The sequence below is a fragment of the Streptomyces fulvorobeus genome, assembly GCF_013167895.1.
GTDB lineage: Bacteria > Actinomycetota > Actinomycetes > Streptomycetales > Streptomycetaceae > Streptomyces > Streptomyces fulvorobeus.
The window spans coordinates 5,313,314-5,369,238 of the sequence record NZ_BLWC01000001.1 but is presented as its reverse complement, the minus strand read 5'-3'; the positions used below and the strand labels follow the sequence as shown (position 1 = coordinate 5,369,238).

At 70.9% G+C, this 55,925-nt stretch carries 52 protein-coding genes and 8 pseudogenes (1 of these 60 cut by a window edge); 21 read left to right on the top strand and 39 right to left on the bottom strand.

The window, feature by feature from the left end:
* Nucleotides 1-388: the 3' portion of an AfsR/SARP family transcriptional regulator gene (locus Sfulv_RS24120; RefSeq protein WP_173316605.1), read on the top strand. It extends 350 nt beyond the left edge of the window; the window shows 388 of its 738 coding nt (coding positions 351-738); its start codon lies off the left edge, out of view; it ends in the stop codon at nt 386-388.
* Between the two features lie 127 nt (nt 389-515).
* On the opposite strand, the gene bagJ is transcribed toward Sfulv_RS24120, so the two are convergent.
* From bagJ to bagL, 3 genes are all read right to left on the bottom strand, one after another.
* Nucleotides 516-1,874: a bagremycin/ferroverdin transporter BagJ/FevB gene (bagJ, locus tag Sfulv_RS24115; protein WP_173316604.1), complete on the bottom strand. Its 1,359-nt coding sequence runs from the start codon at nt 1,872-1,874 to the stop codon at nt 516-518.
* A gap of 54 nt (nt 1,875-1,928) precedes the next feature.
* A complete protein-coding gene (bagK, locus tag Sfulv_RS24110; RefSeq protein WP_173316603.1) occupies nt 1,929-3,293 on the bottom strand; it encodes a bagremycin/ferroverdin biosynthesis FAD-dependent oxygenase BagK/FevA1 in 1,365 nt (454 codons plus the stop codon).
* Between the two features lie 94 nt (nt 3,294-3,387).
* Nucleotides 3,388-3,885, bottom strand: coding sequence for a MarR family transcriptional regulator BagL/FevM (bagL, locus tag Sfulv_RS24105; RefSeq protein ID WP_173316602.1), 498 nt, complete (start codon nt 3,883-3,885; stop codon nt 3,388-3,390).
* Nucleotides 3,886-3,944: 59 nt separating this feature from the next.
* On the opposite strand from bagL, the pseudogene Sfulv_RS24100 reads away from it, so the two are divergent.
* The 3 genes and pseudogenes from Sfulv_RS24100 (at nt 3,945) to Sfulv_RS24090 (ending at nt 7,328) form a co-directional block, all read left to right on the top strand.
* Nucleotides 3,945-4,654: pseudogene (locus Sfulv_RS24100) on the top strand (non-oxidative hydroxyarylic acid decarboxylases subunit B).
* Nucleotides 4,587-6,068 (top strand): bagremycin/ferroverdin biosynthesis UbiD family decarboxylase BagN/FevL, encoded by a 1,482-nt coding sequence (gene bagN, locus Sfulv_RS24095; RefSeq protein ID WP_218900453.1) that lies wholly within the window; start codon nt 4,587-4,589, stop codon nt 6,066-6,068. Before Sfulv_RS24100 ends, bagN begins: the two are co-directional and overlap by 68 nt.
* Nucleotides 6,069-6,242: 174 nt before the next feature.
* Nucleotides 6,243-7,328, top strand: a complete 1,086-nt coding sequence (locus tag Sfulv_RS24090; RefSeq protein WP_173316601.1) for a prephenate dehydrogenase — start codon at nt 6,243-6,245, stop codon at nt 7,326-7,328.
* 60 nt (nt 7,329-7,388) lie between these two features.
* Here the strand turns inward: Sfulv_RS24090 and hydA are convergent, their stop codons facing one another.
* The 6 genes from hydA to Sfulv_RS24060 form a co-directional block, all read right to left on the bottom strand.
* Nucleotides 7,389-8,789, bottom strand: coding sequence for a dihydropyrimidinase (gene hydA, locus Sfulv_RS24085; protein WP_173316600.1), 1,401 nt, complete (start codon nt 8,787-8,789; stop codon nt 7,389-7,391).
* A gap of 242 nt (nt 8,790-9,031) precedes the next feature.
* Nucleotides 9,032-10,315, bottom strand: a complete 1,284-nt coding sequence (locus Sfulv_RS24080) for an aspartate aminotransferase family protein (protein WP_173316599.1) — start codon at nt 10,313-10,315, stop codon at nt 9,032-9,034.
* A complete protein-coding gene (locus Sfulv_RS24075; RefSeq protein ID WP_173316598.1) occupies nt 10,312-11,154 on the bottom strand; it encodes a nitrilase-related carbon-nitrogen hydrolase in 843 nt (280 codons plus the stop codon). Before Sfulv_RS24075 ends, Sfulv_RS24080 begins: the two co-directional genes overlap by 4 nt.
* 398 nt (nt 11,155-11,552) lie before the next feature.
* Entirely contained in the window at nt 11,553-12,914 is a 1,362-nt protein-coding gene (locus Sfulv_RS24070; RefSeq protein ID WP_173316597.1) for a hypothetical protein, read from the bottom strand.
* A gap of 136 nt (nt 12,915-13,050) precedes the next feature.
* Nucleotides 13,051-13,431, bottom strand: a complete 381-nt coding sequence (locus tag Sfulv_RS24065; protein WP_173316596.1) for a PPOX class F420-dependent oxidoreductase — start codon at nt 13,429-13,431, stop codon at nt 13,051-13,053.
* Nucleotides 13,432-13,512: 81 nt separating this feature from the next.
* The gene (locus Sfulv_RS24060; protein WP_246353218.1) at nt 13,513-13,833 is read right to left on the bottom strand and encodes a helix-turn-helix domain-containing protein; all 321 of its coding nucleotides are present in this window, start codon (nt 13,831-13,833) and stop codon (nt 13,513-13,515) included.
* A 41-nt stretch (nt 13,834-13,874) separates the two neighbouring features.
* On the opposite strand from Sfulv_RS24060, the gene map reads away from it, so the two are divergent.
* Complete coding sequence (gene map, locus Sfulv_RS24055) at nt 13,875-14,642, top strand: type I methionyl aminopeptidase (protein ID WP_173316595.1); 768 nt, start codon at nt 13,875-13,877, stop codon at nt 14,640-14,642.
* Between the two features lie 18 nt (nt 14,643-14,660).
* Here map and Sfulv_RS30745 read toward each other — a convergent pair whose 3' ends face one another.
* The 8 genes and pseudogenes from Sfulv_RS30745 to Sfulv_RS24020 all read right to left on the bottom strand — a co-directional run bounded on the left by Sfulv_RS30745 (nt 14,661) and on the right by Sfulv_RS24020 (nt 21,454).
* The gene (locus Sfulv_RS30745; RefSeq protein ID WP_256669079.1) at nt 14,661-14,795 is read right to left on the bottom strand and encodes a hypothetical protein; all 135 of its coding nucleotides are present in this window, start codon (nt 14,793-14,795) and stop codon (nt 14,661-14,663) included.
* 105 nt (nt 14,796-14,900) lie between these two features.
* Nucleotides 14,901-16,699: pseudogene (gene ggt / locus Sfulv_RS24050) on the bottom strand (gamma-glutamyltransferase).
* A gap of 254 nt (nt 16,700-16,953) precedes the next feature.
* Nucleotides 16,954-17,202 carry a hypothetical protein gene (locus tag Sfulv_RS24045; RefSeq protein ID WP_173316594.1) on the bottom strand — a complete coding sequence of 83 codons (249 nt, stop codon included), beginning with the start codon at nt 17,200-17,202 and terminating at the stop codon, nt 16,954-16,956.
* A 495-nt stretch (nt 17,203-17,697) separates the two neighbouring features.
* On the bottom strand, nt 17,698-18,564 hold the full coding sequence (locus Sfulv_RS24040; protein WP_173316593.1) for an amino acid ABC transporter permease: 867 nt from the start codon (nt 18,562-18,564) through the stop codon (nt 17,698-17,700).
* Nucleotides 18,561-19,205: an amino acid ABC transporter permease gene (locus Sfulv_RS24035; RefSeq protein ID WP_173316592.1), complete on the bottom strand. Its 645-nt coding sequence runs from the start codon at nt 19,203-19,205 to the stop codon at nt 18,561-18,563. Before Sfulv_RS24035 ends, Sfulv_RS24040 begins: the two co-directional genes overlap by 4 nt.
* A 16-nt stretch (nt 19,206-19,221) precedes the next feature.
* Complete coding sequence (locus tag Sfulv_RS24030) at nt 19,222-20,133, bottom strand: glutamate ABC transporter substrate-binding protein (RefSeq protein ID WP_173316591.1); 912 nt, start codon at nt 20,131-20,133, stop codon at nt 19,222-19,224.
* A gap of 14 nt (nt 20,134-20,147) precedes the next feature.
* Nucleotides 20,148-20,891, bottom strand: a complete 744-nt coding sequence (locus Sfulv_RS24025; RefSeq protein ID WP_173316590.1) for an amino acid ABC transporter ATP-binding protein — start codon at nt 20,889-20,891, stop codon at nt 20,148-20,150.
* A 122-nt stretch (nt 20,892-21,013) separates the two neighbouring features.
* A complete protein-coding gene (locus Sfulv_RS24020) occupies nt 21,014-21,454 on the bottom strand; it encodes a DUF6278 family protein (protein ID WP_173316589.1) in 441 nt (146 codons plus the stop codon).
* Between the two features lie 469 nt (nt 21,455-21,923).
* Between Sfulv_RS24020 and Sfulv_RS24015 the strand changes: the two genes are divergently transcribed.
* On the top strand, nt 21,924-22,133 hold the full coding sequence (locus Sfulv_RS24015) for a hypothetical protein (RefSeq protein WP_173316588.1): 210 nt from the start codon (nt 21,924-21,926) through the stop codon (nt 22,131-22,133).
* 102 nt (nt 22,134-22,235) lie between these two features.
* Entirely contained in the window at nt 22,236-23,015 is a 780-nt protein-coding gene (locus Sfulv_RS24010) for an SDR family NAD(P)-dependent oxidoreductase (protein ID WP_173316587.1), read from the top strand.
* Here the strand turns inward: Sfulv_RS24010 and Sfulv_RS30740 are convergent.
* From Sfulv_RS30740 to Sfulv_RS23980, 6 genes and pseudogenes are all read right to left on the bottom strand, one after another.
* Nucleotides 22,980-23,186, bottom strand: a complete 207-nt coding sequence (locus Sfulv_RS30740; protein ID WP_305961385.1) for a hypothetical protein — start codon at nt 23,184-23,186, stop codon at nt 22,980-22,982. The two genes, Sfulv_RS24010 and Sfulv_RS30740, sit on opposite strands and share 36 nt — an antisense overlap.
* Before the next feature lie 34 nt (nt 23,187-23,220).
* Nucleotides 23,221-24,000 (bottom strand): exodeoxyribonuclease III, encoded by a 780-nt coding sequence (locus Sfulv_RS24000; RefSeq protein WP_173316586.1) that lies wholly within the window; start codon nt 23,998-24,000, stop codon nt 23,221-23,223.
* Between the two features lie 62 nt (nt 24,001-24,062).
* A complete protein-coding gene (locus tag Sfulv_RS23995) occupies nt 24,063-24,710 on the bottom strand; it encodes an MBL fold metallo-hydrolase (protein WP_173316585.1) in 648 nt (215 codons plus the stop codon).
* A gap of 12 nt (nt 24,711-24,722) precedes the next feature.
* Nucleotides 24,723-25,983 (bottom strand): annotated as a pseudogene (gene pcaDC, locus Sfulv_RS23990) (bifunctional 3-oxoadipate enol-lactonase/4-carboxymuconolactone decarboxylase PcaDC).
* Nucleotides 25,984-26,037: 54 nt separating this feature from the next.
* Complete coding sequence (locus Sfulv_RS30735) at nt 26,038-26,349, bottom strand: hypothetical protein (RefSeq protein WP_246353214.1); 312 nt, start codon at nt 26,347-26,349, stop codon at nt 26,038-26,040.
* 342 nt (nt 26,350-26,691) lie between these two features.
* Nucleotides 26,692-27,393: a hypothetical protein gene (locus tag Sfulv_RS23980; protein WP_173316584.1), complete on the bottom strand. Its 702-nt coding sequence runs from the start codon at nt 27,391-27,393 to the stop codon at nt 26,692-26,694.
* A 283-nt stretch (nt 27,394-27,676) separates the two neighbouring features.
* Here Sfulv_RS23980 and Sfulv_RS23975 point away from each other — a divergent pair, with 283 nt between their 5' ends.
* The 3 genes from Sfulv_RS23975 to Sfulv_RS31275 are packed head-to-tail and all read left to right on the top strand — an operon-like array spanning nt 27,677 to nt 32,031.
* Nucleotides 27,677-29,164 (top strand): DUF4331 domain-containing protein, encoded by a 1,488-nt coding sequence (locus Sfulv_RS23975; protein WP_173316583.1) that lies wholly within the window; start codon nt 27,677-27,679, stop codon nt 29,162-29,164.
* Nucleotides 29,161-30,432, top strand: a complete 1,272-nt coding sequence (locus Sfulv_RS23970) for a tetratricopeptide repeat protein (RefSeq protein WP_173316582.1) — start codon at nt 29,161-29,163, stop codon at nt 30,430-30,432. The genes Sfulv_RS23975 and Sfulv_RS23970 overlap by 4 nt, the downstream gene beginning before the upstream one ends.
* Nucleotides 30,433-30,435: 3 nt before the next feature.
* A complete protein-coding gene (locus Sfulv_RS31275) occupies nt 30,436-32,031 on the top strand; it encodes a nickel/cobalt transporter (protein ID WP_173316581.1) in 1,596 nt (531 codons plus the stop codon).
* Between the two features lie 452 nt (nt 32,032-32,483).
* Here the strand turns inward: Sfulv_RS31275 and Sfulv_RS23960 are convergent, their stop codons facing one another.
* Together Sfulv_RS23960 and Sfulv_RS23955 are read right to left on the bottom strand one after the other, a co-directional pair.
* Nucleotides 32,484-32,903 carry a hypothetical protein gene (locus tag Sfulv_RS23960; protein ID WP_173316580.1) on the bottom strand — a complete coding sequence of 140 codons (420 nt, stop codon included), beginning with the start codon at nt 32,901-32,903 and terminating at the stop codon, nt 32,484-32,486.
* A 70-nt stretch (nt 32,904-32,973) separates the two neighbouring features.
* Nucleotides 32,974-33,377: pseudogene (locus tag Sfulv_RS23955) on the bottom strand (hypothetical protein).
* 612 nt (nt 33,378-33,989) lie between these two features.
* Here Sfulv_RS23955 and Sfulv_RS23950 point away from each other — a divergent pair.
* Nucleotides 33,990-35,060 (top strand): DNA polymerase III subunit beta family protein, encoded by a 1,071-nt coding sequence (locus Sfulv_RS23950; protein ID WP_173316579.1) that lies wholly within the window; start codon nt 33,990-33,992, stop codon nt 35,058-35,060.
* A 41-nt stretch (nt 35,061-35,101) separates the two neighbouring features.
* Nucleotides 35,102-35,755 (top strand): hypothetical protein, encoded by a 654-nt coding sequence (locus Sfulv_RS23945; protein ID WP_256669077.1) that lies wholly within the window; start codon nt 35,102-35,104, stop codon nt 35,753-35,755.
* 113 nt (nt 35,756-35,868) lie between these two features.
* Here Sfulv_RS23945 and Sfulv_RS23940 read toward each other — a convergent pair whose 3' ends face one another.
* Nucleotides 35,869-36,051, bottom strand: a complete 183-nt coding sequence (locus tag Sfulv_RS23940) for a hypothetical protein (RefSeq protein WP_173316578.1) — start codon at nt 36,049-36,051, stop codon at nt 35,869-35,871.
* 22 nt (nt 36,052-36,073) lie between these two features.
* Here Sfulv_RS23940 and Sfulv_RS23935 point away from each other — a divergent pair, with 22 nt between their 5' ends.
* Nucleotides 36,074-36,319, top strand: a complete 246-nt coding sequence (locus tag Sfulv_RS23935; RefSeq protein ID WP_173316577.1) for a hypothetical protein — start codon at nt 36,074-36,076, stop codon at nt 36,317-36,319.
* A gap of 111 nt (nt 36,320-36,430) precedes the next feature.
* Here Sfulv_RS23935 and Sfulv_RS23930 read toward each other — a convergent pair whose 3' ends face one another.
* Nucleotides 36,431-36,775 carry a hypothetical protein gene (locus tag Sfulv_RS23930; protein WP_173316576.1) on the bottom strand — a complete coding sequence of 115 codons (345 nt, stop codon included), beginning with the start codon at nt 36,773-36,775 and terminating at the stop codon, nt 36,431-36,433.
* 96 nt (nt 36,776-36,871) lie between these two features.
* On the opposite strand from Sfulv_RS23930, the gene Sfulv_RS23925 reads away from it, so the two are divergent.
* Nucleotides 36,872-37,045 carry a hypothetical protein gene (locus Sfulv_RS23925; RefSeq protein WP_173316575.1) on the top strand — a complete coding sequence of 58 codons (174 nt, stop codon included), beginning with the start codon at nt 36,872-36,874 and terminating at the stop codon, nt 37,043-37,045.
* 127 nt (nt 37,046-37,172) lie between these two features.
* On the opposite strand, the pseudogene Sfulv_RS31805 reads toward Sfulv_RS23925, so the two are convergent.
* Nucleotides 37,173-37,265 (bottom strand): annotated as a pseudogene (locus Sfulv_RS31805) (hypothetical protein); the annotation flags it as partial.
* A 6-nt stretch (nt 37,266-37,271) separates the two neighbouring features.
* Between Sfulv_RS31805 and Sfulv_RS23920 the strand changes: the two are divergent.
* On the top strand, nt 37,272-38,015 hold the full coding sequence (locus Sfulv_RS23920; RefSeq protein WP_305961384.1) for an NAD(P)/FAD-dependent oxidoreductase: 744 nt from the start codon (nt 37,272-37,274) through the stop codon (nt 38,013-38,015).
* On the top strand, nt 38,002-38,301 hold the full coding sequence (locus Sfulv_RS31270) for a hypothetical protein (RefSeq protein ID WP_305961383.1): 300 nt from the start codon (nt 38,002-38,004) through the stop codon (nt 38,299-38,301). Before Sfulv_RS23920 ends, Sfulv_RS31270 begins: the two co-directional genes overlap by 14 nt.
* A gap of 25 nt (nt 38,302-38,326) precedes the next feature.
* Here the strand turns inward: Sfulv_RS31270 and Sfulv_RS23915 are convergent, their stop codons facing one another.
* On the bottom strand, nt 38,327-38,911 hold the full coding sequence (locus tag Sfulv_RS23915) for a helix-turn-helix domain-containing protein (RefSeq protein ID WP_246353212.1): 585 nt from the start codon (nt 38,909-38,911) through the stop codon (nt 38,327-38,329).
* Nucleotides 38,912-39,056: 145 nt separating this feature from the next.
* On the opposite strand from Sfulv_RS23915, the gene Sfulv_RS23910 reads away from it, so the two are divergent.
* Nucleotides 39,057-40,520, top strand: a complete 1,464-nt coding sequence (locus tag Sfulv_RS23910) for an MFS transporter (protein WP_173316573.1) — start codon at nt 39,057-39,059, stop codon at nt 40,518-40,520.
* A 25-nt stretch (nt 40,521-40,545) separates the two neighbouring features.
* Nucleotides 40,546-41,178, top strand: coding sequence for a class I SAM-dependent methyltransferase (locus Sfulv_RS23905; RefSeq protein ID WP_173316572.1), 633 nt, complete (start codon nt 40,546-40,548; stop codon nt 41,176-41,178).
* A gap of 84 nt (nt 41,179-41,262) precedes the next feature.
* On the opposite strand, the gene Sfulv_RS23900 is transcribed toward Sfulv_RS23905, so the two are convergent.
* A complete protein-coding gene (locus Sfulv_RS23900) occupies nt 41,263-41,931 on the bottom strand; it encodes a DUF6262 family protein (RefSeq protein WP_173316571.1) in 669 nt (222 codons plus the stop codon).
* A gap of 341 nt (nt 41,932-42,272) precedes the next feature.
* Here Sfulv_RS23900 and Sfulv_RS30725 point away from each other — a divergent pair, with 341 nt between their 5' ends.
* The 3 genes and pseudogenes from Sfulv_RS30725 to Sfulv_RS30715 all read left to right on the top strand — a co-directional run bounded on the left by Sfulv_RS30725 (nt 42,273) and on the right by Sfulv_RS30715 (nt 45,985).
* Nucleotides 42,273-43,796: a polysaccharide lyase family 7 protein gene (locus Sfulv_RS30725; protein ID WP_256669076.1), complete on the top strand. Its 1,524-nt coding sequence runs from the start codon at nt 42,273-42,275 to the stop codon at nt 43,794-43,796.
* Nucleotides 43,733-44,095 (top strand): annotated as a pseudogene (locus Sfulv_RS30720) (chondroitinase-B domain-containing protein); the annotation flags it as partial. The gene Sfulv_RS30725 and the pseudogene Sfulv_RS30720, both read left to right, overlap by 64 nt.
* Complete coding sequence (locus Sfulv_RS30715) at nt 44,069-45,985, top strand: chondroitinase-B domain-containing protein (protein WP_371874727.1); 1,917 nt, start codon at nt 44,069-44,071, stop codon at nt 45,983-45,985. The pseudogene Sfulv_RS30720 and the gene Sfulv_RS30715, both read left to right, overlap by 27 nt.
* A 230-nt stretch (nt 45,986-46,215) precedes the next feature.
* Here Sfulv_RS30715 and Sfulv_RS23890 read toward each other — a convergent pair whose 3' ends face one another.
* The 9 genes and pseudogenes from Sfulv_RS23890 to Sfulv_RS23860 all read right to left on the bottom strand — a co-directional run bounded on the left by Sfulv_RS23890 (nt 46,216) and on the right by Sfulv_RS23860 (nt 55,754).
* Nucleotides 46,216-47,016, bottom strand: coding sequence for an FHA domain-containing protein (locus tag Sfulv_RS23890; RefSeq protein WP_173316570.1), 801 nt, complete (start codon nt 47,014-47,016; stop codon nt 46,216-46,218).
* A 141-nt stretch (nt 47,017-47,157) separates the two neighbouring features.
* On the bottom strand, nt 47,158-49,080 hold the full coding sequence (locus Sfulv_RS23885) for a serine/threonine-protein kinase (RefSeq protein WP_173316569.1): 1,923 nt from the start codon (nt 49,078-49,080) through the stop codon (nt 47,158-47,160).
* A 524-nt stretch (nt 49,081-49,604) separates the two neighbouring features.
* A complete protein-coding gene (locus tag Sfulv_RS30710) occupies nt 49,605-50,084 on the bottom strand; it encodes a peptidoglycan-binding domain-containing protein (RefSeq protein WP_173316568.1) in 480 nt (159 codons plus the stop codon).
* Entirely contained in the window at nt 50,033-51,367 is a 1,335-nt protein-coding gene (locus Sfulv_RS29820; RefSeq protein WP_256669075.1) for an N-acetylmuramoyl-L-alanine amidase, read from the bottom strand. The genes Sfulv_RS30710 and Sfulv_RS29820 overlap by 52 nt, the downstream gene beginning before the upstream one ends.
* A 42-nt stretch (nt 51,368-51,409) precedes the next feature.
* Complete coding sequence (locus Sfulv_RS31570; RefSeq protein WP_371874726.1) at nt 51,410-51,676, bottom strand: alkaline phosphatase PhoX; 267 nt, start codon at nt 51,674-51,676, stop codon at nt 51,410-51,412.
* Between the two features lie 104 nt (nt 51,677-51,780).
* Nucleotides 51,781-53,286, bottom strand: a pseudogene (locus Sfulv_RS23870) (PhoX family protein); the annotation flags it as partial.
* A gap of 187 nt (nt 53,287-53,473) precedes the next feature.
* Nucleotides 53,474-53,617: pseudogene (locus Sfulv_RS30705) on the bottom strand (SDR family oxidoreductase); the annotation flags it as partial.
* A 383-nt stretch (nt 53,618-54,000) separates the two neighbouring features.
* The gene (locus Sfulv_RS31565; protein ID WP_246353210.1) at nt 54,001-54,249 is read right to left on the bottom strand and encodes a hypothetical protein; all 249 of its coding nucleotides are present in this window, start codon (nt 54,247-54,249) and stop codon (nt 54,001-54,003) included.
* Between the two features lie 296 nt (nt 54,250-54,545).
* Complete coding sequence (locus tag Sfulv_RS23860; protein WP_173316567.1) at nt 54,546-55,754, bottom strand: SH3 domain-containing protein; 1,209 nt, start codon at nt 55,752-55,754, stop codon at nt 54,546-54,548.
* Nucleotides 55,755-55,925 lie beyond the last annotated feature (171 nt).

Genomic DNA, 55,925 nt, shown 5'->3' with positions numbered 1-55,925 from the left:
CCAGCTGATGCTGGCGCTGTACCACTCGGGCCGCCAGGCCGACGCCCTGGAGACCTTCCGCACCGTCAGGACCCGGTTCTCCGAGGACCTCGGCATCGAACCGGCGCACGACCTGCACGTCCTGCACCAGTCGATCCTGGTCGGCCGGCTCTCCCCGGTGGCGACCCCCGCCGGCAACGTCCTCGCGCCCCCGCCGCCTCGCGTACCCGGCCGGCACGGCCGGCCGGCCGGTGTCGCGCTGCTCGCACGGACCTCGCAGAACTCCGCCACCCCCGACCCGCTGGAACAGCTGCGTCTGGAGAACGACCTGCTCCGCGTCGAACGCGACGAGCTGCGCAAGATCCTGTCGCTGTGGCTGAACTCGAACGAGAGAGTTCCGGGGGCCTGAGCCCTCGCGCGCACCGGAGCCGACGACGCGAGCCGGCCCCGAAGGAGCGTCAGTTGACGCACCTCCCCCCGGCTGTCCCACGGGACAGAGCCAGGGGTCGGCCGCGTCCACCGCCCGGCCGGGCGGCTCAGACCTCCTGCTGCGCCCGGGCGGGCGGGAGCAGCAGGGCGATCAGACCCGCGAACAGCGGGAGCACCGCGACGACGGCGAGCGCGCTGGTGAGGTCCATGTGCTCGGAGAGCGCTCCGGTGGCGGCGGAGCCGATGCCGCCACCGACGAAGAAGAGAAGGTTGAGCACACCCATGGCGCCCCCGCGCTGGGCGGGTTCCAGGCGGCTGGACAGCACCGCGGTGGTGAGCACCTGGGTGGCCGCGAACGTCGCCATGCCCATGGACGTGCCGATCAGCATGACGACGATGCCGCCCTCGACGAGACCGACGATCCCGAGGAACACCGCACAGGTCACGGCGGCCCCGGTCAGCAGCAGGCTGCCGCCCCGGCCGGCCGTGAGCTTGCTCGCCACCCGCGCGGACACCGCGCCCACGATCGCACCCGGCAGGAGCCAGGCACCGATCTCGAACACGTCCCAGCCGTACTTCACCGTGAGGATCTGGGGTACCGCGTACATCGCGGCGAACAGCCCGGCGTAGCCGCCGAGACCGACCAGGGCCGCGACCAGGAAGGTCCGGTCGCCGGCCAGCCGACGCGGTACGAACCCGTCGGGCCGCCTGCCGATGTGCAGGACGAGACCCGCCGCCGACAGCACGAGCAGCGCCACCAGTGCGATGACCAGCGGGGTGGCGAGGTCGAGCGAGGACGCCTGGATGAGCAGGAGCAGCGAGGTCGCGCCCGTACCCAGCAGGATTCCGCCGAGCAGGTCGACGGCCTTGCCGTAGCCGGGGCGGGTGGCGGCGAGGTCCAGGCAGAAGGGCACCACCAGCAGCGAGAGCGCCGGCAGCACGAGGGTGAGGCGCCAGTCGAGCCAGTCCGTCACCATCCCGCCCATGAGGGTGGCGGTGGAGGAGAAGAGCGCCATGGACGCCCCGAAGATGGCGAGGATCTTGGTGCGTTGCGCGGGTGCGGCCGCGGAGGCGAGGGTGAGCGCGCTGGAGGTCATGGCGCCGGAGCCCGCCGCCTGGACGAAGCGGCCCGCGATCAGCGTCCCGAAGTTGGGGGCGACGAGGATCAGGACCGCGCCGACCGCCAGGAACAGCGACCCCACCAGGAGGGTGTTGCGTACACCCCACTTCTCCGAGAGCCGCCCGAAGAACGCGGTGCCGACGCCGAGTGCCAGGGCGTGCGCCGTCAGCACCCAGCCGGCGACCGCCGGGCGTACCTCCATGGCCTGGGCGACATCGGGCAGGGCCACGCCCGCGGCCGTCACTCCGAAGATCACGGGGCCGAAGAGGGCTCCGAGTCTGAGCCCGGTCGAGCCCGCACCAGGTGCGGACTGCGGCGGGGCCTGCACCGCGGTGTTGGTCGTCATCGAGATGTTTCCCTTCCAGCTTCTGAGGTGCGCGGGATCGGCTTGACCGGGTGGTCAGAGGCTCTTCGCGCGCGGCGGAATGTTGTGGTTGAACCGGAAGAGGTTCTCCGGGTCGTACCGTGCCTTGATCTCGCCGAGCCGCGCGTAGGTGGCGGGGCGGTACCCCCGTTCGGCCAGCTGGGCCGTCCCGGGGCCGGCGAGGAAGTTGAGATAGCTGCGGCCCGTCCCCCAGGACGCCATGCCGTCCACGACCCGGTCCGGGCGGCCGCCGGGCAGTCCGAGCGTGGACAGGCAGAACGCGGCGTCCCGGTGGTCGACCGCGCTCTCCACCGCCGGCGGCCTGCTGAGCGCGCCGCCCATGTGCCGCAGTTCGACCACGAGGTCCGCGCAGTCGCTTCCGGGGCCCGCGAGGGCGAGCAGCTCATCGGCGGCGCTCTTGCCCAGCTCGCTGAGCATGGTGGAGCGTTCGTCGTAGGGGATCGGGAAGGCCGGGTCGTTGTGGATCTCGGCGAAGCGCGTGTAGGGCATCTCCGCGAGCGTGTCCACCAGCGGCGGCGCGATCGCCCGCAGCGGCCTGACCAGCCGGTCGCCCTCCTCCGCCGATCCCAGATGGGCGACGCGGACGTGCACCACGAGCCTGCCCCGCAGGAACTCCGGTATGGGCTCCATGTCCGGCATCCGCAGCAGCGCGAGCGAGGAGGCCATCTCCTGCGGTACGGACTCGGTCCAGACCCGCCAGGTGTGCAGGACGTCGGCGGCCGCATCCCCGGGGAAGAACAGCCCGCCGCCGTAGAAGCGGGGCACCGGCACGAGACCGAACTCGAGGGCGGTCACCACCCCGAAGTTGCCCTTGCCGCCGCGCAGCGCCCAGAAGAGGTCCGTGTTCTGCCGCGCGGTCGCGGTACGCGACCGTCCGTCGGGGGTGACGACGTCCACCGCGGTGACGTGGTCGGCGGCGAAGCCGTGCGTGCGCGACAGCAGCGCGAGCCCGCCGCCCAGGGTGTAGCCGACCACGCCCACCAGCGGCGAGGAGCCGTTGAGGGGGGCGAGGCCGTGGCCGGCGGCCGCTTCGACGACCTGGTGCCACTGCGTACCGGCCTCCGCCCGGGCGACCCTGGCGACGGGGTCGACCGTCACCTTGTCCATCCGGCGGGTGTTGATGAGCAGTCCGGCTCCTTCGGCGGCGCGCGAGGGACCGTGGCCGGTCGCCTGTACCGCCGTCGGCATGGCGTTCTCGGCCGCGAAGGTGACGGCCCTGCGCACCTCAGCGGCGTTCCGGACGCCGACGACGATCGCGGGCCGGTGCTGCACGATCGTGTTGAACCCCGCGACCTCGGCCGCGTATCCCTCGTCCTGCGGCCCCAGTGCCGGACCGGACACGCGGCCGGCGAGCTTCTGCACCGCTGCGGATCTGTACATGCGTCAGCCCTCCAAGGCGGACCCACTCGGGTCGCTGATCACACTCGCAGCGACGGCCTCCCGGGCCCATCCCTCTATTGAGGGGAGCTGTACGTCAGTGGCCCGGACCCTCCGGTTCCGGCAGGCCGGGCCCGGACCCGCCGGGGTCGGGCCGCACCGGCATGTCGCCGAGGACGCGGAGCATCTCGACCAGGTCCCTCATCCGCTCCTCCCCCAGCAGGCCCTCCACCCGCGCGTGCAGCCGGCCGGCCTCCTCCACGGCCGCCGTCAGGTGCCGCCGTCCGGTTTCGGTGAGGGCGACGATGCGGCGCCTCCGGTTCGCCGGGTCCATCTCCTTGGTCACCAGGCCGCGCGCCTCCAGGCGGTCGAGGAGCACCGTGAGCGTGGAGCGGTCGACCGCGGCCAGGGCTCCCAGCGCCGACTGGTCCAGGCTGCCGTGGTCGTCCAGGGCGAGCAGCACGGCGAACTGAGGGCTGGTCAGGTCGGGAAGGCGCTGCTGCCACAGCGCGGTCCACGCCTGCCCGGCCCGGCGCAGCTGATGCGGCAGCGCCTCTTCCAGTCGCGGTCGTGGACGGGGGGTTGTGTTCGTCATGCGGGCCAGTATATTCAGTACCAAGATATTCCGTACACGGAAGGTTACGGTGGGGCGCGATGCGGCTGATCGTGGGAATGACCGGAGCCACCGGCGCGGTGCTGGGCGTCCGCCTGCTCACCGAACTGCGCGAGAACCCGCGGGTGCAGACGCACCTGGTGCTCAGCCGCTGGGCGCGCGCCACGGTGGAGCTGGAGACCGGCATGAGCGCGCGTGACGTGGCCGAGCTGGCCGACGTCACCTACTCCCCGAGGACCAGGGGGCCGCCATCTCCTCCGGCTCCTTCCCGGCCGACGGCATGGTGATCATTCCGTGCAGCGTGAAGACCCTGGCCGGCATCCGGACGGGGTACGCCGAAGGGCTGATCGCCCGCGCCGCCGACGTCACGCTCAAGGAGCGGCGGCGGATGGTCCTGGTGGTGCGGGAGACGCCGCTCAGCGAGATCCATCTGGAGAACATGCTCGCGCTGGCCAGGATGGGCGCCTCGATCGTGCCGCCGATGCCCGCCTTCTACAACCGGCCCGGCTCGGTGGACGACATCGTCGGCCACATCGTCACCCGGGTTCTCGACCAGTTCGGCATCGGGACCGCCGGGGCCCGGCGCTGGGAGGGCTTCCCCGGCCCACGGGCGCCCGCTCCGGTTCCGCGACCGCCACCTCCCCGGTACGTATCAACGGCACGCAGCAGAGGAGCGCACGCTCATGACCCACCCCGTGACCCGGCTCAAGGACCTCCGCGAATACATCGACGCGCTGGACGCCCTCGGTGATGTGCGGCGCGTCGAGCGGACGGTGAGTGCCGACCTGGAGGCCGCCGCGATCAGCCGCCTCTCCTGCGAGCGGCGTTCGCCCGCCCCGCTGTTCGAGAGCGTGGCCGGCGTGGCGCCCGGCTTCCGGCTCTTCGGCGCGCCCGCCTCGCTCAGCGCCGCTGCCGGCAAGCCGCTGGCCCGGGTCGCCCTGTCGGTCGGGATGCCCGCCGGGACCACCGCCGCCGAGCTGGTCGACCACCTGGCGCGCACCCGGCACGCGGCCCCCGTACCGCCCCGGCTGGTCGCCCGCGAGGACGCGCCCTGCAAGCAGAACGTGCTGCTGGGCGACGACGCGACCCTCGACCGCTTCCCGGTGCCCCGGATCCACGAGTTCGACGGCGGGCGCTATCCCAACACCTGGGGGATCATCGTCGCCAGGACCCCGGACGGCCGGTGGACCAACTGGTCCATCGCCCGCGTCATGCAGATCGACGGCAAGCACATGACCGGCCTGGTCATACCGGCGCAGCACATCGGCATGATCTGGCAGGAGTGGGTGGCCCTCGGCGAGCCCATGCCGTACGCGCTGGTGCAGGGCGGGGACCCGGCGGTCCCCTTCGTCGGGGGCATCCCCCTGCCGCCCGGGGCCGACGAGGCCGGTTACATCGGGGCGCTGTACGGCGAACCGCTCGACGTCGTGCGGTGCGAGACCCTCGACCTGGAGGTTCCGGCCGGGGCGGAGATCGTCATCGAGGGACACCTCTCCGTCGGCCGCGACGCGCGGGAGGGGCCGTTCGGCGAGTTCGCCGGCTACGCCTCCGACGAGACGTCGATGCAGCCGGTGTACACGGTGGAGGCCATCACCCACCGGGACGCCCCGATCTGGCCGCTGGTGGCCGAGGGCCGGCCGGTGGACGAGTTCCACACGGTCACCGGTGTCGGCCAGGCGGCGGAGGTACTGGCCGAGCTGCGCACCGCCGGCCTGCCGGTCACCACCGCCTGGTCCCCGCTGCGCGCCGCAGCGCACTGGATGGTGGTCACCGTCCCGCAGAACTGGCGGGAACTGCTGCCCGGTGTCGACTCCGCCGAGCTCACCCACCGGATCGGCGCGGTGCTCTCCGAATCGCACTCGGGCCGCGCGACGGCGGCCACCTTCGTCCTGGACGACGACATCGACCCGGCCGACGACACCGACCTGCTGTGGGCGCTGGCCACCAGAATCCACCCGCTGGACCGCGCGGAGGCGTGGTACGGCTTCGTGCACCCCCTGCTGAACTGCTACACCCACAAGGAGCGTGCCGCCCGGTCGGGGCCCATCGTCTTCCACGACGGGCTCCTGCCCGCGCCGGGTGACGGCCGCCTCCCCCACAGCTCCTTCGCCCAGGCGTACCCCGAGCGGATCCGCCACCGGGTGCTCGACCACTGGGACGACTGACGCGCATACCGTCAGGGCCACCCGTGGGCATCACGGACCGGCCGAAGACACCGGGGCCGGCGGGCCCCGCCGATCCTGGACGGAGCACGTGAACACTGAGCAGCAGCCCGAGGGGCACGACCGCACCCTCCCCCGCCCCGGAGCCGCTCCGGGGCGGGGCAAGGAGGTGGACAGGTGCGAAGCGCCCTCGTCATAGGAACCGGCCTGATCGGCACCTCGGCCGCACTGACCCTCGCCGGACGCGGCGTCAGCGTGCACCTGGCCGACCACGACCCGGACAGGGCCCGGACGGCGGCCGCCCTCGGCGCCGGCAGTGACGAACCGCCTCCCGGCCGCGTCGACCTCGCGCTCGTCGCCGTACCGCCCGCGCACACCGCCGCCGTGCTCGCCGGAGCGATGCGGGCGGGCCTCGCGCGCGGCTACGTCGACGTCGCCAGCGTCAAGAGCGGCCCCCGGCGCGAGCTGGAGGAGCTGGGTATCGGGCTGGACGCGTACCTCGGTACGCATCCGATGGCGGGCAAGGAGAGTTCGGGCCCGCTGGCGGCGACCGCCGATCTCTTCGAGGGCCGCCCCTGGGTGCTCACCCCGACGCCGGACACGGGCACCGAGGTCCTGAACCTCGCACTCGAACTGGTCGCGCTCTGCCGTGCCGTCCCGGTGGTCATGGACGCCGCCGCCCATGACCGGGCCGTGGCTCTCGTCTCGCACACCCCCCAGCTCATCTCCTCGATGGTCGCCGCGCGGCTGGAAGCGGCGGACGAGACGGTCGTACGGCTCTGCGGGCAGGGCATCCGCGACGTCACCCGGATCGCCGCTTCCGACCCCCGGATGTGGATCGAGATCCTGTCGGCCAACGCCGGGCCGGTCGCCGACGTACTCGCGGGTGTGGCCGCGGACCTCGACGAGACCATCGGCTCGCTGCACGCCCTCCACTCCGCCGACGAGGCCAAGCGGCGGGGCGGCGCCGCGGGCATCGCGGACGTCCTGCGCCGGGGCAACACCGGCCGGACCCGGGTACCCGGCAAGCACGGCGAGGCCCCGGCCGCGTACGAGACCGTGGCGGTCCTCATCAGCGACCAGCCGGGCGAACTGGCACGGATCTTCGCGGACGCCGGACGTGAGGGGATCAACATCGAGGACGTGCGGATCGAGCACGCGACCGGGCAGCAGGCGGGTCTGGTGCAGCTCATGGTGGGACCCGCCGCGGCCACCGCCCTGAGTACCGCGCTCAGCGAGCGCGGCTGGTCGATACGCAGGTGAGGACGGCTGGTGCCGGGCCGGGGAAGGAGCCCGCACCGCCCCTCGGCCCGGCGCCGCCCGTCAGCGCGTGAACTGGCAGGTTCCCCGCGGCAGGTACGCTCCGTGCCCGGCGCGGCCCACGTAGGTGTGCCGGTCGATCACCGGGACACCGCGGGACAGCACCGTCTCCACCCTGCCGGTCAGGTGCTTGCCCTCGTAGGCCGAGTAGTCGACGTTCATGTGGTGGGTCCGCGCGGAGATGACCTGCTCGGCGTGCGGGTCGTAGACGACGATGTCGGCGTCGGCCCCCGGGGCGATCGTCCCCTTCTTCGGGTACAGGCCGAACATCCGGGCCGGTGCCGCGCACGCGATGTCGATCCAGCGACGACGGCTGATGTGCCCCTCGACGACCGCCTGGTGCAGCAGGTCCATGCGGTTCTCGACGCCCGGCAACCCGTTGGGGATCTTCGAGAAGTCGCCCCGGCCCAGCTCCTTCTGACCGGAGAAGCAGAACGGGCAGTGGTCGGTGGAGACGACCTGGAGCTCGTCGTTCCTGAGGCCGCGCCAGAGCGCTTCCTGGTGCTCCCGGGGCCGCAGCGGCGTCGAGCAGACGTACTTGGCGCCCTCGAACCCCGGCTCGGCGAGGTTGTCGGTGGAGAGGAAGAGGTACTGCGGACACGTCTCGCCGAAGACCGGAAGTCCCTTGTGGCGGGCGGCGGCGATCTCCGCCACCGCCTCGTCCGCGGAGACGTGGACGACGTACAGCGGCGCCCCGGCGACCCGGGCGAGCTGGACGGCGCGGTGCGTGGCCTCGGCCTCCAGCGCCACCTTGCGTACGTCTCCGTGGTAGCGCGGGTCGGTGCGGCCCGCGGCCAGCGCCTGTTCGACCAGGACGTCGATCGCGATGCCGTTCTCGGCGTGCATCATGATCAGGCCGCCGTTGCCCCCGGCCCGCTGCATGGCGCGCAGGATCTGGCCGTCATCGCTGTAGAAGACGCCGGGGTAGGCCATGAACAGTTTGAACGAGGTGACGCCCTCGGACACCAGGAGGTCCATCTCCTTGAGGGAGGACTCGTTCACGTCGGCGAGGATCATGTGGAAGGCGTAGTCGACGGCGCAGTTGCCGTCGGCCTTCGCGTACCAGGCGTCGAGGCCGCCGCGCAGGCTGCCGCCCACGCTCTGGACGGCGAAGTCGATGATGGTGGTGGTGCCGCCCCAGGCGGCGGCCCGGGTGCCGGTCTCGAAGGTGTCTGCGGCGGAGGTGCCGCCGAACGGCATCTCCATGTGCGTGTGGGCGTCGACGCCGCCCGGGATGACGTACTTCCCGGTGGCGTCGATGCTCCGGTCCGCGGTCCAGCTGCCGGCGGCAGCGGTCCCGTGGGCGGCGAGGGCGGCGACGCGCCCGCCCTCGACGAGCACGTCGGCGTGGATCTCGTCGGACGCGGTGATGACGAGGCCGCCGTGGATGACGGTGCGGCTCATGTACCCCTCCTCGCGGTGCGGAATGGGTCCACGCACGTGGGTCCTGGTGCGTGGTGAAGAACGTAGAAGTGGCCTGCCCACTGTGGCAATACCCCCACTGCCGCCCGGCCAGGACGTTCCCGTTTCCCGTACGGCGCACCCCTCCGGCCCAACAGGGCTTCGGCCGCGCGTCCCGGGCGCGGCCGGTCGCACTCCGGGGAACGGCCGGGCCCGGCTCTCGCGGCCGGGCCCGGACGCCCGGCCTACTCCGCGGCGCGCAGGGCCTCGGCGAGGATCGCCGCGCCCTGCTCCGCCTCGGCGACGGTGAGGGAGAGCGGCGGGGCGATCCGCAGGACGCTGGTGCTGTGCCCCCCGCCCTTGCCGAGGAGCAGCCCGCGCTCGCGGGCCGCTTCGAGGACCGCGGCCGCCGCCTCCGGATGCGCCTCGTCGGTGCCCGGCTTCACCAGCTCGACGCCGATCATGAGGCCGCGGCCCCGCACCTCGCGTACGCACGCCGAGCCCGCGCCGACCGCCCGCAGCCGCTCGATGAGCAGCCCGCCGACGCGTCGCGCGTTGCCGGGGAGGTCGTGCTCCAGGAGGTACGAGAGGTTGGCGAGCCCGGCCGCCATGGTGACCGGGGAGCCGCCGAACGTCGAGATGGAGTTGGCGTCCAGGCAGTTCATGACCTCGGCGCGGGCGACGACACCGCCGATCGACATGCCGTTGCCGATGCCCTTGGCGAAGGTCAGGATGTCCGGCGGCCCGTGCTCGCCGTGTGCCTGCCAGCCCCAGAAGTGGTCACCGGTCCGCCCCCAGCCGGTCTGCACCTCGTCCGAGATCCACAGGATGCCGTGCCGGTCGAGGACCTGGCGGAACGCCGCGTACAGCCCGTCGGGCGGCGAGGTGAAGCCGCCGACGCCCTGGATGGGTTCGGCGATCAGCGCGGCGGCCCCGCGGGTGTGACCGAGCAGGTCCTCCAGATCGGCGACGCACGCCTTGACGAACCGTTCGTCGCTCAGCTCCGCGTACGGCCCCCGGGTGCGGACGCCCCCGTGGACGTACAGGGTCTGGAGCGGCGAGAGGCTCGTGGGCGACCAGGAGCGGTTGCCGGTGACGGACACGGTCGAGAACGACCGGCCGTGGTAGCTGTTGCGCATCGCGAGGATCTGGTTGGACCCGCGGTACGTCGTCGCCAGGAGCAGCGCGGTGTCGTTGGCCTCGGTGCCCGACGTGGTGAAGAAGACCCGGGCGTCGGGGATGCCGGAGAGCGTGGCGACGCGCTCGGCGAGCTCCACCATGGGGCGGTTGAGGTAGAGCGTCGAGGAGTGGATGATCCGCCCGGCCTGCTCGGCGACCGCCTTCGTCACCTCGGGCAGGGCGTGGGCGGTCATCGTGGTGAGGATGCCGCCGAAGAAGTCGAGGTAGCGGTTGCCGTCCGCGTCCCAGACGTGCCGGCCCTCGCCGTGGGTGAGTTCCAGGGGCCGCCGGTAGTAGAGCGCCAGCCAGTCGGGGCTGACGGCGAGATGACGCTCGTGCAGTCCGCTCACGGCTCGACCAGCCCTTCGTACGCGTCCGGGCGGCGGTCCCGGAAGAACGCCCACTGCTGCCGGACCTCCTCGATCAGTCCGAAGTCGAGTTCACGCACGACGAGTTCCTCCTGTTTGTCGCTGGCGGGCTCACCGACGAACTGGCCGCGCGGATCGACGAAGTAGCTCGTGCCGTAGAAGTCGTTGTCGCCGTACTCCTCCTGGCCGACGCGGTTGATCGCGGCGATGAAGTACGCGTTGGCGACGGCGGACGCGGGCTGTTCCAGCTGCCAGAGGTGAGCGGAGAGTCCGCGCGAGGTGGCGGAGGGGTTGTAGACCAGCTGGGCGCCGTTCAGGCCCAGTTGGCGCCAGCCCTCCGGGAAGTGGCGGTCGTAGCAGATGTAGACGCCTACCTTGCCGACTGCGGTGTCGAACACCGGCCAGCCCGCGTTCCCCGGCTTGAAGTAGTACTTCTCCCAGAAGCCCTTGACCTGCGGGATGTGGTGCTTGCGGTACTTGCCGAGGTATGTGCCGTCGGCGTCGATCACGGCGGCGGTGTTGTAGTAGAAGCCGGACTGCTCGACCTCGAAGACCGGCACGACGACCACCATGCCGGTCTCGCGGGCCAGCTCCCGCATCCTGCTGACGGTGGGCCCGTCCGGCACGGCCTCGGCCCAGCGGTAGTGCTCGGGTTCCTGCACCTGGCAGAAGTAGGGGGCGTTGAACACCTCCTGGAACCCGATGATCCCCGCCCCCTGCCGGGCGGCCTCACGCGCGTGTTCCTCGTGTTTGGCGATCATGGATTCGGTGTCGTCTGTCCAGGTCGCCTGGACGAGTGCGGCGCGTACGACGTGGGACATGAGCTGCTCCTTCGACGCGGCGTCAGAGAGCCTCTACGTGGTTTCTACGCCCGTAGACACAGTGCGTACGGGAGAACGTAGGCCCCGCCCCAAAGCGGGGCAAGACCATCACCGCGAACCGGCGGAGTCGATCATGTTTCGTACCCGAGCGGTCCACAGTCCCCCCTCACCTGCCTTCGAGCGCACTCCACCTCGTAGCCTCCGGTACTCCGACGACCGAAGGGAACCCCCGTGCGGTACGCACTGTCCGGCGGGACCGGCCCGCGCGTGAGGGAACTCGCGTACGCGGGGGCCGGCGGCGACGTCGTCGACACGGCCGGCGTCTCCGACTGATCGCCCTGGCGTGCACCCAGGCGCGCACTATGGCCGAACTGCGCGGCTGGACGGCGTTCGCCGGCTCACGGTGTACGGCGGCCCCCGCTCCACTCCCCGGCGATGCCGGCCACCCGCAGGGCGTGGACGAGGTCCCACTCCCGTGCCGCCGACACCTCGCGGGCGGCGGCCAGCAGGTGGGGGACGAGGCGGTGCGGATCGTGTTCGGCGATCCTCGCCACGTCCTGCGGGGTCCGTACGCGGACGAAGGCGTCCAGCAGGGTCCGCGACTGAGGGGCCAGGCCCGCCCGGTCCAGGGCGGCCACGGCGTCCGCGACCTCGCCCGCCGGGCGGGCCGCGCACTGCCGCAGCAGGTGGGCGCAGTCCTCGGCCCGCCCGGCGGCTGCCAGGGCGCCCGCCGCCGCCGCCAGTCCGGCGGGCGGCAGCGTGGACACCTCCCACAGCAGGGTGGCCCAGTCGGCGGAGAGTCCCGACCCGTGCAGGGCGAGCGCGAGCACAGGCAGGTGGTCGGCGGACCAGGCCGCCGCCTCGCAGAGGACGACGTGAGCCTCGCCGCTGCGGCCCTCCGCGCGCAGCCCGACGAGCCGCTGGACGGCCTCGTCGGCCGCTCGCCGGACGGCGGGGGTCGGCACGGCTGCGGGCGGCGGTGCGACGGCCGGGCCGGGGTTCCGGGCAGCGGCGCCCCGGAAGCGCGCGCCACGCGGGCCCGTCGCGGTGCTCGGCGGTACGGGGAGCACGGGCGCCGCCGAGGGGGCGGCGGGCTCGGACCCGTCGTCGGTGTCGAGGCCGGCGAACCGGGCACCGCGCGGCTTCCTCCGCTGTGCGGCGGGGGCGGGTGCCGGCCGCGGGGCGGGCGGCGCCCGGTGCTCCGCGCCGGCTTCGGCGGTCCGCCCCGGCGCCTCGCCGTCCCGCTCCGCCCGGCGGGACCAGCCCTCGGGCGCTGAGGCCGCCGAGAGCCGTGAGCGCAGTTCCGTACAACGGGCCGCTGCCCGCTCCTGGTCGTCGCGCGCCCAGGCGAGCGCCTGCGCACGCGCCTCCGGGGTGGGCCCCGCGTCCGACAAGGCCGTACGCAGGCGCTGTTCGGCCTGGGCCTGCTCCCTGAGCATCAGTTCCAGCCGCTGGGCGAGGGCCCTGCGGCCACCCGGCCTCCGGTCGTGGGCGGTGGCCGACGCCGAGTACAGCGCGGCGGCCCGCACCGACTCGTGCTCCGCGAACGCCGTGCCGCGCGCCACGGCCAGGTCCTGGAGCAGCGACTCCACCACGTCCCAGGGCGGCACCTCGGCCCCTTCGAAGCAGGCGCGCACGCCCTCCGGATCGCGCCGGGAGAAGACGCCGTACCAGCCCCGTCCGGGGTCGAGCAGGGCCGTCAGCTCCCGCAGGTAGTGCGCGAACGTGACTACTTCCACCGCAACTTGATGCACCGTCATCGTCGTCCTCGCCGGCCGTCGACTGGAACCTTCCAGTCCGCGGGTATTGGACCGCAGGCGTGTTACGGGACGGCTACGCGGGTTTTTCCGGCGAGCTGCGGAGCTCGGCGCCCGGGCCGCCGGGCGCCGGGCCGGCTCAGAACGTGATCGCGATGCCCGTGTGAGGGCGCTTGCCGAGCCGTGCGACCGTCGCGGGCCAGTCGAGCAGCCAGTACTTCCAGGTGTACTTCCGGCCGATGACCTTGCGGACCCCGCGGGTGCCGGCCTCGTCCAGCAGCCTCCCGGTCCCCTCGGCGGTCGGAGCGCCCTCGGCGATGCGGCCCCGCAGGTCGCACACCGTGACGGTGACGCGGCTGTCGTTGCGCAGCCGCTTGACCTTCCACGAGTCGGAGCGGGTCCAGACGTACAGCACGTCACCGTCGGCCGCGGCCCATACGGGCGTGGCGACGGGTGTGCCGTCCTTCCGGTACGTGGTCAGGCTGACGTACTCACTGCGCGCGAAGTCCTGAAGAGTCACGGGCGCGACCCTACGCGCCCCCGCCGCCACCGCTGTCGGCGGTGCGGGCGGGGACGCCCTGGCGCGCCGGGCGGGGAGCGGTCAGGCGGTGAGCGGGAGTGGTACGGGTGACTCTTCCCCGTCCCGTGGTCCGAGCCGCGCGGGCGGGCCGCTGCCGGGCTCGTACGCGCAGGCGGCGAGCAGATCGTCCATCGAGAGGCCGAGCGCGCCCGCGAGGGCGGCGACCGTGAAGAAGGCGGGCGTGGGGGCCCGTCCCGTCTCGATCTTGCGGAGGGTCTCGGCGGAGATTCCGGCGCTCGCGGCGACCGCGTTCATGCTGCGGTCCTGGCGCGCCTCACGCAGCAGCCGGCCGAGCCGTTGGCCGCGAGCGCGTTCTTCCGGGGTGAGCGGGGTTCGTACCATGCCGTCATTCTAATACCGCCACAACCGGTATAGTAATTGGCATGGTGCAACTCAAGACAGACACATCGATCGCCGCGATGCGCGAGACCGGCCGGGTCGTCGCGCGGCTGCTCACCTCCGCACGGGAAGCCGCGGCCGTCGGCGTCTCGCCGCGCGACCTCGACGAGGTGGCCCGCGAGGTCCTGCGGGAGGCGGGGGCCGGATCACCGTTCCTCGACTACCAGCCGCACTTCGCGCCCACGCCCTTCCCCGCGGTGATCTGCGTATCGGTGAACGACGCGATCGTGCACGGAATCCCGACGACCGAGCGGCTCCGGGACGGCGATCTGGTGAGCATCGACGCGGGCGCGACGCTGAACGGCTGGGCGGGCGACTCCGCCATCAGCTTCGTCGTCGGCCAGGCCCGCCCCGAGGACACCCGGCTGGTGGACACGGCGTTCGCCGCACTCGACGCGGGCATCGCGGCGGCGGTCGTCGGCAACCGGATCGGGGACATCGCACACGCGATCGGCACGGTGTGCCGGGGAGCGGGGTACGGCATCCCCGAGGGCTTCGGCGGCCACGGCATCGGCCGGTCGATGCACGAGGACCCGGGCGTCCCGAACGAGGGGCGCCCAGGCCGCGGAATGCCGCTGCGGCACGGAATGGTGCTGGCGATCGAACCGATGCTGACCGGCGGCGGAGTCGACGACTTCTACGCGGACCGGGACGGCTGGACCCTCCGTACGAGTGACGGCAGCCGGGCTGCCCACGCCGAGCACACGGTCGCGATCACCGACGAGGGGCCCCGTATCCTCACCGCGCTCTGAAGTCTCCTCCCCGCCGAGTCAGCCGTCGCTCACGAACTCCCTGGCGAGCGGCGCGACTTCGCCGCGCGTCGGAGCGGGGTCGGTGCCGGGGGCCTCGGCCAACGCGTACGATTCCGCACCGTTGACGCCGGTGGGATGGGTGTCGCCCGCCACGGCGTACCGACCTGGTTCCGGTGGATGACAGCATCGACACCGCGGGGCCGGCAGGGCGCGGCGCGTCCTGCCGGCCCCGCGGCCACAACTGTCCGGTCGTGGCGTTCAGCCCGGCCGCACCACCATCGCCGAGCCGCCGCCCCTGCGTACCTTCTCCGCCGCAGCGACCCACCGCCCGTCAGGCAGCCGCCGCACGCCGGTAGCCGCCCCGATCTCCGGGTTCAGCCGGAAGGCGTGGCCGAGCGATTCGAGACGGGCGCGGACCGGGCTGTCCCACAGCCCCGGCTCGATCTCCGTCGTCGCCTGGTTGCGCTGGCTGGCACGCGGCGCCGCGATGGCCTCGACCAGCGGGAGCCCGCGGTCCAGATGGCCGGTCAGGGTCTGGAGCACGGTGGTGATGATGGTCGCGCCGCCCGGCGAACCCAGTGCCAGGAGCGGCCTGCCGTCCTCCAGCACGATGGTCGGCGCCATCGACGACCGGGGCCGCTTGCCGGGACCCGGCAGATTGGGGTCGTGCACGGCCGGGTCGGCCGGGGCGAAGGAGAAGTCGGTCAGCTCGTTGTTGAGCAGGAAGCCGCGCCCCGGCACCGTGATGCCGCTGCCGCCCGTCGACTCGATGGTCAGCGTGTAGGCCACCACGTTGCCCCACTTGTCGGCCACGGTCAGATGCGTGGTGTTCTCCCCCTCGTACGTCGTGGGGGCGGCCTCACCCGTGCTCGCGCAGGCGGCCGGTTCGCGCGGGTCACCCGGCGCCAGCGGGCTGGTCAGCGCCTTGTCGTCGTCGATCAGGCACTCCCGGGCGTCGGCGAACCGCTGGCTGAGCAGTTCCCGTACCGGTACGTCCTCGAACGCGGGGTCACCGACCCAGCGCCCCCGGTCCGCGAACGCGATCCGGCTCGACTCGATGAGCCGGTGCAGATACCGCTCCGGGCTCGCCTTGGAGAGGTCCGTGGTCTCCAGGATGTTGAGCGCCTCCCCGACGCTCGTACCACCGGAGGAGGAAGGCGCCATGCCGTACACGTCGAGACCCCGGTAGCCGACCCGCGTCGGGTCCTGGCGCAGGGTGCGGTAACGCTTCAGGTCCTTGACCGTCAGATCGCCCGCGCGCACCACACGGGTCGCGTCGGGGTCGACCGGCGGATTGCGGACCGTCCGTACGATGTCCCGGGCCAGCTCGCCCCGGTACAGCGCTCCGACGCCCTCGCGGCCCAGCTTGTCGTACGTGCGCGCGAGGTCGGGGTTCCTGAAGACGGAGCCGGTCACCGGGGGCTGCCCGCCCGGCAGGAACAGCTCGGCTGAGGCGGGGAAGTCGGCGAACCTGGCCTGGTTCGACTCCGTCTGCGAACGGAACGTACCGTCCACGACGAAGCCCTCACGGGCGAGCCGCTCAGCCGGTTCCAGCAGTCGGCGCAGGGGCTTGCTGCCCCAGGCGTCCAGCACGCTCTCCCAGGTGGCCGGGGTGCCGGGCGTGCCGACGCCGAGCCCGCTGGTCATGGCCTCAGCGAAGGCGATCGGCTTCCCGTCCTCCAGGAAGAGCGAGGAGTCCGCGCTGCGCGGTGCGGTCTCCCGGCCGTCGACCGTCCGCACCGTACGCGTGGCGGCGTCGTAGTGGACGAAGTAGCCGCCGCCTCCGATGCCCGCCGAGTACGGTTCGGTGACACCGAGCGCCGCCGCGGTCGCCACGGCCGCGTCGACCGCGTTGCCGCCGTCACGGAGCACTTCGATACCGGCCGCCGAGGCATCGGCGTCGACACTCGCCACCGCGCCGCCGTACCCCACCGCCACCGGCGACTTGGGAGGTGGGCCGGCCGGCGTGGCGGACCCGGCGGGAGCTGCCGCCCCACCGAGGCGATGACGGCGAGAACACCTAGGACCGAGACATTCCGCCCGACGGAACGACGCATGCGCACCTCCAGTGAAGGACTGTCCGCGCAGGTTAACTCCGGCCCGCCCCGATCGTCAGGACCGCCTCGGAAACCCGCACCCGGACGACCGGCCCACGACGTACGCGGTGCCGGCAGGCAAGAGGGAGGGCGCGCCCTCGACCTCCCCAGGTTTCAGGCGCGCCCTTTCACCCCTGCTCGCAGGGGTGATCGTCACGGCTCCTGCCCCCGATCCGCCCCGGCACACCGGCCGGCCGCGCCCGATCCCGTGTGGCCTAGGTCAGCAGGGCGCCGAGGACCATGCCGCCGATCAGGCCGACGGCGCTGACCACGAGAGCGGGCACGGCGAGTCGCTCGTGCCGGACGGTCTTCGCGATGATCGCCAGTATCAGGGCGATCACACCGAAGACGATCGGCACGAAGATCAGTGAGATCACGCCGAGCACCATCGCGATGATGCTCAGCACGTTGCCGCTCGCCGTACGCTGCTGCCCGGTCGCCCGGTCGCCATACTGTGTCGTCATCTGCCTCTCCTCCGAGTGATCGTCCCGCAGCCCGGTCCGAGGTGGACGGGCTCCCCCTACGGGTGCCCGCAAGTTCCGCCGTAACACGCCGACTTGGGGAGCGGTGCCCGGTGCGGCCGGCGGCGCGGCCCGACCGGACGGTGTGAGCGGCGGATGCGTGCCGGGCGGCGCGTGCGATCGGACCGTGACGATCACGTCGGGCGGTCGGCGCGGGCTTCCCGCCTCGGGTGCCCGGCGGCACAGCGCTTCCGTGCAGGCGCCTGCACGGAAGGACTCGGCGGGGGCCGTCGAACTGCCGTCCGCCGCACGGCACTTGGCATCGGGCGGGAGAGCGGCCCTCGTCGCGTGTCTCCGCGACGTGGGGCCGCTCGGCCTATCGAGCCCGACCCGGCCGGCCCGCAGCTGACCTTCTCCCCGTCCGGCGCCGACCGGATGGTGTCCGGTTCCGCCGTACGCGAAGTGATCACCGGCTGCTGCCGGACGGGTACCGCTCGGCTACTGCCCGCCGGGCAGCAGCGTTCCGGGTTCCGCCGGAGCGACCTCGACGGCCTTGGTCTTGACGTTGCGCCGCTCCCGCCTGGCCACCCACGTGGCGAACCATGAGAGCAGCATGCAGAGCCCGATGTAGATCGGGGAGACCACCATCACCACAGGGATGAAAGGAAGATCGTAGTCGAGATTCGACGCGATCAGCTTCCCCGCGTGGAGAAACTCCTCGTAGGTGATCAGATATCCGAGTGAGGTGTCCTTCAGCGCCACCACCAACTGGCTGATGATGGTGGGCAGCATGGCCCGTACCGCCTGGGGCGCGAGCACATGGGTGGTGACCTGCGTCTTGCGCATCCCGAGCGCGTAGGCCGCCTCGCGCTGCCCCCGGTCCACGGAGTGGATGCCGGTTCGGAACACCTCTGCGAGCACCGAGCCGTTGTAGAGGGTCAGTCCCGCGACGAGCGCGGGCAGCGGTTGCACCTTCAGCGCCACGAAGATGAAGAAGATCATCACCAGGACGGGCATCGCGCGGAAGAATTCCACGAGCAGTGTGGAGATCCAGCGGACCGGCCGGTGGACGGAGAGCCGGCCGACCGCGAGTACCGCGCCGAGCGCGAGGGAGAGCACAGCGGCGTACGCGAACGCCTTGAGGGTGTTGCCCAGGCCGCGCAGCAGGAGTTCCTGGATGCCCTCGTACGCGAAGGGCGTCCATTTGTCGCTGGTGAACTGGTCGGTGTCGAAGAGGAGGTGGATGATCCAGCCGAGCAGCGCGAGGATCAGGACGGTGGAGACGATGCCGTACAGGCGGTGCCGTTGGCGGGTCAGCGGTCCGGGGATGTCGTAGAGCGCGGTGGCCGAGGGCGCGGAGGTCATCGGGCGACTCCCCAGCGCTTCTCCAGCACGTTGAAGAGGGCGCTGATGGACAGGGTGATGAGCAGGTAGCCGACGGCGATCCACACGAAGGACCAGATGATGCTGTAACCCAGTTCGTTGAGGGTCTTGTAGGTGCCGAGCAGCTCGGTGACGCTGAAGGCGCCGGCGATGGCCGAGTTCTTGGCCAGGGCGATCAGCGTCGAGCCGACCGGTGGGATCACCGAGCGGAACGCCTGCGGCAGGACGACCGTGTTGAGCGTCTGCCCGAAGGTCATCCCCAGGCTGCGGGCCGCTTCGCCCTGGCCGGTGGGCACGGTGTTGATGCCGGAGCGCAGGACCTCGCAGATGAACGCGGAGGTGTAGCACCCCAGCGCGAGGACGGCGAAGACCTGGAACGGCAGGACGAGTCCGAAGCGCGGCAGGCCCAGCAGCACCGCGAAGAACAGAAGGGTGAGCGGGGTGTTGCGCAGGACCGTCACCCACACGGTGCCGAGCACCCTGAGGGAGCCGACGGGTGCCACCCGGAACGAGGCCATGAGGAAACCGAGGACCAGGGCCAGGACCGAGGAGCAGAGGGCGAGTTGGACGGTGCCGAGAAACCCTTCGCCGTAGAGGGAGAAGTTATCCGTGAGTACATCCATGTGATGGCCGGTCCCCTCAGTTGGCCGGGTAGCGGTCGATGGGCGGCGGCGCCGGCGCCGGCGCTCCGGAGAGCCCCAGCGTCGCTCGGTACGCCCTCTTCCAGTTGCCGTTCCTCTGGTTGGCCTCCAGGGCGTCGTCCAGTGCGAGACGCAGCGCGTTGTCGCCGCGCGGGACGCCGACGCCGTACGGTTCCTCGGAGAACGGCTTCCCGACGACCTTCATCTCCTGCGGCGCCTTGGCGGCGAAGCCCAGCAGGATGGCGTCGTCGGTCGTGACCGCGTCGACCTGGAAGGTCAGCAGGTTGTCGACGCAGATGGAGTACGTGTCGTAGGCGACCAGCTTCGCCTCGGGGTGGTCCTCGGCGATCCGCTGGTACGGCGTCGAACCGGCGGCGGAGCAGACGGTCCTGCCGCCCAGGTCCTGCGGCCCGTCGATGCCTTCCTCGTCGGTGCGCACCAGCAGGCCCTGACCTGCCATGAAGTACGGCCCGGCGAAGCCGACGAGCTTCTTGCGCATGTCGTTGATCGTGTACGTGCCGACGTAGTAGTCGATCTGCCCGTTCTGCAGGGCTGTCTCGCGGTTGGCGGACGCGATGGTCCTGAAGCGGATCTTCTCCGGGTCGAAGCCCAGGGAGGCCGCCAGCATGCGGGCGATCTCGATATCGAAGCCGGAGTAGATGCCGCTGGCCGGGTCCTTCTCGCCCAGGTAGGGCTGGTCCTCCTTGGCCCCCACGACCAGGTGGCCGCGGCTCTTCGCCCTCCGCCAGGTAGGTGAACCGGGCAGCTCGAAGCCGGTGGCGACCTGGTAGCGGGGCAGCGCCCCGGGCTCGGGTCCCTTGACCGGCGGGCTGCCGTCCCTGCCGCACCCGGTGGCGGGGACGGCGAGCAGCAGGCAGACCAGTACAGCCAGCAGTTCTCTCGTACGCACCGTGAATCCCCCCGTCAGTGCTTGAGGATCTTGGACAGGAAGTCCTTGGCACGGTCACTCGACGGGGCGGTGAAGAACTCCTCCGGCGAGCGGTCCTCGACGACGGCTCCGTCCGCCATGAAGACGACGCGGTTGGCGGCCGACCGGGCGAAACCCATCTCGTGGGTGACGACGAGCATGGTCATGCCGTCCCGGGCGAGCTGCTGCATGACCTCCAGCACCTCGTTGATCATCTCCGGATCGAGGGCCGATGTGGGCTCGTCGAAGAGGAGCGCCTTGGGGTCCATGGCCAGGGCGCGGGCGATGGCCACGCGCTGCTGCTGACCGCCGGAGAGCTGGGCCGGGTACTTGTCGGCGTGGGCGGCGAGCCCGACGCGCTCCAGGAGCTCACGTGAACGCCGGTCCGCCTCCTCCCTCCCGCGCTTGCGGACCTTGATCTGAGCGAGGGAGACGTTGGCCAGCACGGTCTTGTGCGCGAAGAGGTTGAACGACTGGAAGACCATGCCCACTTCGGCCCTGAGCTGCGCCAGCCCCCTGCCCTCCTCGGGGAGGGGCCTGCCGTCCAGGGTGATGTGGCCGGACTCGATCGTCTCAAGTCTGTTGATGGTCCGGCAGAGCGTCGACTTGCCGGAGCCGGAGGGGCCGATGACCACCACCACCTCCCCGCGGCCGACGGTGAGATTGATGTCCCGCAACACGTGCAGCGCACCGAAGTGCTTGTTGACGCCCCGCAGCTCGATCAACGGATCGACGGCCATACACTGCCCTACCCACCATGTCGCTGTGTTGGTCAGCGCAAACTATCCGTCCCGTTACGGGACTTAGCGGGCGACACGCATCAGGGGGCCATAAGGCTGTTTATCTCGATTCGGTGACGGCGTCAGTTCTCCGCGGACTCCGCGTACACCTGGGACAGCTCGGGACTGCCCGACATCGCCCAGTCGAGACCGGCCTCGACCACGTCGATCTCCCGGCCGGAATCCAGCAGGACGACGGGCTGCCCGCTGGGCCTGATGTGCCACACGGCGCCGGGGACGTTGCGCACGAGAACGGTGCCGAGGTAGAGGCCCGCGTCGTTGCCGAGCCAGGGCAGTTCCTCGGGGTCGTCCCGCCAGCGGGGCGGCAGCTGGTCGAGGGCGGTCAACGAGGCGGGGCTGTCGTCCAGTGCGATTCCCTTCTGTCCGGCCCGGACACGCAGCAGCTCGCATTCGGCGAGCAACTCGGCCACACCGGCCGGGTCGACATCGACGGCGGCCGCGAGAGCGCCCGTCGGCGTACCACTTTGACGCTTACGCCAGTTGTCCAGGAAAGGGATGTTCATGGGCGGAGCCCCCGAGTCGCGTTGATGCTGGATGCGGGCTGGACCTGGAGCTCGGCCCCTTTGAGAGCTCCTGAGCGGTTAGCTCCGGTTGGCTTGCGTTTGCCCACGTTCCACATGATCATCTCCCACTCGTCTCCCACTGCCCCCACCCTGAATCGCCATGACCCGGTCGACGCTTGTTCACCTTGACACAGAACCGGTCCCAGATCGCCGCACCTCGGGGCGTGGACGGCGACCCGGAGCCCGCGACGTGATCAACGACGAAGTCAGCCCCGGGTTGACCGAGCCGCAAAAGGGAACGTCTATTCTATTACGGGCTTGGCCGGCCTCACCCGGCATATGCCACGGGGTTTCCCTCACCCTGCGGAAGGCTGGTCCCGGAGTCTCGACGCCCTCCCGCGCCTGGCCGCCACACCACCCGCCCCGTCACACGAATGCGGTGACCCGCCCGCCGTCGCACCCTGGATACATGAGCGCGCCGATAGTCGTACACCACCCCTCCCCCACCGGAGGCCGGCGAGTCACCATTCAGGGACGCATCGCCGGCCTCGCCCACGACGACCACGACCTGGAAGAGTTCCTGCGGCGGGCCGGGCTCCCGGACGCCGACCGACTGCTCGACGACCCCAGCTGGGTGGAGTGGCGGGGCGGCAGAGCGCACCAGTACGTGGCGGCGTAGACATGCATCGCCGGAAACGCGTGGGCGCGGGCAGCGCTCACCGTGGACCTCGGTGCGGTGGCCGGCAGGGGGCCGGGGCGGGCTCGCGCTTAGGGTCTGGGCATGATCACGCGACCCTATCTTTCCGAACTCTTCTCCCTGGACGGCCGCGTCGCCGTGGTGACCGGTGGCAGCTCCGGCATCGGCAGGTCCATCGCCGGCGCCCTCGCCCATGCCGGTGCGAGCGTGGTGACCGTGGCCCGCCGGGAGGCGGAACTGGCCGCCACGGTCGACGAGCTGACCGCCGATGGCTGCCGCGCGGGCTGGGTGAGCGCCGATCTGGGCACCTCCGAAGGCGTTCGCGCGGCCGCCGACGAGGCGGCCGCCGTCTTCGGGGAGCCCGACATCCTCGTCAACTGCGCCGGGATCAACCTGCGCCCGCCCATGGGTGAGCTGGGCGAGGACGTCTGGGACACCACGATGGCGGTGAACCTCAAGGCGCCCTATCTGCTGGGCGAGCGGTTCGGGCCGGGGATGGCGGAGCGGGGCTACGGCCGGATCATCCACATCACCTCCCAGCAGGCGCATCGCGCCTTCGTCAACAGTGGTGCGTACGGGGTCTCCAAGGGGGCGCTGGAGTCGCTGGCCCGCTCGCAGGCGGAGGCGTGGTCCCCGTACGGCGTCACCTGCAACACCCTCGTGCCCGGCTTCGTCATGACACCGCTCAACGCACGGCTGTCCTCCGACCCCGAGAAGGTGGCGGTGCTGGCCGCGCGCACGATGGTCAAGCGCAACGGGCTCGCGGACGACTTCGCGGGGGCGGCCGTGTTCCTGGCGAGCGCCGCCTCCGCCTACGTCACCGGGCAGTCACTCTTCATCGACGGCGGGTTCTCCGTCCACTGAACCCGCGCGGGTCCGGGCTCCGGCCTCCGCGGCGCCTCTGCCGCCACCGCCGCGGCGATGGGCGTGGAGGCCGCGTCCTTGTTCGATGCCGAGGCCGGTGAGCACGCCAGTGCCGCCCTCGAACTCCAGCAGGGCCAGCAGGATGTGCCCGGTGCCCAGAGTCCGGCCCACCGGCCCACCCCGCGGGTGAGGCGCCGGACCCCGCTCAGAGGTCGAGGTCGACGACCACCGGGGCATGGTCGGACGCGCCCTTGCCCTTGCGCTCCTCGCGGTCCACGTAACTGTCCTCGACCGCGGTGGTGAACGGGGCGTTCCCGTAGACCAGGTCGATGCGCATGCCCCTGTTCTTCGGGAAGCGCAGCTCCCGGTAGTCCCAGAAGGTGTACGGATGGTCGTACTTCAGGGGGCGGGGCCTCACGTCGGACAGCCCTTCCTCGCGCAGGCTCGCCAGTGCCGCACGCTCGGCCGGGGTGACGTGCGTGGCCCCCTCGAAGAGCGCCGGGTCCCAGACGTCCTCGTCGGTCGGGGCTACGTTGAAGTCGCCGAGGACGGCGAACGGCTGCGATCCCGCGGCGTCCGACGCGACGGCCTTCCGGAGCGCCTCCAGCCAGGCCAGCTTGTAGGCGTAGTGGTCGTGCGCGACCTCGCGGCCGTTCGGCACGTACACCGACCAGAGACGGACGGGGCCGCAGGTCGCCGAGATCGCCCGCGGCTCCTGCACCCCCTCGAAGTCGGGGCCGCCGGGCAGCCCGGTGACGACGTCGGCCAGACCGGCACGGGAGATCAGCGCCACCCCGTTCCACCGGCCCGTGGCGTTGACCGCGCACTCGTAGCCAAGCTCACGCAGCGCATCGGCGGGGAACTGCTCGGCGGCGCACTTGGTCTCCTGGAGGCAGAGCACGTCCGTGCCGGTGCTCTCCAGCCAGGCCAGCAGCCTCGGCAGGCGGGCGGTGATCGAATTGACGTTCCAGGTCGCGATGCGCATGGCAGTAAACCTAACGCCTCCCACTGACAGTCGCCCCGGTCCCGGCCGCCCGTGGCGCCGGGTCATAGTTCGGCGGAGCCGCCGGGAGCCAGCCGGCCGTGGTCGGTCCCGCCCAGCTTGCCGATCTGGCTGTCGTAGATCGGGCGCGCGAGATCGGTGAGCAGGGCGTCGTGGATGTCGATGGCCCGCCGCGGCCGGACCTCGCGCACGTAGTCGATGACCTCGGAGATCTTGTTCCAGGGGGCCATCACCGGCAGCAGCAGCGTGTCGACCTGACGGTCGGGGACGGTCAGCGCGTCGCCGGGGTGGAAGACCGAACCGTCCACCATGAAGCCGATGTTGGTGACCCTCGGTAGGTCCGGGTGGATCACCGCGTGCAGCTCCCCGTGCACCTCCACGTCGAAGCCGGCGGCGGTGAACGTGTCGCCGTGGCCCACGGTGCGGACCCGGCCGGGAAAGGCCGCGGAGAGCTGCTCCGCCACACTGCGCAGGGTCCAGATCTCCAGGGCGGGGTCGGCTTCCAGGGCGGCGCGCAGGCGTGCCTCGTCGAAGTGGTCGGGGTGCTCGTGCGTCACCAGGACGGCGTCGGCGCCGCCCACCGCGTCACTCTCGGAGAAACCACCGGGGTCGATGACGACCGCCCGCCCCTCCCTTTCCAGCCGGATGCAGGAGTGGGCCTTCTTGGTGAGTGTGAGAGGCGATGCGTCCATGCGCCCATCTTGCTATGCGGGCGGCCTGGTTTCCTCCTGGATCACGGACCTCGCGATGGTGAACGCGGCGCTCGCGGCCGGGATGCCGCAGTACACGGCGGAGTGGAGCAGTACTTCCTTGATCTCGTCGGGGGTGAGCCCGTTGCGCAGCGCCGCCCTGGTGTGGGCGGCGAGGCCCTCCAGGTGGCCGGAGGCGACGAGCGCCGTGAGCGTGACGCAGCTGCGGGTACGGCGGTCGAGGCCCTCGCGGTTCCAGACCTCGCCCCAGGCGTACCGGGTGACGAGCTCCTCGAAGTCCTCGGTGAAGGCGTCGGCGGCGGCGGTCGCGGCGTCCACGTGGGCGTCGCCCAGCACTTCGCGGCGTACCTTCATGCCGTCGGTGTAGCGGTCGGGGCCGTCCGCAGCGCCGGTCCCGGGGACGACGGGGGCCGCGGCGATCTCCGCGACGGGGGCGAAGGGGCCGAGAGGGCGGAGAGGGCGGGGCGGCGGGCGGGACGGGAAAGGGCCCCAGGGTGTCCTGCCAGGCCGTGGAGAAGTGCGTGAGGAGCAGGTCGGTGACGGCCGCGGGCTGCTCGACGGGGGCCAGGTGCGAGGCGCCGGGGACGAGGGCGAGCCGGGCGTCGGGTATCCCGGCGACGAGCGTGCGGGCCTCGGCGGGTCCGGTGACGTGGTCCTCGGCACCCACGAGGACGAGGGTGGGGACGCTGATACGCCCGAGTTCGGTGCGGATGTCGAAGGCGGCCAGCGCCTCGCACGCGGCGATGTAGCAGCCGGGATCGGTCGTGCGTACCATCTGGACGGCCCATTCGACGATGGCCGGCTGGGCGGCCGCGAAGCCGGAGGTGAACCATGCCTCGGGGGCGGTCCGGGCCATCGGCTCCAGGCCGTTGGTGCGGACGATCACGCCGCGCTGACGGAACTCGTCGGCGCTGCCGAACCGGGGCGAGGCCGCGACGAGGGCGAGCGAGGCGACCCGGTCGGGGTGGCGCAGCGCGAGATCGGCGCCGATCGCGCCGCCGATGGAGCAGCCGGCGTACCCGAAGCGCTGGACGCCGAGGCTGTCGAGCATGGCGAGCAGACGGTCGGCGAGGGCGCCGACGCTGCTGGCGGGGTGCGCGGGGGCGCCGCCGTGGCCCGGGAGGTCGTACCGGAACACCCTCCAGTGCCGGCTCAGCTCGGGTATCTGCCGGTCCCACATGTGCAATGTGGTACCCAGAGACGGCCCGATCACCAGGACCGGAGCGTCTTCTGGCCCGTCAAAGCGGTATTGCATGGTGTTCGGTGGTGTAACGGTCACCCGGAAAACCCTCTCATCTGTCACGAGATGTCACATCGCCGGGGTGGACCTAGCCAGTCTCGGCTCTCTCACGATGCCAGCTCCGGCGCCGGGACCCTCAAGAGACCAGCGCGCGAGGATGTGGTCGGGCACGCCGTTGTTGGCCAGGAAAGTGAAGCACGACGAACGTGCGTCGTAGAGCCTGACCCGACAGAGCCCCAAAACCTCCATAAGCCGGTGTGCGCGCCGCCGGAGTCGCTTGATAGTGAACGCGTCGCCCGTCTCGTGCACTGAATAGAGGGATGGAGTATCCACGCCGAGCTGACCGACTGTGTCGGCAGCGACGACCCTGATCTGCGACATGCCCACCTGCGTACCTGCCAGCCACACACCCAGCCCAACGTCCTCTACGAGGTGGACCGCACCAGTTGACACAGCTCGCGCCGCCCATATGGAGACGGCGCGGCGTGCCGGAAGGTGTTCCTGGGCTCGCGGCGTCGCTCCTGAGGCGAGCCGGCACGGGAGGAGAGGGCGGCTCGTATCGAAGTGGTCGCGTATCCATCTGGCGTGCCCTGTGGGCTCCGTGCCGTCTCGGCGCATCGCCCCGCCGAGCGACTCGGCGGGGCGAAGACCCACGGTCTGGAGCAGTCAGCGCAGCAGCGTGCAAGCGGCGGCTCGGCCTTCCGGCAGGTATTGCGCGGGGTGTTACGGGAAGGTGGGGAGCGCCGCCGGATTCGTCTTGCCCGGGATGTAGTCGAAGTTGGGCGTGAGGGTGCCGAAGAGGCTGCCCGCGCGCGGGGCTGTGGCTCCGGTGCCCGCCGCGAAGAGGTTGGCGGCTTCCTGGGTGACGTAGAACGGGGCCTTCTTGATGCGGAAGCCTGTGGTGCTCGGGCGGGCTCCGGCCATGACCTCGGTGTAGGTGGACTCGGCGATCGTGACTTCCTCAAGGAGCGGCTTGCCGTCGATCGCCACGCCTGCGGAGTAGGCGGGCGTCGGCATGACGCGGATGAACGTGGACTTCAGGGTGATCGTCTTGCCGGATCGGGCGTGGTGGACGTTGAGGCCGCCGGGGTAGAAGATGCGCCCCTTGGCGTCGAGGCCGTCGCCGGCCGTCGAGCCGATGGGCATGCTGAAGCCCCGGCCGTCGGCGTCCATCACGAACGGGCTGATGGCCTCCAGAGTGATGCCCTCGCGCTCCATCCAGGCGAGAGTCTCGTCACCGATCTTCACCTGGGCATCGCCCCAGGGTGAGATGTAGGCGCCCGGCAGCGGCTCGGCGACGGCTGCCGTCCTGGTGGTGTTGGCCGACTGCTGGGCGGCCGCCCCGGACGAGGTCAGGCCGAGCGGGACGGAGAGCGCGGCCACGGCGGCGAGGACGGTGAGACGGCGGAGCGCGTGCATACGCATAGAGCGATTCCAGTCTGTGAGGGGTGGGGAAGGCACTGAGACTCGTCGTGGGAGGCCCTAACAAGGGGGCCGAGAACCCGAGTTCAGCGACGCGGTCGAAGATCGACTTCACGCTGAGTATGTCCATCGATGCATGGCTTTGCGACCATGCTGGGCCGCCTGTTAGGCCATTCGAGGGGAAAGAGTCACACGACGGGTGATCCGCGTCTCGTAACGGTCACTCCAAGATCACGAGCGCTGTTGGCTGGAGAGACTCCTCATACCCTCAGCCCTGGAGACACGCATGCCAGGAACCCCCGTAACGTCCGGGTCCACCTCACTGTCCCGTCGTCGGATCGTCGTCCTCGCCGCCACCACCCTCGTGCTCACCGCGGCCGCCCTGTCGGGGCAGTTCACGGGCACCAGTGAGGCGGGCGGGCACATCGACGCCCCCTCGGCCGTGCTCGACTCCCCGACGGACCTGACCGACGTGTACGCCTTCACCAGCCCGGACAACGCGGACATGGTCACGCTCATCGCGAACGTCCGCCCCTTCCAGGTGCCCGGTACCGCGGCCAACGCGCTGGTGGACTTCCCGTTCGCGACCGGTGCCCGGTACGAGATCCACACGGACGCCGACGGTGACGGGGCCTCCGACACCACCTACCGCTGGACGTTCCGTGACGAGGACCGCAGGCCCTTCGGTACGGGGCCGAAGGTCGGGCCCCTGCCGGTGACATCGCTCGATGACCGGGCGCTCGGGGTGCGGCAGAAGTACACCCTGGAGAAGGTCCAGGCGGGTGGCACCGTCCGGACACTGCTGAAGGACGCGATCGCCTCCCCCACCCACACCGGGCGCGCTCTGATGCCCGACTACGGCATGTTGCGGAAGCAGGCGATCCGTGAACTGCCCGGTGGCGGCAGGACGGTGGCCACGCAGGCGGCGGAGTCGTTCAAGGTGGACACCCAGGTCTTCGGCCTGTACACGGTCGGCACCAGCGGACCGGTACCGGGATGGCTGCCCGACGCCCAGCCGCTGTCGGCACTGAACGTGAACAGCCTGGTCCTTCAGGTGCCCAAGAGCGAGGTCGCCCTGAACGGTGACCCGAAGCGCAACCCGGTCGTCGGCGTGTGGGCTTCCGTCTCCCGGCAGGGCGCGAACCTGGAGCGCAGCCTCTCCGAGCAGGCCCCCGTCTTCCGGCAGGTCTCCCGGCAGGGCACCCCGCACGTCGCGTTCGCGCTGTTCGGATCCACCATCGGGCTGGCCAAGCCGGGCGGCCCCGAGGACCGGTACCAGGCCCGCCTGCCGAAGGACGACCACCTGGAGGGCGACTTCCTGGCAGCCACCCTCGACCCCGTACCGCCGCACCGGATCGAGAAGGCACAGGGCCGCAAAGCCCCCGCGACCCCGCGCCACGACATCCAGGCCCTGTTCATGAAGGGCATCGGCAAGGACAACGGAGCGCTGTTCGGCTTCGACCTCAACACCCACACGATGAACGCCGACGCCGACCCCAAGCGCATCGCGCTCGCCGAACAACTGCGTCTGAACCTCACCACCCCCGTCGCTGCCGGCCCGAAGGCGCACGGCGTCCTCGACGGGGATCTCCAGGGCTTCCCCAACGGACGGCGGCTCAACGACAACATCGACGGCCCGCTGATCCGGATGCTGGAAGGCGAGCCCGCCGGGCCGTCCGCCGCAGGGTTGCTCCCCAAGCCGGTGATCAGCCTGGAGCCCGCCGACGCACAGAACGTCTTCCCGTACCTCAACCTCCCGCACGCGGGCCCGTGAGGCGTCTGATCAGCGCCGTAGGAGTGGCGGCGGCCGTGGCCGGGTGCGTGGCGGGACTGCTTTACCTCGGTCCTCACCCTCCCCGGCCCCAGACCCGGCAGGCCACCGCCGCCCCTGCGGGCGCCCCCAGCACGGGCATCAGCCCGGCTGACGCCGCCCGCAAGGCGACAGCGTCGTACCCCGGCGACCCGGTCGCCTGGGCCGGCCTGGCGCGTGCCGAGATCGAACAGGCTCGCACCACCCTCGACGCAGCCCGGCTCGGCGCCGCCGACAGAGCGCTGCGCCGCTCCCTCGCCCTCGACGCCGTGGACAACTACGGGGCCGTGACCGGGCAGGGCTTCCTTGCCAACGCCCGGCACGAGTTCGTGAAGGGCCGCGAGTACGGGCTGCGCGCCACCCGGATGGCACCCGACCGCCCGGACGGGTACGCCGTACTCGCGGACGCCGAGATCCAGCTCGGGAACTACCCGCAGGCGCGGGCCGCCGTACAGCGGATGCTCGACATCGCCCCGGCCACCGCCGCCTACAGCAGAGCCGCCTACGACCTGGAGACCAACGGCAGGCCCGAGGACGCCGCCATCGCGCTCCAGCGAGCCGTGGACAGCGCGGTCACCGACGACGAACGAGGTTTCGCCGAGGCCCGCCTGGGCGACCTGGCCTGGTCTCAAGGCAAGGTGGACGTGGCGGAACGGCGCTACCGGCGCGCCCTGGCCTCCGTACCGGACCACCCTTACGGGCAGGCCGGAATCGCCCGGGTCACCGCCGCACGCGGCCACACCGGCAAGGCTCTTGAGCTGTATGCGCGACTCGTCGAAAGGACCCCGCTGCCGCAGTTCCTCCTGGAGAGCCTGGAGCTCCGAGGCGCGAGCGGTGGTTCCCGCCAGGGGAGCGAGTGGGCCGCCTTGTCTGCGCACGTGCGGATGGTCCGCGCGGACGTCGCTCCCGTCGACCCGCACCTCATCCTCTACGCAGCTGACCACGGCGACCCGAAGACTGCGGTGGAGCTTGCGCGCAGGGAGTGGAGACACACGCGGAGCGTCATCATCGCCGACGCACTGGGCTGGGCACTGCACCGCGCGGGGCAGGACACCGAGGCCCTCACCTACACCCGCCGGGCCGCCTCAACCGGCTGGAGGAACGCGCTATTCCTCCACCATCGGGGCACGATCGAGCAGGTACTCGCCTTGCCCGAGGGATCCCGTCATCTGAGCGAGGCCCGCGCCCTGAACCCCCACCTCTTCCCTCACCACCCCGCCCCGGACAGGTAGTCGATGAAGCTTCCACGCCGCGCGGCGGCCGTCGCGGCGCCCCTGCTCGTGCTGCTCGGCCTGACCCCCGTATCGACGGTCCACGCCCACCCGCTGGGGAACTTCAGCGTCAACCACTACGACGGACTGCGCCTGTCGCACGACCGCATCGAGGACACCGCCGTCGTCGACAGCGCGGAGATCCCCACCGCGCAGGACCAGGACGCCACGGACACCGACCTCGACGGGACGATCTCACCGGCGGAAGCCGCGGACCGGGCAGCCGAGCGGTGCGCCGGACTCGCCGGCCGCAGCAGGCTCTCGGTGGGCGGTGAGCGCATCGCCTGGAAGGCGGGGCGCTCCACCCTGTCGTACGGGAAAGGGGCGGCGGGCGTTCCCGTCGCCCGGCTGACCTGCACCATGCGGGCCGACGCCGACCTCTCCCGCCCTACCGAAATCTCCTTCACCTCGGGGGCGGACGTGACACGGACCGGCTGGAAGGAGATCACCGCTGTCCCCGGCGACCGCGTACGACTGACGAAGTCGCCGGTCCCCTCGAAGAGTCCCAGCAAGGTGCTGCGCCACTACCCGACGGACGGGAACGAGCAACCGCTCGATGTCACCACAGCGGAACTGAGAGCAGAGCCGGGCACGGGCGGGGCCGGCGCTCCCGGCGCCCCCGGCTCAACGAAACTGGATGAGGCACCCGCAGCTCAGGCTCTGGACCGCGACACCGTGCTCTTCCCGGCACTGGAACAACGACTCACCGGCCTGACCGCCGACCGGGACCTCACCTGGCCGGCGGGTCTCCTCGCCGTCCTGCTGACCCTGCTCCTGGGCGCAGGCCACGCGGCACTGCCCGGACACGCCAAACTCGCAGTCGCCGCCTGCCTGGCCCGCCGCGAAGGCGGCGTCCGCGCCGCCCTCGCGGTTGGCACGACGGTCACCGCCACCCACACCGCCGGAGTCCTGGCCATGGGCCTGCTCCTCACCGCGGGCGCCGCATTCATCGGTGCGCACCTGTTGGCATGGCTGGGGGCGATCAGCGGCGCGGTCATCGCGGTACTGGGAATGATGCTGACGGTGACAGCGGTACGGGCCCTGCGGACCGGAAGACCGCCGGGACTCTGGCACCACGGCCACAGCCATGGCCACGCTCACGGCCATGACCACCACCACGACCGCCCTCACGTGCACGCACACGACCCGGGGCACAGCCACGGGGACGCCCACCCACACAACCACGGCGACCACGCGCACGAAACCGACTCCCGCGAGGGAAACAGCCAACGGCGCACTGGCCTGCCCGCGCTCCTCGGCGTAGGACTCGCGGCCGGCCTCGTACCCAGCCCGTCGGCCCTCGTCGTCCTGCTCGGCGCCATCGCCCTCAGCCGGACCTACTTCGGGGTCCTGCTCGTCATCGGCTATGGCCTCGGCATGGCCCTCACCCTGACCGCAGCCGGCATCCTTCTCTCCGGCAGCGGAACCAGGCTCACCGCACTGACCGAACGCCACCTACCCTCCCTGCGCCCCTACACCCGCTACGCGACTGTCCTCACCGCTCTCGCCGTCCTCACCGTGGGCACCAGCCTCACGCTGCGAAGCCTCCTCACCCTCTGAAAGCTTGGTGAAGGCTGCTCAGCATGTCGCGGCCTCGCCCGATGCCGGCTGGCTGGCTACGGCCTGGGGCTGTTCAGGAACCGACGCCGATGCGCCACACTCGGGCCTGCCCGACAGAACACGTCTCTGCTTCCGGGCAGGCTGAGACGGACTCGAAGGGTCTGATTGCCCGGGATGTGCCGGGACGGTGAATCGGGGAAATTCCAGAAGAAGCTGCCTGGCGGAGTCTTCGTAGAACCAGCCGACCATGGGGCGGTCGTTCCCGGGTGGGGGGGCTGCCCACCAAGGTCCATCAGACGGTCAAGCAGGGGTAGAAGCGCCACGCGGTCGAACGCCGCTCGAGCGCCACCGCGCGGTCGCCACGAGAGGCGACGAGCTCGCCGTCCGATGAGGCGACGGTGCTGGTCGCAGCCCCCAACGAGTAGCTGTGACCAGCACTGTCACGACGGGCCCTACCTCATGCCGATGAGTCCGTCCGTCAGGATGGGCCCGTCGGAGGAGAGGGGGCTGTGGTTGGTTTCGTAGTTGACGCGGACGTACGTGCGCCCATCCTGCGGGAGGCGGCCCTTCAGACGTTCTCCGTCCTCGAAGGAGACAGTCTCGGCCATGACCCCGTCGTTTGCGGGCCGGACGCGGACGGTCTGGTCCTTGACCAGGTGATCGTCGGCGCTGAGGGTGTCGGCGTCCCACAGGTCGATGCGGAAGACGAACGGCTCGTCGCTGTTCTTGTCGCCGCGGAACTCGCCGCTCAGGCTTTTGGCGCCCTTGAGGTTTCCAGACTGGAGCCCTTCGTTGAGGGGCCGGTTGGGCTCGCAGACCTGCTTGTAGAAGGGCGTCCCAAAGCCCGGCCCGCCGGAGTGGACAGTAGCCACGAGTTGCCACGTGACTTCATCCACTGCACCCGCAATGAGGTTGGCGTCGCCGCCTGACGGCCTGCCCTCTTCAATCACTGGACGGGCGGAGCGGGATGATGTTGTCGGGAAGAAGCCGGTCCGGGCCTTCAGGGGTCCGCAGGAGGAGGACGGCTGCGGCGAGGGCCATCTGCTCCGTTCGGCGCCGGGAGGCGGCCTCCGTGGCCCGGGAGTCCCTGAGGTGGCCTCCTTCAGGCGGACGACCGCGCAGCCGCCTCTCGACTTCCGGGGTCTGATGCGTTTCCGTACGGATCCGCGCGTAGAACTCCTCCTTGAGGTCGGCGTGACGCTTCTGCAAGCCATGCGATGTACCCCGGCTTCCGCGGCGAGCGCGACCACGGTGAGGCTGCCATTGGAACTCGTGGGCTGCCCGGCCAGGAGGCGGTCCATGGCCGCGCGGATGCGGGTGCGTTCGTCATCATGCTGTTCGTTCATGCGACGGCTTCCTCGGCGGTCCGGGCGGCGGAGTCGTGGGCGTCGGCGAGTGCACGGAAGCGGCCGGCTGTTCGGCGAAACCGGTCGCCCAGGGGCTGGGGCACGAGGGTTGCCTTTACATCGAGCCGATCAGCATGCTCCCGTGCTGCCTGCGCGTGGCCGTCGGTGCGGATCGCGTTGCTGCAGCCGAGCTGGCAGGCGAACTGGTTGGGTGCCGTCGCCCCGGGATCCGGATCGCACAGGGCCGTGTCTCGCTTGAAGGCGCAGATGAGGAACGAGTCCGGGTTGTCGAAGAGGACGAGGCCATCACGCGCGAGGAACTTAACGGCGGCCTTCGGGGTGGTCAGGGCGCCTTCGAAGCTGGGGATCGAGGCCGCTCCGACAATTGCCCGCCGCGCCGCCGGGCCGGAGATCTCTTCACGGCCGAACAGGTCCGCTCACTTCCCGACGCCTTGCGCGACCTGACAGCGAGGCTCGCGCCGCACTTAGTGGTCGAGTTTGGAAGTCCTTCGGGGGTTGACGCTGAGGGAGCTCCCGTGGCAGGTGGTGGCGTGGAACCCGGCCGAAGAGCGAGTTGACCTTCAAGTTGGAGGAAGGTCAACAATCGGGTCCATGGACGGCAGCACGGAACTACTGAGCATCAGCGCCTTCGCGCGGCGAGTCGGCCTCGCTCCGAGCGCCCTGCGTTTCTACGACGACAGCCGCGTGTTGCGGCCGGCGAGGGTCGATGGGGCGACCGGATACCGCTTCTATAGCCCTGCGCAGGCGGCCCGTGCCGTTCTCCTGCGCGGTCTGCGCGAAGCGGGGCTGCCGCTGGCCGAAGTCACCGTGGTGCTCGACGGGCCCGAGCGCGAGGGCCGAGAGGTCCTGGAACGGCACTTGGAGAGGATGCGGGACCAGACGCAGACCGCCAAGGCAGCCGTCGCCGTGGCTCTGCAATCCCTCTCGACCGCAAGTAGTACGACGGAAGTGCGAATCGACGGCGTGGAGCTCGCCAGTGCTGTACGCCAGGTGGTGCCGGCCGCAGCCTCCGACGGGGAGCATCCTGCGCTTGGCTGCGTCCTCATCGAGATCGATGACGGCGAGGTTCGTCTGGTAGCCACCGATCGCTACCGCCTGTCAATGCGCGTCCTGAAGCCGACGGCGCTCGATGGAGGACCCTGCCATCTGCTGATGCACACGGCTGACCTGATCGAGTTCGGTCAATGGGCAGCGCGAGTCCACCAAGTCACCATCCAGGTCGGACCGGACGGGACCCGAGCACGCAGTGCGACACAGTCCCGCGTCCTGGCGACGGTCGATGCCCGGTTCCCTTCCTACCGCGAGATGCTCTCGGCTCTGCCTCCGATCGAGTACCGCGTGATCGTGGATCGCCTGGCCCTTCGCGACGCGGTCAACGGCCGTGGCGGCGCTGCATGCATCGCTGTGAGTTTCACCGACGATGAGCTGGTCGTCTCTCTGGCCGATCGCTCCCATGCCGCCACCCTGCCTGCGATCTGCCATGAAGACCTGCCGCAGCGGATCGGATTCGACCCTGCCGTCCTGGCTCCCGCGCTGGAAGCCAGCGTCGGGCCCGACGTCCTGCTGGAGATCTCCGCCGCAGACCGTCCTGTTGTGGTGCGTTCCGCAGACCAGGGCAGCTTCACCACTCTGGTCATGCCGGTGGCTCTCACCTCCAGCTGACTCCTTCGCAACACCACACCCCCATCACCTCAGGGAGAGCCGTGACCGACCCCGAGAACGTCGTCGTGCAGCTGTGCGTGCAGGGCATGCAGGCCGAGACCGAAGGACGAGATGCCCAAGCCCGGGACTTGTTCCTCCAAGCCTGGGACGCAGCCGAGGACGACTACGACGCCTGCATCGCCGCGCACTACCTCGCCCGGCACCAGCCGACCCCGCAGGAGACCCTGCACTGGAACCAGGAATGCCTGAACCGGGCCGACAAGGTCGGCGACGACCGCGTCCGCGGCTTCTACGCCTCACTTCACGGCAATATGGCCCGAGCCCACCGCGATCTGGGCCAGATCGACCAGGCCCGCGAGCACTTCGACACCGCGGCCAAGCACATCGACGCGGTCCCGGCCGGCCCCCACCAGCAATGGCTCCGCTACCGCATCGCCGCAGGACTGCGCGCCACCGCCCTGTCCGCACCACAGCATCACGAGGACCCCGTCGGCGAACTCATCACCCGGCTCTGCGCACGCACGGACCTCGAAGCTCTGAGTCTGCTGCTGCCTCCGTACATGGGCAGCCTCGGCACACCCGAGGACAACGAACGCATCACCACTGCCCTGCGCATGCTCCACGCCGAACGTCGGCTTCCCGACGATGAGCAGTCCGCCCTCAGCCACGCGATCGAAGTCCGGTCCGCCGCGTGAGCGCCTCCGATCCTCGGACACGCGAGACGCCTGCGTAAACCCGTCTGTCCGCGCCGGTGCTGACGACCTTTCAATGGTCATGACGGGCCGCCGCCCTGCGGGTCGGCGGCCCGTCATACGTGCAGTCCCAGCCCGCTCTTCCTGTCTCCTTCGAAATCCAATGGAGAAAAAGGAAGGGCGGGGAACAGTCGAAAACGCTCGGCCTCATCGGCCTGCCGCAGGCCCCAGGAGGCAGGTACTTGTCCATACGCGCTGCCGTGGCCGTGGTGCTGACCGCCGCCGAGCGCCACCTGCACGTGGACACGGTCCGGACCTGGCGTGGCCGGCTCGCCCATGGTGGCCTACCAGCCCTGGCCGACCGCAAACGGTCTGGACGCCCTGCCCGGTTCACCCAACCTCGACCAGGTCCGGGACCGGCTCCAAGCCTTCGAAGACCGCTACAACGCCACGGCACAGCCGTACCAGTGGAAGTTCACCACTTCCGACCTGGACGATCTACTGGCCCGACTCGACCGACACCAACCCGGCCGACACGAAGAATTCTCCACCGCCCCGGCTACTTGATCAACCCCCGAATGAGTTCCGGAGCCGACCACTTGGCCACCGTGACCGAGGCGTTCGACGTACCGGAGGATGAGCTCACAGGGCGAGTACGCGCCCACGACCCGCCTGGTCTCAGGAGAAGACGACCGAACGCACGAGGAGACGGTCCGAGGCGCCTCCTCCGGGGCGCAGGGTGTAGAAGGCGTCGCCCTCGCAGCCGGCTTCGAGGAACACGGTGGCCGTGGCGTCTGTGCGGTTGTGCGGTGCGTAGGCGGCCGAGCCGGGCTCGGATCCGGGTCCCTGGATGTTGATGCAGGTGCCGCTGTCGGGGTTGTTCATGAAGCCGACGGCTTCGTATCCGTCGGTGGTGGTGTAGGTGTAACGGAACTGGCCGGAGGCGGCAGAGGCGGGGCCGGGCGTGGCGAGAAGGAGCGCGAGGGCGCCGGCGGAGGCGGCCAGGGCGGAGCGAAGACGCATGGGTATCTCTCTTTCACGGCTTTTATGGAGGTACCGGCATCATGGCGAAGCATGGTCCAGCTGCCGAGGAGTCCGGGCTGTCGCCACTCGGACGAGGTGCGCACAATCGCTCCGCCGGCGCATCCCGCCCTGTCGGACCGCACCACCGCGCACCCCGGGCTCCGCGGTGGTGCGGCCCGGGGTGCGCGGTGCGGGTACGGCCTGCCCGCCGGCCTCGTCGTGGACTGGGGCGTAGGGGCGCTGGCGACGCGCCGGGACGTGAGCGCTTGAGGGGATGCGTCTTCGGACGTGCTGGATTCGCCGTCGGCCCGTCCGAAGATGCCCGGTGGTGCTGTGTGGTCGACTGGAAGTCCTGGTAGGTGGTGTTGTTCTCGGCGGACTGCACGGAGACGCACAGTGCCTTGTCGGTGCCCTTGACGAAGACGTTGACGCGCCCGTCCTGGCCGAGGGCTGCGGTGGGGCGGTCGATGATCTGGCCGTTGAGGGACACCGAGGTGTGGAAGGTGTCGTAGTCGTCGGAGGGGCGGCGGGCCTTTCGGCCGCGCTGACGCTGGGCCGGGTGATCCGGTCGGTGCTGGTGATCGACGCGGGGGAACCGCGCAACGCTCCGGCCGTCGGCGTCGGTGCGCACGGCATTCCGGGCCGGGAGGGCATGTCGCCGCTGGAGCTGCTGCGGCTGGGGCGGCAGGAGGTTGCGGCGTACGGCGGCCGGGTGGTCTCCGGCCGGGTGGCGCAGGTGCACCGGGCCGGCGAGGAGTTCTCGGTGGTCACCGAGGACTGGCAGCGGGTGCGGGCGCGGCGGGTGCTGGTGACGACGGGGCTGGTCGATGAGCTGCCGGAGGTGTCCGGGCTGGCCGAGCGGTGGGGGCGTGATGTCCTGCACTGCGTGTACTGCCACGGTTGGGAGGTCCGCGATCGGGTGATCGGTGTGCTGGGCAGCTTCCACCAGGCTCTGCTGTTCAGGCAGCTGTCGAAGGAGGTCACCCTGTTCCTGCACGAGGGCGCGGGGCTGACCGAGGAGCAGTGGGAGCAGCTGGCTGGTCTGGGTGTGGGTGTGGTCGAGGGCCGGGTCGGCGCTCTGGTCGTCGATGCGGACCGGGACCGGCTGGTGGGGGTGCGTCTGGTGTCGGGGTGGTGGTGCCGGTTCAGGAGCTGGTGGTGGCGCCGCGGTTCGTGGCGCGGGCCGGTTTCCTCGACGGTCTGGGCCTTCAGGTGCGGGAGATCCGATGGGGATCGGTGAGCAGGTGGTGGTGGACGGCTCGGGTTTCACCGGGGTCGCGGGGGTGTGGGCGGCGGGCAACGTCAGCGATGTGATGGCGGGCGTTCCCCAGGCCATGGCGGCCGGGGTCGGTGCGGCAGCGGCGATCAATATGAACCTGCTGATGACCGACGCCGGCCGGGCGGCTGCCTGGCGTGCTGCGGTCTCGGGCGCGGAGGTGTTCGGCGGGGCGATGGAGGCCGAGGTGTCGCGGCGGGTGCTGGGCCCACGCGTGCATGGTTCGGAGGGTCTCGTGGACGGTCGCTGAGCGGTGCCGTCGCAGCAGGCACGGTTCAGCGGGTGCGGGCCTTGAGATGGGCCCGCTCTCCCTGGGCGCCGAAGAGGATCAGAAGTTCCACGGTGCGGTCGTCGTCGGGGCCGAGCCAGTGCGGCACGTGGGTGTCGAACTCGGCGGCCTCCCCGGGCTTGAGGACCACCCTCTCCTCGCCGAGCAGCAGGCGCAGCCGGCCGGTGAGGACGTAGACCCATTCGAAGCCCTCGTGGGTACTCAGCTGCGGTTCGGTGCCGGGCCGGGGCGGGATGAGGAGCTTGTGGGCCTGGACGCCGCCGGGCCGGCTCAGCGGCACGAAGGTCATGCCGTCGCGGACGACCGGTTTGAGGTGGATGCGCGGGTCCCCGGTGCGCGGTGCGCCGACAAGCTCGTCCAGGGGTACGGCGTAGACCTCGGCGAGCGGCAGCAGCATCTCCAGGGTCGGTTTGCGACTCCCGCCCTCAAGACGGGAGAGCGTGCTCTCGTTGATCCCGGTCTGCTCGGCCAGAGCGGCCAGCGTCAGACCGTGCCGGCGGCGCAGGTCCCGCAGCCGCGGCCCGACCGCGGCCAGCCGGTCCTTCTTCCCGATGTGATGTGCGGCGCTCATACCCACCAGCATGCTGAAACAGCATGAGACTTTGCAACTCCAGCAGTGGCCGTCGCAATGTCGTACCAGCGGCCCGGCCGATTGTCCGGCGGCCCGCTTATGACCTGACCTTTTCCCTTTGATCTGCTGAGGACTGGCCCCTGCGATGACGACGGAAACCGACGCGGTGGACCGCCGCGATGACGCTTTGGACCCGCGGCGCTGGTGGGCGCTGACGGTGATCTCGGTGGCGACGCTGATGGTGGTGCTGGACGCCTCCATCATCAACATCGCCCTCCCGCAGGCCCAGGCCGATCTGGACATCAGCGACGCGAACCGGCAGTGGGCGGTGACCGCCTACGCCCTCACCTTCGGCGGTCTGCTGCTGCTCGGAGGCCGGGTCGTCGACTTCGTCGGCCGCAAGCGCGTCTTCCTGATCGGCCTGATCGGCTTCGCCGTCGTCTCCATGATCGCGGGCATCGCCCCGAACGGGGCGACACTGTTCGCCGGGCGCGCCCTGCAAGGCGTGTTCGCCGCCCTGCTGGCCCCGGCCGCCCTGTCCCTGATCGCGGTCACCTTCACCGACACACGCGAGCGGGCCAAGGCGTTCGGCGTCTACGGCGCCCTGCAGGGCGCCGGCGGCGCGGTCGGACTGATCGCGGGCGGCCTGCTGACCGAGTACACCAGCTGGCGCTGGTGCCTGTTCGTCAACACCCCCATCGCCCTCGCGGTCGCCCTGGCCGCCCTGCCGATTCTCAAGGAGGGCCGCGCCGAGGGCACCCGCCGCTACGACATCCCCGGCGCGCTGCTGGTCACCGCCGGCCTGGTCGCCGTCGTCTGGGGCTTCACCCACGCCGCGGAAGCGGGCTGGCACACTCCGGCGACCTGGCTCCTGCTCGCCGCGGGCCTGGCGCTGCTGGCCTGCTTCGTCCTGGTCGAGCAACGCACCGCCCACCCGCTGCTGCCGCTGCGCGTCGTCTGGGACCGGGACCGCGGCGGCGCGTTTCTCGCCTCCCTGCTGATCGGGGCGGGCATGTTCGGCCTGATGCTGTTCCTGACCTACTACCTCCAGATCAACCTCGACTACCAGCCACTTCGTGCAGGGCTGGCGTTCCTGCCCTTCAGCGCCGGCATCATCGCGGCAGCCTCCCTCGGCGCGCCGCTGGTCCCCAAACTTGGCCCGAAGACGCTGATGACAGCCGGCATTGCCGTTGCACTGGTCGGCACTCTGTGGCTGACGCTGCTCAAACCCGCCGAGGGCTACCTGGCCGTCGTGCTGCCCGCCATGATCCTGACCGGTCTCGGTCTGGGCGCGTTCTTCGTCGCCCTGCCCAACATCGCCCTTGCCGGTATCTCCCCGTCCGACACCGGTGTCGCCAGCGCGATGATCAGCACCACCCAGCAGGTCGGCGGCGCCATCGGCCCCGCCCTCCTCAACACCCTCTACGTCTCCGCCCTCACCAACTTCCTCGCCGGTCACACCGGCACCGTGTCGCAGGCCGTCCAACTGGACGGATACGTGCACGGTTACCGGATCGCCTTCCTCGCCAGCGGCGCCCTGTTCGCCCTCGCCCTCGCCGCCACCGGCCTCCTCATCACCAGCCGCCGCACCAGCGCCGCCACCTCCTGACCACCCGCACCGAAAGGCCCCGCACATGAACAGCGCCAACGACTCCGCCGCGTTCTGGGAGAAGCACTACGCCGGCATGGACGCGCAGTGGGGCACCAAGCCCAACGCCGTCCTGACCGCCCTGCTCGCCGACCTGGCACCCGCTCCGGGCACAGCCCTGGACCTGGGCTGCGGCCACGGCGGCGACGCACTCTGGCTCGCCGCCCAGGGTTGGGACGTCACCCCCGTCGACGTCTCCCAGACCGCCCTCGACCGCGTCGCGGCAGGCGCCGCGGCCACCGGCCTCACCGACCGGATCCACCCCCAGCAGCACGACCTCTCCCAGACCTTCCCCGACGGCGCCTGGGACCTGGTCACCGCCACCTACTTCCACACCCCCGTCACCATCGCCCGCGAGAGCGTCCTGCGGCGAGCCGCCCAGGCCGTAGCACCCGGCGGGCGCCTGATCGTGATCGAACACGCCTCCACCGCACCCTGGTCCTGGCAGGCCGGCCAGGACATCCACTACCCCACCCCCGAGGACGTCATCGCCTCACTCCAGCTCGACAACACCTGGGCCGTCGAACGAGGCGACGCACCCCAGCGCACCGCCACCGGACCCGAAGGACAAACCGCGACCGTCACCGACAACGTCATCGCCGTCCGACGCACCGGCTGACACACACGGAACAGCGCCTCAGCCGTACCTTGGCCCCACATCACCCTGGCGTCCGCCGGAGCACACCATGGAACCGGCGCCCCGTCAGCCCACTCCGACGTCGTCCTCGTCCAGCTCGGGACCGTCTGGGTCGCGCAGCGGGCGCAGGGCGCCAGCGGCCGGGGAGGGTGGGGCGGTGAACTGTTCGGCGATCTGTACTTCGAGTGCGGCGATGCGCTTGTCGGCGAACCGTGCGTTGTCCCTGGCGGCAGCTAGACGCTTCGTGAGGCGGGCACGTTCGGCCGTCAGCACCCTGACCTCGCGTCGCAGGGCGACGTTGGCGGTCGTGATGCGCAGGACGTCGGCGTCGGTCCACTCGCCCTGCAGTTCAGCGACCCGGCCGAGCAGTTCGGCGATGCGCTCTCGCTGGTTGACGACCTCCGCATTGGTGGCCTTGAGTGCCACCTCGGTGTTGAGTGCGCGTTCACGCCAGGAAGCCTCCACCACCTCGCGCTGGGTTTGAGCCGTCCGCGCTCGCAGTCCGCAGGCCCGGAGGGCAGCCTCGGCGACGAGGTTCCGGGCCCCGGCGTGCTCGTAGAGGAAGGTGCGCGAGACGACTGCCTGCCGGGCCACCGCGGCCACGGTGATCGGGCCGCCGCTCCTGGTGAGCTGGTCGACGACGCTTCTGATGCGGACGCGACCGGCTTCGGTCTTCTGGCTCCGGGCTCGCAGAGCCTGGGCGGTGCCGCAGACGGCCGGTCGCCCCGACGGCACGCGGTCAGGCCCTGCTCGACGAAGCACAGCTACTGCTGCAGCGTCTCGACTACGACCGACCACAACCACCCGGCCTGGAGCGCCCAGGCCCGGTCTGCTCACTCCTGGCGCCCCTGGCCGAAGCTGGCCGCTGCAACACAGACGACGATCGCCCAGCACTCCCGCCTGCGCGCACCGCGCCACGACCAGCGCGGGAGGGGTCCCGTCACGCGTCTGACACGGTACTCCCTGGCCTTTGGAGCACCACCTCACGGTGCGCCAGTTCACGGTTATCGACCACAACCGTCCGGCCCCGGGCCGGCCGTATCGGCCGCCCGGCCCGTCAATCGAAGCGAGGTCCTATGAGACGCGCGTTTCATGCGCTGTTGGTGGGTGCGGTCGCCGTCGGAGTGTCGGGTGTGTTCCACCCGGTCGCATCGGCAGCCGACACCTCTCCGCTGGAGGTCAGGAGCGTCACGGCGAGCGCCGATGACGGCAACGTCGCCGCCAACACCCTGGACAACGACCTGAGCACCCGCTGGTCGGCCGAGGGCGACGGGGCGTGGATCCGCTACGACCTCGGCTCGGCCCGGACCGTCGGGTCGGTGTCGGTCGCCTGGCACCGGGGGGACAGCAGGAAGAGCACCTTCGACGTCCAGTTGTCCGCCGACGGATCGTCGTGGACCACGGTCCTGAGCCGGAAAGCCACCAGCGGTACCACGCTCGGGCAGCAGAGCCACGACTTTGCCGACGCCTCGGCCCGCTACGTGCGGATCGTGGGCCATGGCAACACAGTCAACGACTGGACCAGCATCACCGAGACGGACGTGTACGGGGCCGATGGAGGCGGAGGCGACGGTGGCGGCTCCTGCGCGTACCCTGCCGACGTGCTGGACCTGACGGACTGGTACATCGGGCTGCCGGTGGGCGAGGAGGAGTCTCCCACCAACGTTTACCAGCCGGAACTCGCCACATACGCGAACGACCCGTGGTTCGTCACGGCCGACGACTGCTCGGCCGTCCGGTTCCGGGCCCCGGTCAACGGGGTCACCACCAGCGGCTCCAGCAATCCCCGCTCGGAGCTGCGGGAGATGACGAATTCCGGCAGGACGAAAGCGAGTTGGTCGTCCACTTCTGGCACCCACACGATGGTGATCGACCAGGCCATCACGGACGTTCCCGAGGAGAGGCCGTACGTCGTCGCCGGGCAGATCCACGACGCCTCCGACGACGTCACCGTCTTCCGCCTGGAAGGCAGCAAGCTCTACATCACCGACGGCGACACATCACGTCACCGTATGGTGACGGACAGCTACGAACTGGGCACGCGGTTCCAGGCGAAGTTCGAGGTCAGCGACGGCGAGACCAGGGTCTACTACAACGGCGCGTTGCAGACCACGCTGTCGAAGGACTACTCCGGCGCCTACTTCAAGGCCGGCGCGTACACGCAGGCCAACTGCGGCAACTCGGACCCGTGCAGCGGCGACAACTACGGCCAGGTGAAGATCTACGATCTGGACGTCACGCACGGCGACGGCGCGGGCGAGGGGAGTCTGCCGAGGCCGCCGAGCGGTACGGCTGGGGCACACCGCTGCCGGTGTCCGACGAGTTCGACTACACCGGCCCGGTCGACCCCGGCAAATGGGCGGTACCGACGGGCGAGGTCGGCGGCACGCAGGGATGCTGGGAAGGGCACGACGGGAACGGCCGCCGGTGCGCCAAGAACAGCACCGTCGCCGACGGCATGCTCACCATGCGTGGCGAGGCGAACGGCGACACGGGATGGCTCAGACAGCAGCGTGACGCCCCGTACGGCCGGTGGGAAATCCGTTCCCGCTCGCGGAACACCGGTCCGACCGGCGGGCTTTACCATGTGCTGCACCTGATCTGGCCCACCGCCGGCAACCGGCTGGAAAACGGGGAGTACGACTGGGTCGAGACGTCCGACCCCGAAGCGCAGTGCCTGACCGCTTTCCTGCACTATCCGAAGAGCCCGACGGACAAGAAGGAGCGCCGCGACGTCTGTCCCGTGGATATGACGCAGTGGCACAACTTCGCCTTCGAGTGGACGCCGGACGCGTTGGTCGGTTACGTCGACGGCGTGGAGTGGTTCCGGGAGTCGGGCGGCGCGGACGCCGACCGGGGGGACATCCAGGCGATGCCCTCGGGTCACCTCAACCTCCAGCTCGACAACTTCACCGGCGACAGCGGTTTGCGCCCGGCCGTGCTGGAGGTCGACTGGGTCCGGACCTACGACATCGAGCCTGCGGGTGGAGATCCCACCGATCCCGGCGGGGACTCTCCGGTCCGGATCGCGGACGTTTCAGCGAGCGCGGACGACGGCAACGTGCCCGCCAACACCCTGGACAACGACCTGAGCACCCGCTGGTCGGCCGAGGGCGACGGGGCGTGGATCCGCTACGACCTCGGCTCGGCCCGGACCGTCGGGTCGGTGTCGGTCGCCTGGCACCAGGGGGACAGCAGGAAGAACACCTTCGACATCCAGCTGTCCGACGACGGATCGTCGTGGAAGACCGTTGCCGAACGAAGGACCAGCAGCGGCGGCACACTCGGACAGCAGAAGTACGACTTCGCCGACGCCTCGGCCCGCTACCTGCGGATCGTCGGTCACGGCAACACGTCCAACGACTGGACCAGCATCACCGAGACCGATATCTACGGAGCCGACAGCGGGGACGGCGGGGACGGTGGAGACGGGGAGCAGAGCCCCGTCCGCACGGTCCGTGTCGCGGACTCGGCCGGGTTGACGAACGCGTTCGGGGACGCGCGGGCCGGGGACCGCATCGTGCTGGCGGACGGCACGTACTCGATCGACGGGATCACCGGGAAGAACGGAACGGCCGCCGAGCCCGTCACCGTCGTCGCGGAGAACCGCGGCAAGGCGGTGATCGCCGACGGGCAGCTGGAGGTGGCGGCCTCCTCCTACATCACCTTCGAGGGGCTGACGTTCACGAACAGCGACACCCTGAAAATCACCAGTTCGAACAACGTGCGGCTGACCCGCAACCACTTCCGGCTGACCGAGGAGTCCTCACTGAAGTGGGTGGTCATCCAGGGTGCGAACAGCCACCACAACCGGATCGATCACAACCTGTTCGAGGAGAAACACCAACTCGGGAACTTCATCACCATCGACGGATCCGGAACCCAGCAGTCACAGCACGACCGCATCGACCACAACCACTTCCGTGACATCGGCCCCCGCGCGAACAACGAGATGGAGGCCATCCGGGTCGGCTGGAGCGGCATCTCCCGGTCGAGCGGGTTCACCGTCGTCGAGTCGAACCTCTTCGAGAACTGCGACGGCGACCCGGAGATCGTCTCCGTGAAGAGCAACGACAACACCGTCCGCTACAACACCTTCCGCACCTCGCAGGGCGTCCTGTCCCAACGGCACGGGAACCGCGGCGCGTTCTACGGCAACTTCTTCCTCGGCCAGGGCAAGGCGGGGACCGGCGGGATCCGCATCTACGGCCAGGACCACAAGGTCCACAACAACTACTTCGAGGGTCTGACCGGCACCGGTTACGACGCCGCGTTGCAGATCGACGGCGGCGACGTGGACACCTCGGGCGCGCTGAGCGCACACTGGCGTGTCTACCGGGCGACCGTCGTGAACAACACCTTCGTGAACAACGTGGCCAACATCGAGATCGGCGCCAACTACAGTCTCGCCCCGGTCGACTCGGTCATCGCCGACAACGTCGTCACCGGCAGCCGGGGCAAGCTGATCAACGAGGTCCGGAAGCCGGAGGGCATGACCTACGCCGGGAACATCGCGTGGCCGACCGGATCGGCGACCGTCGGCGTGTCCGCGCCCGCCGGCTCCGTCAGGACGGTCGACCCGCTCCTCGCCTCCGACGGATCGCTGTACCGGATCGGTGCGGAAAGCCCGGCGATCGACACCGCCACCGGTGACCACGCCTTCGTGACCGACGACATGGACGGCCAGACCCGGGTCGTCGGCCCCGATGCCGGCGCCGACGAGCGGTCGTCGGCCCCGGTCACACGCTCCCCGCTCACTGCGGCGGACGTCGGCCCCAGCGTCGCGTAGAAAAGGCGGGAGGACCGGTGGCGGTCAGGCCCGTCACCGGTCGTGCGTGTCGCGCGGGGTGCTCCGGTCCGGCTGTCACCGGGTGGTTGGCCACGACCGCACACCGGCCCATGGGAGCCACCCATCCGGCGGCGAGAAGAGCAGCTTCAGCGGTGCGCGGCCACGGTCGTCACAGGGGGTGCCGCCGACGGGAGACATGCACGAGCCCGTGTTCGACCGGTGGTCCGGCGCTACGGCTGTCCTGCGGGCGTGCCGTCCGGGCCGCCGGGGGCGTCGTCCATCAGGTTCAGGTCCGGCGGCACGAGCGTTGTGGACTCGACCAGGCCCTTGAGCAGGTTGTGCAGCAGGCTGTTGTCGGAGGGGCGTTCCTCGGACCTGTCGTGCATCAGCGCGTACCTGAAGCCGGCGTCGTGCAGCCGGCGGCGTACCGCCTCGATCCGGTACTCGATTTTGCGCCCGTTCCAGTTGCCGTACGGGCGCAGGTGGACGAGCTGCCGGGCGGCCATGGAGTACGTCAGGGGCCGCGGATCCTCCTCGTAGAGCAGGTACCGCTGGCCGAGCACGACCAGGAGCAGCCGCTCGTCGTCGTCGAGGGCCCAGGTCTGCGGCCGCAGGGTGTCGGCCCGGCGGCGGGAGCCCGGGCCCTGGTCATCGTGGTCGGCGACGTACAGCTCGACCAGGTGCTCGCGGTAGCCGGAGCCCTTGACAAACAGGGGGGTGTATCCGGTGGTGAGCGGCACGGGCTCGGTGGTGGTGTGCATCATCCGGCCGCGCGGCAGCCGCACGAGCTGACGCCCGGTGTTGCGCAGCCACCAGTGGCCCCGGCGGTACGTCAGCTCCCCGTGCCGGCGGCTCACCCGGAGATCGTCTACACCGACCTCCAGGTCGACGTCGGGGTGCTCGCCCCGCCCGAAGCGGACGGTCCGCCCCGGGCTGGGCGGGACGCACAGGTCGCCGGTGACCGTGCGCGCGTGCAGGGTTCCGGGCGCGGTGGGCGCGACACCGCGTGCGAGGCTGGCGGAGAAGGGCATCGCTGGTCTCCTCGGTGCGCAGGGCGTGGGGCGCCTGCGGATCGGCACGGCGGGACCTCAGGGCGACCGGCTCCTCCGGACGGGCCCACCAGCGTGCGCCGACCTGCTCGGGACCCCTCCCGAATGTGCCGGGCGCCGATTTCAGAGGGCGGGCAGTTTCGCGGCCGCGGAGGCGGCGAGGTCGGTGACCATGTCGCAGAGGTCGGCGACGGGCGGCCGACCGCCGACGTGCAGGCGCAGCATCTCGGCGGCCGTCTCGGCGTCGTGGCCGCTGTATTCGCGGTGGAGGACGAAGACCGTGCAGGTTCCGTCGTCGTTGCCCTCCGGAACGACGACGGCGTCGTGGCCGCTGAGCCGCACGGGGTCGCCGTCGCGGGCGGACTTGGGCTGGTCGCGGAAGAAGGCGATCTCCGCCTCCAGGTCGTCGACGTCGCTGAACCACGTGCAGCTCCAGTTCGCGACGCCCGCCTCGGGCGCGTCGGCGCTGACGCCCGGCACGGCGGACAGGGCCTTGGCATCGAGCAGCGCGCAGGCGTCCGCCCAGGCCAGGGAGTCGGCCGGGTAGGCCGGCGAACGGCGGGGCAGCGGGCCCCGGTTGAGCACTTCGGCGGCACTGCGGGTGGCGGTATCGGCGACTGTGCACAGCGTGGCGGCGCCGCCGGTCACGGTGCCCTCGCCGACCTCGACGCGGATCCGGATGACGTCGCCCGCCTCGCCCCGTTCTCCGTGGGACAGCAACAGCCCGCACTTGTTCCGGGTGGACGGCTCCTCCCGGACCGCGATGTTCCCGATGGTTCGGACGGGTGCCGACGTCTCAGGCGGTGAGCCGCCGCGCAGTTGGAACGACACGTCGATGCGGTTCTCGCCGTCGGGGTGGACGAGCACGTCGCAGCGGTCGAAGTTGCCGTAGTCCACGTCCACGCGGCTGTCGCCGAAGCGGTCGAAGGCTGCGGGAACGGCCAGGGCGCACACGTCGGCGGTGTGCGGGTCGCCTATCAGGGACCGCGCCGCTCCCTGCACGGACTCGCCGGGGAGCTGCCGCTGGGCCGAGCCGGGGCCGGCGTTTCCCGTACCGCCGTCGTCGCGCCGGTTGTCCCCGTCGCCGAGGAGGGCCAACAGCGTGAGGGCCAGCGCGGTGCACAGGGCGAGCGCCGTGGCCGGTAACAACCACCGACGGCCCCGACGCCTCCGTCCGCCGTGCCGTCCCGGTTCGGCGACAGCCGTCAGGAGCTGCCGCGCCTCGGCCGCCTCGGGGCGTTCCCGTGGGTTGTGCCGCAGCATGGCCGAGAGCACGGGGTACAGGGGGCCCACGGCCTCGGCGTCGATCTCCACGACCCCCTGTCCCGCCTTCCAGTACGCCAGACGGGCGCCGTCCTCACCGCCGGCCCGGCCGGCACCGGGGCCACCGGCCGGTTCCGTCACGTCTGCGCGCGGTGGCGCGCCGGTGACCAGTGCATGGAGCGTGGCGGCCAGGCAGAACACATCCGAGGCGGGCAGGGGGACGTTGCCGCGGACCAGTTCGGGAGCGGCGTAGTCGGGAGTGAAGCTGTACGGGCCGTTGGCCGTGATGGTCTCGGCGCCGCCGATCCGGTATGCGGCGCCGAAGTCCAGCAGCTTGGCCGTGCCGTTCCGGGTGAGGCCGATGTTGGCGGGTTTGACGTCGCAGTGGACGACCCCCGCCTCGCGCAGCGCGGCCAGCGCGTCGGCGAGCTGGGCGCCGACGCGGGCCGCCTGCCGGGGCGGCAGAGGCGGTTTTCCATCCAGGCCACCGCCGGGCACGTGCTCCATGACGAACCAGTAGGTCGCGGCGGCGTCCTCCTCCGGCGCCTCGATCACCACGTCGAACAGCGTCACGACGTGGGGATGGCCGCGGAACTTGGCCAGGGCCCGCGCTTCGCCCAGCGGCCGCAGCGCGGTCTCGCGGTCCCCCTCGATCCGCTCGGGTTTCAGCACGACGTCCTGCCCCACCACGGTGTCGTGGGCGAGCCAGACCTCGCCGCCCCGCCCGACGCCGATCACCTCTTTCGCGACGTAGCGGCCGGCCAGTTCGTCTCCACAGCGCACCGTGTTCCTCCCCCTCGCGTCGGTCCGGAAGGCGCGCGGCGGTCCTGCCCGCGCGGGACGAATCTACTGCGTGAGGGAGGTGTCACTCACGGTTTCCGCGGAGCCTCCATACCCGCTCGCGTGCGGGCGCCGGCCCGGCCCGAAGAGCCCGAAGAGTACGAGAACCCTTGCGCAGGCCGGTGCGTCTTTCCCTTCTCGATGGGCGACGGTCCCCGCCCGGGACCGGTGTGGTGCCACGCCCGTCTGGGCGCAAAGCGAGTGGTGATACCTCATCAGGGGGACGATCCCGAGACCGTCGTCACCGAGCAGCGCAGTGCGAACGCCACGCTGGTGCAGCTGCTCTCTCAAAAGGGAAAACAGCGGTGGCCTGATTCCGCTGTCCGTGGCAGAGATACGCCGCCTCATCGGCCACCTCCTCCACCCTGCCCACCTCACCATCCACCACCATCCGAGCTGGTCACAACTGGCGAAGACTCAGCCAGTCACGCGCCCGCAACAGTCACTACAAACAACGCGGACACGCCCTAGAGGCGCGCCAGGTTCAACGCGTTCTGCAGGGCCTTGATGGTGGCGGGACCCCAGGAGCCATCCACGGTCAGGCGGGCATTGACCATCCGGTTCAGATGCCGTTGCAGGGCACTGACCGTGCCGGGGCCCATGTCGCCGTCCACGGTCAGGCCCGCGCCGCTCCAGGTGTTGAGGTGGCGTTGCAGGCCCCGGACGGAGGCCGGGCCCCAGACACCGTCGGTGGTGACGCCGATCGCCCGTTGAGTGGCGGTGACGGTGGCGGGACCGAAGACGCCGTCGACGGCCAGCCGTGAGCCCTCGTCGAGGTAGGCGTTGTAGGCGGCCTCGGTGGCCGGGCCCCACAGGCCGTCCGCGGCGACGCCGACCTTGGTCTGGAGCCACCGCACGCCGGCGTCGGTGCGCGCCCCCCAGATCCCGTCCACGGTCAGCTGCGGGCTATAGCCGAGACCGTTGACAGCCGACTGCTGAGCCGCCACCGACCGTACCGATGACATGCCACCGCTGGAGCTGTCACCGATGAACGCCTTGTAGGCGGCCTCGGTGGCCGGGCCCCACAGGCCGTCCGCGGCGACGCCGACCTTGGTCTGGAGCCAGCGCACGCCGGCGTCGGTGCGCGCCCCCAGATCCCGTCCACGGTCAGCTGCGGGCTATGGCCGAGACCGTTGACAGCCGACTGCTGAGCCGCCACCGACCGTACCGATGACATGCCACCGCTGGGGTCGCCGGTGCCGTCGGTGATCGGCAGGTCGTCTCCCTGCATGCCCCCATGCACCCACGCCCGCAGGGCGGAGCCGGGGCACTGGGTGGATTGACCGGACAGGCCGCCGTGCCAGGTCTTGGCCAGGGCCTTGCCGGTGAGTTCGTTGGCGCGGTTGTACAGGGCGCGGATGGCGGCGCCCGTGAGGGGGGTGGCCTGCCCGTCCTGGCCGATGAAGCACACGCCGATGTGGGTGGTGTTGTGCGGGGCCGCGTGCGCTCCCACGACGTTCCAGCCGCGTCCTTCGTAAATGCGGCCGGCGGTGTCGACCAGGAAGTTGTAGCCGATGTCGTCCCAGCCGTTGCCGTCCATGTGGTAGTTCTGGATCTGCCGCGGTGTCTGGGTCGGCGGGCCCGCCGAGTAGTGGACGGTGAACCCCGTGCGGGCGCCGGGATCCACCCTCTCCACGGCGCGGGGCGGGCGGGCGCCCCACTGGCTGCGGGGCTGGATCGTCAGACCGGTGTTGGGATCGGGCGTCGGGCCCGGGTCGAGGCTCCCGTTGCCCACGTTCGGGTACAGCTTCCCCGGGCAAGTGGAGCCGGGGTCGAGGTCCCGGTGTCCGAGGATCCGCGGTCCCGCCTGCTCGTACTGGCGCAGGTGACCGATCAGTTCGCGGATGGAGGTCACCATGGCCTGCGTCGGGGTGTCGTTGGTCTCCGCCATGCCCATGATGGCGAAGTAGTTCTGGTTCGCTCCTGGGGTCTCGTCGTCGTTGGCCGCCGAGCGGACCTTGGGTCCCCGGCCCTCGAAGATCCCGCCGTGGTGGCAGACGAGATAGTTGTACGGGATGTCGTCATACCCCTCCTCCATCTTCGCCTGCTGCACCTCGCGGACCTGGCCGAAGCAGTCCTCGTGGTTCTCCATGTAGTAGCTGTCCCACGGCCAAGGGTAGGAATTACCGTGGTGGTGGACGGCGACCCCGCCCAACCAGGGACTCCACGAGTCGGTGCTCGGCTTCGCCGGGGGCCTGGCACCCCACGCCGACCGGGGAATGATGTTCACCACTGTCCGCACTCCTTCCGCACTGCGATTCTGGTCCCGGGGTCAAGACGCGCCGATCACGCCGCCGTCGCTCCGGCTGACGGCGACCGTGGCAGAGCGGGGCCGACCTCCCGGGGCGTGGTCGGGCCAGTTGCTGACCGCCCGCGGGTTCCGCGGGGTGGGGGTGCCCCAGGCCGCGGAGCGCTCGCCGGGATGCTGCACGTTGACGAACAGGGTCCGCCGGTCCGGTGTGAGGGCGGCGCCGGTGATCTCCGCGCCGCGCGGGCCGGTGAGGAAACGGCGGATCGTCCGGGTGCCGGGATCGGCCACCAGCAGCGCGTTGTTGCCCAGCCGGTCATGCCCGCCCCCTGGCGGTTCTGGACGTGCCCGGAGATGCCGGTGCGGATCCACAGCCGCCCGCCCGCGTCGAACGACAGGCCCTTGGGTGAGGCGAACATGCCACTGGAGTCGAGCTGAACGGCGTCGTCGTAGGCCGGGTCGCCGGCGAGTACGAAGACCTCCCAGCGAAACCGCCCGGCCGCCGCGTCGCCCCGGTCCTCCCGCCAGCGGATGATCTGCCCGTAGGGATTCGACCGGCGGGGACGCACCGCGTTGGAGCGCGCGGACGCGGGGGACGCGCAGGGGGCATGCCCAGCGCTATTGGCGAGGGCGCAGTAGAGGTCGCCATCGCGCGGGTCGACCGCGATCTGCTGGGGGCGGTCCAGCGGGGTGGCACCGAGCGCGTCGGCCGCCTGCCGGGCGCGCAGCAGCACGTCGGCCTGATCGGTCCAGCCGAGGCGCCCGGTCAGCGGGCCGCGGCCGTGCACCAGCGGCAGCCATGCGCCCGTGCCGTCGTCATGGAAGCGGGCAACATACAAGGTGCCCTCGTCCAGTGGGCCGCGGCCCCCGGCGCGGCCAGGTCGCCAGGGCCGCGCCGAGACGAACTTGTACACATGGCCGCCGTCCTGGTCGTCCCCGCTGTAGACGACGACCCGGCCGCCGGACTGCGTCACGGTCGCGCCGGAGTGGCTGAACCGGCCCAGGGCGGTGTGCTTGACCGGGGCGGAGCGGGGATCCAGCGGGTCGATCTCGACGACCCAGCCGAAGCGGTTGGGCTCGTTGCCGCTGACCGCGAGGTCGAAGCGCGGGTCGGCCCGGTGCCAGCGGTGGCCGTGGCCGGACGCACTCAGCCCGTAGCGGCGCTGTGTCTCGGTCGGGTGCCAGGCAGTGTCGTCGGTGCCGAAGACTGCGTGGAAGTTCTCCTCGGCGACCAGGCACGTGCCCCAGGGGGTGTTCCCGGAGGTGCTGCTGCCCAGGACGCCCAGGGGTGTGCCGCCCGTGGCCAGGCGGGGATGGCCGGCGGTGACCGGGCCGGTGAACGTCACGGGTGTGGCGCCGGTCACCCGCGTGTTGCGCGGTGAGCCGACGACCTGCCAGGCATCCCCCCTGCGCCGGACCTCCACGATGCTGACGCCGACCGCAGCCAGCGCCTTGTCCACCGCCGACGTGGTGAGGTCGGCGCCGCCGTCGAGATGCAGCAGCGCGCTGTCGGCGTACTCGTGACCGATGACGAGGATGCCGTGCCGGCTGCCTCGCGGGCCGCGTCCCAGCGGGTGGAAGGCCAGTCCACTGTGGTGCGTGCCAATCTGCCGGGACTGCTCGGCGGCGGTGTTGCCGCCGTCCTCGCGCCATGCCGGACCGGTCGTGCGCAGCGGCTGTCCCCAGGGGGCAAGCACATGGGCGACGTAGCCCGCGGGCACGCAGACGGAATCGATGTCATCGGCGGGAACGGGGATGAAACCGGGCAACGCGGTGCCGGTGGCGTCCGGCTCGGGCGCCGCCGCCGCCGGTCCGGAGCCGATGAGAAGCCCTCCGACCACCGCGGTGCCGCTGATCAGGGCGCTGCGGCGGGACAGCGCGGCGGCCGAGTTCTCTGTCATGTCGGTACTCCATCCCAGGGGAGGGTGGGTCGCCGTTGTTCGGCGCTGACGGTGGTCACGTCTCCGGGGGTGCAGGTTGTGCTGCGTTACAGGACGGCGAGAGGTGCATCAAGTACATGAAATTCCTTCGCCGCTGGGGCATACCAGGATCCGCAACGGCCGTCACTGGCTATGCGTGCACGGCGCTCGCCCCCTCGCTTGCCCCATAAAGCAGGTTGCCGACGGTGCGGTCGCTGGTCAGGCTGACGCTCCGACCGCTGCCGTGCTGCCCGCGAAACCGCAGTCCGTACTCCCGGATCAGCAGCCAGGCTGCCCGGGCGTTGACCGCAAATGCCAGCGACGCTGAAGCTCACCAGCAGGGAGCCGAGTGCGGTGAATGCGCCCTTGCTCACCTCGAACTGCATGTCCCTATACGGGATGGTATTTGCGAGATGGCTGCCGGTCATGCCCTGCTGAACGGACCCCACCCTTTCCAGGGCCGGCAACTCGGGGGTAATGAACATCAGGCGGCGGGCACTCTCTATGTCATCCAGCATCCCAGGCGAGTCGGCCGGTTCATCCATCTGGCGCATAGCCCCATCCTGGACGGTGCGGTCCGGGACCGGTCCCGAGTGAGTTGTGGGCATCGTGAAGTTGCAGGTCGCGGCTCTGGTGTGCGCGGGTTCGGGATGCTCGTGCCGGTCGCGGGCGGATGACTTCGACGAAGATCGGCGGTCAGCGGGCGACTTCGCGATTCGCCAGGACGAGTGGAGCCCTCACCAGCGCGGTCGCCCATGTCGGGTCGGTGCGTACTTTGCCGAGGACGCGCCAGTTCTTCAGGTGGGCGAACCCCCACAATTTCTCACGCGCCCCGCCCTCTGCCCTGACGAGACCACTCCAAGTCTGAGCGGTCCCCCGCAGGTTCTGGACGTCCGGCTTGACGGAAGGCGACTGGCCGGTGTCGCGGGCGGTCGCCGAGGTCACGGTCGACGCGAGCCGGAGCCGGTAGCCGGCTCCGGCACCAGCTCGATATCGCTGCCGACCGAGGGGCCCGAGATCCACGTCATGGGAGGGGTCGGGGACAAGCGTGCTGTGGCTCGGGGAACCGACTCCACGGTCTGCTGCTCGTACACGATGCAGACGAGTCGGCCCGGGGCGCCGTGGTGGCGTCCCGAGCCGTTCTGGCGGTCGCCCGCCAGGGTTCGACCGCAAGACCTACCGGCGGTCACCCGACAGGATGCCGCAGCAGGCAGGAGCTCCGGGTCGTTCGCCCCGCCCGGTCAGCAGACCGGCACCCCGGGCACCTGGTTGTCCGGCACGCTGAGATAGATGTTGGTTATGTAGCCGCCGTACTGCGGCAGGTGGGCCCACCAGTCGTTGACGTAGGGCGGCTGGCTGACCTGCTGGCCCCGCTTCTGGCAGCCGACCAGGACCTCGACTCCCGCGGGCAGCGTGGTGATGGTCCCGGATTCGGTCGTCGCCTGGGTGCGGACCCGGACCCCGCTGCCCCAGGTGCCGATCCACGTACCGGCGGGGCGGGAGGCGCCGGGGACGTTCAGTGAACGGGTCAGCCGGCCGATGTCGGTGTATGCCTTGCCGTAGGACGTCCCGCTGGGGTGCAGGGTGTAGACGGCCACGATGGAGCGGTCACCCGAGCCCACCACACCCGTCGAGTGCAGTGCCGGACGGGAGAGGTCCACGGCGTCGGCGCCCGCCGACGTCCGGGCGGCGGCACCTCCCGCCGGTTCCCCGGCGGCCTCATCGGCGTCAGCGGCCTTCGCCGCCGCCGTGGTCGGGGCGGTGCAGCCGCCCGAACTGAAGCCCGACCAGCCCTGCTTGACGGCCCAGGGGCGGTTGAAGGAGCCGGCGATGCCGAAGTGCTGGTCGTAGCCGTCGGTGGCGCAGCGAGTGGACTGCCGCAGGTTGCCGAGGAGGTAGTCGCGTGTCGCCGCCGGGGCGGCGTCCAGCAGATGGCGGTAGATCTTCACGGTGTCACGGGCGGAGAGAGCCGTGTAGCCCCAGAAGCCGGGGTGGGTCGACGGCGGCCGGGCGGTGTCCGTCAGGCCGAGCCGGGTGACCATCCGGTCGACGATCGCCCCCGAGCCGTTGTTCGACCAGAACGTGCTCGCGGCCGGGTCGTCGCTGCCGCGCAGCATGGTGTCGATCCGGGCCCGGTCCGTGGCCGACAGGGTGTCAGGGCTGCGGTTCCAGAGCACGTCCAGGGCGATCAGCAGCTTCACCACCGACGCGGACCTGAACTGCGCGGCGCTGTTCACCTGTTCGGTGAAGGTGCCGGTCTGGCGGTCGAAGACGGCGACGCCCGCCGTCACCCCGGCCGGCACGTCGGCTTGCACCGCCGCCGGCTGCGGCGAGGGGGACTCGGTGGACGCGGCGGAGACGGTGGTCGCGGTGGTGCACAGGAGCGCGGCGAGGGCGGCGGTCAGCACGCCCGCCCGTACCGCGCCCCGTGCGCTGGTCAAGGTGATCATGGTTGTCCTCGGGATCGGTGGAGGGAAAGGTGTCGGAGGTGGAGCCGGAGATCCGGCGCTCGCACCACACGTAGGACGGGGGCACATCCCCTGCCGTATGAGAGTTCGCAGCGGACTCCGGAAGGGTTCCGTACAGGAGCCCGGACGCCGGATGCCCCGGGACCTGTCGTG

Coding starts and splice junctions, on each gene's coding strand:
- bagJ (WP_173316604.1), bottom strand. CDS start 1,874: ATGACGACCAACACCGCGGTGCAGGCCCCGCCGCAGTCCGCACCTGGT.
- bagK (WP_173316603.1), bottom strand. CDS start 3,293: ATGTACAGATCCGCAGCGGTGCAGAAGCTCGCCGGCCGCGTGTCCGGT.
- bagL (WP_173316602.1), bottom strand. CDS start 3,885: ATGACGAACACAACCCCCCGTCCACGACCGCGACTGGAAGAGGCGCTG.
- bagN (WP_218900453.1), top strand. CDS start 4,587: ATGACCCACCCCGTGACCCGGCTCAAGGACCTCCGCGAATACATCGAC.
- hydA (WP_173316600.1), bottom strand. CDS start 8,789: ATGAGCCGCACCGTCATCCACGGCGGCCTCGTCATCACCGCGTCCGAC.
- Sfulv_RS24075 (WP_173316598.1), bottom strand. CDS start 11,154: ATGTCCCACGTCGTACGCGCCGCACTCGTCCAGGCGACCTGGACAGAC.
- Sfulv_RS24070 (WP_173316597.1), bottom strand. CDS start 12,914: ATGACGGTGCATCAAGTTGCGGTGGAAGTAGTCACGTTCGCGCACTAC.
- Sfulv_RS24060 (WP_246353218.1), bottom strand. CDS start 13,833: ATGGTACGAACCCCGCTCACCCCGGAAGAACGCGCTCGCGGCCAACGG.
- map (WP_173316595.1), top strand. CDS start 13,875: ATGGTGCAACTCAAGACAGACACATCGATCGCCGCGATGCGCGAGACC.
- Sfulv_RS24045 (WP_173316594.1), bottom strand. CDS start 17,202: ATGACGACACAGTATGGCGACCGGGCGACCGGGCAGCAGCGTACGGCG.
- Sfulv_RS24040 (WP_173316593.1), bottom strand. CDS start 18,564: ATGACCTCCGCGCCCTCGGCCACCGCGCTCTACGACATCCCCGGACCG.
- Sfulv_RS24035 (WP_173316592.1), bottom strand. CDS start 19,205: ATGGATGTACTCACGGATAACTTCTCCCTCTACGGCGAAGGGTTTCTC.
- Sfulv_RS24025 (WP_173316590.1), bottom strand. CDS start 20,891: ATGGCCGTCGATCCGTTGATCGAGCTGCGGGGCGTCAACAAGCACTTC.
- Sfulv_RS24020 (WP_173316589.1), bottom strand. CDS start 21,454: ATGAACATCCCTTTCCTGGACAACTGGCGTAAGCGTCAAAGTGGTACG.
- Sfulv_RS24015 (WP_173316588.1), top strand. CDS start 21,924: ATGAGCGCGCCGATAGTCGTACACCACCCCTCCCCCACCGGAGGCCGG.
- Sfulv_RS24010 (WP_173316587.1), top strand. CDS start 22,236: ATGATCACGCGACCCTATCTTTCCGAACTCTTCTCCCTGGACGGCCGC.
- Sfulv_RS24000 (WP_173316586.1), bottom strand. CDS start 24,000: ATGCGCATCGCGACCTGGAACGTCAATTCGATCACCGCCCGCCTGCCG.
- Sfulv_RS23995 (WP_173316585.1), bottom strand. CDS start 24,710: ATGGACGCATCGCCTCTCACACTCACCAAGAAGGCCCACTCCTGCATC.
- Sfulv_RS30735 (WP_246353214.1), bottom strand. CDS start 26,349: ATGTCGCAGATCAGGGTCGTCGCTGCCGACACAGTCGGTCAGCTCGGC.
- Sfulv_RS23980 (WP_173316584.1), bottom strand. CDS start 27,393: ATGCGTATGCACGCGCTCCGCCGTCTCACCGTCCTCGCCGCCGTGGCC.
- Sfulv_RS23975 (WP_173316583.1), top strand. CDS start 27,677: ATGCCAGGAACCCCCGTAACGTCCGGGTCCACCTCACTGTCCCGTCGT.
- Sfulv_RS31275 (WP_173316581.1), top strand. CDS start 30,436: ATGAAGCTTCCACGCCGCGCGGCGGCCGTCGCGGCGCCCCTGCTCGTG.
- Sfulv_RS23950 (WP_173316579.1), top strand. CDS start 33,990: ATGGACGGCAGCACGGAACTACTGAGCATCAGCGCCTTCGCGCGGCGA.
- Sfulv_RS23930 (WP_173316576.1), bottom strand. CDS start 36,775: ATGCGTCTTCGCTCCGCCCTGGCCGCCTCCGCCGGCGCCCTCGCGCTC.
- Sfulv_RS31270 (WP_305961383.1), top strand. CDS start 38,002: ATGGGGATCGGTGAGCAGGTGGTGGTGGACGGCTCGGGTTTCACCGGG.
- Sfulv_RS23915 (WP_246353212.1), bottom strand. CDS start 38,911: ATGAGCGCCGCACATCACATCGGGAAGAAGGACCGGCTGGCCGCGGTC.
- Sfulv_RS23910 (WP_173316573.1), top strand. CDS start 39,057: ATGACGACGGAAACCGACGCGGTGGACCGCCGCGATGACGCTTTGGAC.
- Sfulv_RS23905 (WP_173316572.1), top strand. CDS start 40,546: ATGAACAGCGCCAACGACTCCGCCGCGTTCTGGGAGAAGCACTACGCC.
- Sfulv_RS30725 (WP_256669076.1), top strand. CDS start 42,273: ATGAGACGCGCGTTTCATGCGCTGTTGGTGGGTGCGGTCGCCGTCGGA.
- Sfulv_RS30715 (WP_371874727.1), top strand. CDS start 44,069: ATGCCCTCGGGTCACCTCAACCTCCAGCTCGACAACTTCACCGGCGAC.
- Sfulv_RS23890 (WP_173316570.1), bottom strand. CDS start 47,016: ATGCCCTTCTCCGCCAGCCTCGCACGCGGTGTCGCGCCCACCGCGCCC.
- Sfulv_RS23860 (WP_173316567.1), bottom strand. CDS start 55,754: ATGATCACCTTGACCAGCGCACGGGGCGCGGTACGGGCGGGCGTGCTG.